Below are 57,671 nucleotides of genomic sequence, written 5' to 3'. Positions count from 1 at the left end.
AAATGACAAGATTTTGGGTGGGTTTGTAATCAATACAGCCGTAGTGCCAGGGCTGAGATGGTGGGCGAGGCAGGTCTCGAACCTGCAACCCCCGACTTAGAAGGTCGGTGCTCTATCCAGTTGAGCTACTCGCCCCTGTGGTGTGGCTTATTTCAGCCGACGTGCCGGACGCGCAAGGGGAACGCATCCGCTCCATCGATTGTAGCCGAGCCGCGCGTTGCTTCAAGCTCTTTGCCGCGCAACAAAGCAACAACATCTTCCAGCGCCGCCGCCCAGCGATGCAGAGCCTCTTCGGCGTCGGTTCCCAGAGCCGTTACATACAGCGTTACGGCGAAGCCTTCAAGCGGGCCGTTGAGGTCGAGCAGGGCGGGGCGCAGCACGCACTCCAGTGCGGCGGCGTTGTGCGGCAGGCGCTGTGCGCGGCGTACGATGCGGTCGAGCCTGTCCTGCTGTTGGTGCGCCGAAGCGAAGACAGGCCGCTCGCGCCACAACAGATCGATGTAGCTTGCGAAGCCGAAGTGGGTGGCCTCGGGATCGAGGTCGAGCTCCATCCGTAGCGCCTCGAGATCGTCGGCATGGGAGGTGGCGGACATCTGCCAGGTGTCGCACTTGGCGGTGAGGAAGGGCGAGCGCGTTGCGTTCAGGGCTCGCAGGGCGCGGCCCAGGGGAGGGAATCGCTCGGCTTCAGGAATCTCGGCGATGTCGTAGGGTTCGGCGCGCAGATCGACGAAGTGCGCCGTGCTGTCAGGATCGGACCATGGAACGACAAGTGTTGGCGCGTCGGCGGAGCATTCGGCGGTCCAGTCTGCGAGCATCATTCTCTAGCATACGGCAGAGAGCCGGAAAATCTTTAACTCAGTGTGGTCTTAACTCAGGCGTGGGCGAGAACGAATCGCATGGCCGTGTGCTCGGCCCAGTAGCCGTCGTTGCCGTTCGTGGGGTCTGGCGGGGCGAGAAAGGCGCAGTGGCCGCCGTGCTCGGTTTCGAGCAGCGTGAGGTGCGGATTGGCGGCGATGACGGCGCGGGTCTCCTCGGTGAAGCGAATGAAGGGATCGTCGCAGGCGTGGAGCAGCAGCGCTGGAACCGCGATCTGGTCGAGCACGCGAGCCGCTGCTGCGCGGTAGTAGTAGTCGTCCGCGCTGCGGAAGCCGGAGTAGAGCGCGGTGATGCGGTCGTCGAACTCTCGCACCGAGGTGATGTACGTGCCGCGCTGCGGATCGAAGGCGCGAGGAAAGAGCATCGCCTTGCGGCGGAAGCGCTTCAGCAGCGCGTTCAGGAAGCGGCGCTCATAGATGCGGTTCTGCCATGTATGCAGAGCGTCCGCAGAGACACCCAGATCGACCGCAGGTGAAACACCGATCACGCTGCGCAGGGCTGGGGGTGCGTCCGCGCCGAGTTCGCCGGCAAGTTTCAGCACGAGGTTGCCGCCCATCGAGTAGCCGATGAGCGAGACCGACTGCAGCCCCTGTGTCTCGATGAAGAAACGCAGCACGCGGCCCACATCGCCCGACAGGCCGGAGTGGTAGAGCGTCGGCGTGAGGCGTTCGGTGCCGCCGCAGTTGCGCATGTTCATGCGGATCACGTTGCAGCCTGCCTGCCACAGCTTGTTCGCATTGCCGACGACGTACTGCGAGCGCGATGAGCCCTCCAGCCCATGCACGATGATCGCCGTCGGACGCTGAGGCCGCTCCGGCAGCGGCTGCCAGTGGCACTCGCACAGCACCTGGCTGGAGATCTGCGTGCCGTGCGCGGGGGAGACTTCGACCAACTGCGCCACGGGGCGGGGAAGGTGGTTGGGCCGGGGGAGGAAGTTTCCGAAGATGGTCTGCAGGTGGCCGTTGGAGAGCCAGCGCCGGGTCTGGAACTCGGGATAGCCTGCAGGCCAGGGGGGCGATGCCATTACCGCACCCCCGCGCCGGATAAGTCGGCAAGTTCGGCGGCGCGGCGCAGCATCGCCAGCGCGTTCAGGGCTCCTGTGGGCTCGTCCTCGTGTTTGAAGTAGACGAAGACCTCGCCCTCTTTGGCGAGTGCCGTAAAACGGGCCGCGAAGGCGTTGAGCTCGGCAGGGGAGTAGCCGCCATCACGCCGCAGACGGTAGCAGCGATGCTTTGCCGTGCGGACGTCTGGGCTGGCCAGGTCGTTGCTTTCGGCGACGCAGAGCGCGGCGTTGTGCTGGCGGAGGATCTCGTAGGTCTCTTCGCTGAACCAGCTTGGGTGGCGGAACTCAAACGCGAGCGGCAGGGAGCCGTCGAACGCGGGCAGGGCGAGAAAGTCCTTCAGCCTTGCGGGATCGGCGGCGAAGTTGGGAGGAAGCTGAAACAGCAGCGGCCCGAGCTTGCCGGCCTCTCGTGCAGGCTGGAGCGCTGCGACGAACTCGGCAACGGCCTCCTGGCTGTTACGCAGCCGCTGAAAGTGGGTGATCCGCTGCGGAGCCTTGAAGCTGAAGCGAAAGCCAGGGGGCGTTGCGTCCAGCCAGCCCTGTAGCTGCGTCGGTGTGGGGAGCGTGCGGAAGGTGTAGTTCACCTCAACCGAGGTCAGCAGGGAGGCGTAGACGTGCAGAAAGGCACGCGAGGGTACGTCTGCCGCGTAGAATTCAGGCTTCCATGTGGGATAGGCCCAGCCGGAGGTTCCTGTGAAGAGATTGGCGGGCGAAGGCGCGAGCGACGCAGCGACAACGGCGTTGAATTTTGGGGCTCGCGGCAAGCAGGTCTCTCGGACGCTGGACTGGATCGCCGACCTGGGCGTCGGTTTACAGAAGAAGAGAGTGATTGGGGCGGCTAGTGGGGTTCGAACCCACGACATCCGCTGCCACAGAGCGGCGTTCTGCCACTGAACTATAGCCGCCGTATCGAAGATGATTGTAGCATCCAACAGGTGTGGAAACGAAGCGAGGGACCCCCTGATGAACCGGAAGACGACAGAACCTGAGATTTTCACGCCGGGCCAGGCTCCTCACAAACGCTTTGGCGGCGGGGGCGGGGCGTTCCGCGACGAGAACCTGGACCTGCTCTCCCGGGTGCTGGACACCTGGTTCCGCATCCCCGGCACGAGCATCCGCTTCGGGCTCGACGGCATTATCGGGTTCGTCCCCGGCATAGGAGACTTTGCCGGGGGAGCGGCGAGCTGCATCATCGTGCTGGCGGCGTTCTTTCGCGGAGTGCCGATGGTCACGATCGCCCGCATGGTGGTGAACCTGGTGATCGAGGTCGGCGTGGGCATGGTGCCGGTGCTGGGCAATCTGTTCGACATCGGCTGGCGAGCGAACCGGCGCAACTACCATCTGCTGGAGAGCAGCCTGTACGGGCCTGCACGCGACACCTGGCACGACTGGCTGTTCATGGGGCTTCTCGCACTGGGACTGATCGCGCTGGCGATGCTGCCGTTCCTGCTGCTGCTGTGGATCGGCCATGCGCTGGCGCATGATGTGCGGACGTATGGGTGGTAAAGAAAGACCGAGAATGGGTGGTAAAAAGACCGAGAGTATGGCTGTGTCCAAAGCTGTTGAGGGATAGTGTTTGACGTTCTTGTTTTTCCGGTTGTCATTCCCGCAGGGAATCTGCTTCTTACTCGGTCACGGTAGCAGGGTGTGGTCAAGCCTGTTTTCAAATGCGATAATGGTGGAAGTCGGGGCGTAGCGCAGCCTGGTAGCGCATCTGCTTTGGGAGCAGAGGGTCGGGAGTTCGAATCTCTCCGCCCCGACCATCTAGATTCCCTGTAAATCCTCATAAAACCCAATAGACATGCGGTTTTGGCGTGTTTGGCTCGTTATCGAGCGTTACCCGCCGTTATACGCCGGAATGCTGATTTCGGGTAGCCCTTGGGTAGCCCGCTAGGCCATACCCGCAGGTAGGCCTCGGGATACGTCCGTCAGGCTTCGGCGGCTCGCTACCGGCTCCCTGATCGAGCACGCAGCCGCGAAGCGGACGTCACGGCCTTGCATCACGGATTCAGGAATGTTTTGACCGGATAGGGGTTGTGCTGCGACTATCGGCAGTATGCGATGGATCAAAGATTTGTTCCGTGCAACCCTGAGTCATTGGTGGGCGCTTATGGGTTGCGCCGTATCCAATATCGTCGGCATGTACGCCCTCGCACTTCAAAAAGACAATCATTGGCTCATTAGATCTTCCTTCGCCATAGCCGATTTATCCATAATCGTTGCTTTAGCTTTGGCGTGGAGAGACGAACATGCAAAGCTGCTCATAGAGATTGAGAAGAACAATGGTCCAAAGTTTCACCTTGAGATTGTGCGGTCTGTGTACTCACAGCAGAACGCTTTTCTTTTTGTAGAGTGTTCGCTAGTAAATCGCTCGCTGATTGAATCTGGAATGAGGTCAGCTCGGTTGATTGACCACGACAGAGCTACAGACAATGAAATCCACGCAAATGAAGCATTTCTGGCCGTGAGTCTCTATGACTCTTCGGTGAAACAAATCAGCGTGCAAGGGAATGAAAGTGGCGTCGTAACAGCCGAAAAGATCGGGATACTGCGTGTCGAAAACCTTCTGCGTAGTGCCCCGCCATTGCTCCCAAGAGGAAAACGTGAAGTTGGGTGGTTGGCATTTCCAGGAATTGCCTCAATTGCCGATGGACAGACTGACTCTAACCGCTTCGCGATTACTGTTTCAGACACACTTGGAGGTACCCACGGCCCTGTCGCCGTGCCCGCTCCTGTAGAGAGAGCAATAGTATTCTGAAAATAGAACGAATCCGGCAGAACACAACGAAAGGCCAATTCCTCTGGGCTGGCCTTTGATTCACGGTGTTTGAGTACAATTACGAAATCATGCTGAAGCGATTGGTTCTAGCGGTCGTGTTCGTCACATGCCTGTGTGGACGGCTATACGCCTTTGAACAGCAAAAGGGTGGTAGTAACGCGGCACAGAGCAAGCCCAGTCAACCCCAGCAGCCAGTTCCGCCAACGCATGTGGTTATTGACCCACCGCTTCCCGTCTCTGATAGCCAACCCCCAACCCCTATCAAGCCTGAAGCGTTTGCTGAGAAGTCCCTGCCAAGGTTTGAAAGGCCCGAATGGGTCATTGTGTACATCACGGCGCTCTATGCTTTCATAGCTTGGCTCACCTTTAAGCCCATCAAGCGTCAAGCCGATCTCATGGATACCCAAGCCAAGGACGCTCGCAAGTCTGCTGCTGACGCTGCAATTACTGCCCAAAACACTCTCGATGCTATTCGGCGGCAAGCCGATTTGTTGAAAGAACAGAGCGATCTGATGATCAGTAAGGAGCGAGCGCGTCTCACGTTGGAGCCACAGAACATTACGGAATTCCAGATGGACATTCCTTGGGACACCATAGATGTGAATATTCGGAACTATGGATACACCCACGCTCTCAATGTCAGGCTTGAGACGTGGTGCGAGATCTCCGATAGCGAAGATAGACCTAATTCTGAAAAGCGAGACTCGTCCGGCGTTAGCATAGTGCTCGCCAACACTGAGTCAGCCAAAGTCACTCTGCCCATCTCTTCGACCATATGGAGTTCTCTAGTTCCGCTCGCCAAAAACTTACACATTCATCTCTGGGGTACGTGTAACTATGAGGACGTCTTTGGGGGCACACATCTCATTCAGTTTGGATACATATTCAAGATTTGGCGACTGGGAAAAGTGTTTTCGAGGGATGGTCTGGACTTGCTGCCTGTTGCTTCATTGAGGGGGTGGACGAACTGTCCAGTCCCCAAAGATGGCTTTGACTCTAATGATCAAAGTCCGAGCTAGGGCATCCACCCCGCCTCAACAGATACTTCGGCTGTTCCTCGAAGGTCCACTCACTTCTTAGGAACTGCGCAGGGATAGGCATCCAGCAGCGATTCACTCACACCAACTGGTATCTCCACGTCCATGAGTTTGGGATGAGCTGTCATGTAAGCAATGTAAACGCGCGCTACAGTACCCATCGATGCACCATTAGCGCAGATGGCCTTAAGACCAGCGAGGTCCATCGCGTCGAGGAAGCCACTCAAATAACTAACGCATCGAATGGATTGCATGGCATCGGAGGTAGTTCCCGACGATCCGGCGTCGTTATAACGTATTGCGCCCTGGCAGGCCCGATATAGGTAAGAGCCACGGTCATTTTCCGGGATAGTCGGGGAGTTGGCACTGAGAGCGAGCATGAGTAGAGGGGCGAGCATGTCAGCCATACTCTCACACTCGCGGAAGACTTCCGTCGCTTTCCGGTATCCCGAACACGAAAAGAGGCCAGTCCGTTATGGGATGGCCTCTTTGATTTTAATGCTTTACCGAAGCGATCTGAATGCACGATGGATGTTGCCGTGGATGCCTATGTTCAGATCTGGCGAACCTATGACCTGGGGATGAAGATTATCGCCTTTACGTGTGGCGTGCGCCATGCGAGGATAGCTCGCATGATAGATAGCCATTACGTGCAAAGGTCGGCATACCTACGCCTTCTGCGCTGGCGGATCTGCTTTCGGTATCTCCACAAGGTCTTCAAGATCTTGGGCTCAATTTCCCTTGGGCTGTTTTGTGTTGCGGCACTATTGTGGCACCACTTCGGGACAGACCTTTCACTTCCTGTTCTCGCAGATTCAACTCCGATTTTGTTGGCGATTGTGGGGATAATTATGTCCTTCATCCCGCCCAAGAAGGAAACCGCACACATCGTCGCCTGCTTTGTTCTCATAGTCATCGCATTGGTAGGAACTGCTGTACTCACCGCCGTTCGTCTCCGGGGTGAGAATTCTCATAAAGCAGAAATCAATACCTTGGGGGCAAAGTTGGATGCAGTCGGCAGTCAAAACACAAAGCTCAGCAATTTCCTGATCGAGGAGCGGGGGACTGGTCGTATGACCGAGGCTGATCGTAGACGTGGAATCGAAACTACGTTGCGTAATGAATATATACTTTCGCATGATCCGATTGATCCTGAGATTCTAGCTGGCACGAAGATGCCACCCGCTGCATGGATGAAAGAAAAATTGCATGATTTAGGTGAAAATTGGACGGTTTCAGAAGAAGTCTCCCGAACAGCAGTACCATCGCCCAGAAGCTACATTGTTCTTGCTGGAGGTCCAAAATTTACGGGGCCGAATACCGCAGGGATAGAGGGTAGTGACTTTATCGCAGGATCAGCAATTGCGTTCAATATCCATTATAAAAATACAGGGCCGAACTCGATTCAACTGGTAGATCAAGCAGCGGTCGCATTCTTGAAAGACGACTATAAACCCGAAACACAAAAAGCCGTTTTGACTCAATTTGCAGAGGAAGTCAAGAGAGAAAAGAAGGCTTTTAACGGGCCGAAACCAGATGCCTCAAACGTTCACACGGTCGGGGCCGGGACAGAGGAATTTATTACGGACTCTGAATGGTCTGACACATGGGAACGTATTGCGTTTACTCAAGATGATCTTGACGCATTGAAAACTGGTACAAAGATTGCGTTTGTATTGAACGAAATCACTTACAAAGACGCTGGAACTATACATCACTTTCGGATGTGTATGTGGTTGCAACCACCCGCAGCTTCCGCCGGAATCTGGCATTACTGCCAGATATTCAACGATTCAGATTAAGTAAGTGTTGGCGTTCTCTAAGATACAACAGAAACATGCAAACTTTACTGTTCGCATGTTCATGGATTTAATTCATTGGGAGCAATTTCTATATGTTCAGTGGCGGGTGGCTGGCTACGCTCCCTTTGGTAGAGATCTTTCAATCTTCGCCTTTGAAGCTCTTTCTCCAAATTCGATTTGGGCGCAGGGGAGCGTTCAAACATTAACTCCTGATTGCTTTTCTTCACTAAGATTGCAGTTTCCCTGCGAACGGCGGAGGTGCGAAAAGCTAATGAGAGCATTAGGTACACCGCCGAAACGGTGAGGCTCTCCCAAGGATATGTTTGCACTCTCATGCGATGAGTTGGATGCGCGCTAAGGAATACTATGCCCATGACAATGAACGCAAAAGAGGCAAACATTGTGAATGCCATCGTGCGATAAAAATGAGCTTCCAAAATAGGCTGCCGATAAATAAGCAAAGCTCTACGCCATGCGGATAGATTTGCGCGGTAGCTCAGGAAGCTTTCTGCTGTCCATTCCTTTGGAAGAGGCCAACTGTCAAAAACTTTCTTGACTAAACTGGCGGTTCGCCGGATGTCAGCTTCTGCCATTCTTTTATCCTGGAGAGTCGCGTTCGAAGTTGTTCCCAATGTCTCCAACCAGCGATGCCAAAACTCTATGCGCTTAGTGGATTCGTCGAGTAGACGGAGTCGTCTAGCGCTGCGGCCAAGATCTCTTGCCCAAGTGAGTATCGCCCCAATTACCGCAACCATAAGCGATACTGCGGCGGGTAAAAGCAGTTTTGAAGCGTCGGAGAACTGGAACGTAGACATGCAAACGTTCTATCAGGCCTGCGCGACTGAAACCTAATTCACCCTGCTTCTTACTTGTGCCGTTCCATATTGGGACTTGCGACTTTTCGTTTGACGACGGGTTCGCAGCGTAGAGGCCCTGGCGAACGACGCGCGCGATGGTCTCTGGGCCTGCCCAGAAAGTCGAGAGGGCGGATGGCCAAGATCTCAACTTGCGCTACAGATGTGGGTGCCCCACGTCTCGCTTCTGAGACGTGGGCGTTTGACGTGGCATGATCTCCTGAGCGCAATGTTCGATTCATCGGCTGTTATCCAACAAAACCCTCGGCATGTCCTACAACCCACATCTCAAAACGAGATGTGGGGCACCCATTTTTTTCCGGCTCAGACCTGGACCACCCGCCCAGGTATTGAATGATTTGAGCGCTCAATTCAATATTTTGATCGGGCCGCTTTAGGTGTGTTTCTCGGATGTTCCTGTTTGTGGCGGGTTCGTTTGACGATCGACGCTTTCGAAAGATATTGTCGATAGCGCATGAGCGCTTATATTGCAAGCCGTCGCCAATTTCTTCGTCGCTCCCTCGCTACAGCTTCACTGCCGTTTATCCCGCATTTGGCCTTCGGAGAATGTCCGGAGGACGTGCGTACCGCCTGGTATCGCGCGGCGAAGTTCGGCATGTTTATTCATTGGGGGCCTTACTCGCTCGCTAGTGTTGAGGCCTCCTGGCCCATCATGACTCCAAAACCGGGAGGGATCAGCGAAGCTGAGTATGTCGCTCTTCACAAGCGATTCAATCCCGTCAACTACGATCCCGACAGCTTCATCGATCTGGCACGTGCAGCCGGTCAGCAGTACATGGTCTTTACCACCAAACACCATGACGGTTTCTGCATGTTCGATTCAGCCTATACCGACTACAAGATCACCAACACGCCCTATGGGAAAGACATCGTCAAGCAACTCGCGGACGCCTGCGCCCGGCGATCGATGCCTCTTGGTTTGTACTATTCTCCTCCTGACCTGCATCATCCCGGCTTTCGCGATACCTCCAGGCCGGCGAGTGAGACCTGGCATGGTCAGCCTGAGCGCCCTGAATGGCCTACGTATCTGCAGTACATGCAGCTGCAACTGACCGAGTTGCTCACACGTTATGGCGATGTGAAGGTGATATGGTTCGACGGTCTCGATCACCAGGAAAAGTATGATGGCCGGCGCGTGCTCGACATGATCCGTACGCTGCAGCCTGCGACCCTCGTCAACGATCGCATCGGTGTTCCCGGCGACTTTGTTACCCCTGAGCAGTTCATCCCGAAGGTGATTCCCACGAAGGGAATGCGTGCGCATGGTCCTGGCGCCGACCTTGAAAAGGGATCTCCCCTAAGCGCACCCAGACAGGCAGATTTTCAGCTTTGGGAGACCTGCATGACGATCAACGACACGTGGGCCTATAACGCGCATGATCATCACTACAAATCGGCGCAGGATCTTATTCGTGCCCTTGTCGAAGTCGTCAGCCGTGGTGGCAACTTCCTTCTCAACGTTGGTCCACAGCCCGATGGGACGATTCAGGCAGAGTTTCAGGAGCGCTTACGCCGTGTTGGCGATTGGCTGACCGTCAATGGTGAGTCCATCTACGGAACTACCTTTGGACCGATCCAGGGTAATGCTGGCTTTCGTACTACGGCGAAAGACAATGTTCTATTTCTTCACGTCTTCGATTGGCCCTCGGCATCGCTCACGATCACCGGCGTTAAGCCAAAGGTTGTTTCAGCACGACTGCTGAGCAACAATCAGAGACTCGTTTTCCAACAGTCGGATAGCGGTTTGCAGATTACACTCCCGCCGCAGGCACCTGACAAAGACGTCAGTGTCATTGCACTGAGGATGCTTTAGGTAGTGTCTGACGAATCGGAGATAGGGCTTTTGTTTTTGTCTTTGCTTCTGAGATAGGTCCGGGCTTTAGCCCGGATATTCAGACAGGCGATAAATGGGGCTTCAGCCCCTGGGATAGGCTCTCCTCTCCGCAGGTAGAGAGGCCAAGAGAGGAAGGCTATCCCAGGGGCTGAAGCCCCATTCGTGTTTATTCCATAATGCCCAGGCTAAAGCCCGGGCCTATCTCAGAGACAACAGCAAAAACGTAGCCGTCGATTCGTCAGACACTACCTGGTGGGATGAGTCGTTAGTTTGTCGAAGAAATTACATTGAGGTTTTGCTCTAAGCGGTGGGGCGGAGTTCGAATCTCTCCGCCCCACCGCTGCGGGCTATAGGTTGTTTTGGACTACAGTCAACAGGGAATGGGGAGCTGGGGCGTCTCCTGTGAGTTCCCAGATCATCACGCCGCCGTATTGTGCGCCTAGCTGCGTCTCTTGCGCCATTGTTGATTCACCGACGTAGAAGAGAGCCTCTCCGCCATCGAGTGAGCCGCCGCTAACTTCGTCCGACTGCCAGGCGTTGGGATAAGCCGCCAGGATGGTGTTGTATTCCTCTTCCGTATTGCCGTCGGAGCTTTGGCCGAAGAATGGTACTCCGAGTGTGATCTGATTCTTCGGTACGGACTTTGTTACCGCGTAGTATTGCAGGCCAGCCTGGGCGTCGGAGTAGTTCGAATAGACCATGACGTTGACGAAATCAAATTGATGCAGGGCTGAGTCCGGCATCGCGCTCTGGAGATATTCCGCTACAGCAGCGGAGATTACTTTGCCCTCCGGCCGGAACTTGGAGACGAGTGCGCTTACAAAGGTGCCGTAGGGAGTGCCCATGTTATTGGGGTCTTCGATGTCCAGATCGACTCCGTCCAGGTTATGCGCAGTGAGATACGTCGCGAGCGAGTTCACTAGCTGCGTTGAAAGGCCCGCGTTGTAGAACTGAATAATCTGCTGGTCGCCGCCACCACCGCCGATGGAGAGCAGCACCTTGACTCCGGCTGCGTGGGCTGCGTTGACGAGCGCGGCGATAGCGGAGTCACTCTGGTTGAGGGAGAAGGTCATATTGCTGCTCGCGGTGCAGGTGCCGCTGCAGGTTGGCGGAACTCCAAACGCGAGATTCAGATGCGTCATCTTGGAGAAGTTAATGCTTGTTGCATAGGTGGCGAAGCTTCCGTTGTAGTCAGGCACATAGCCGATCAGCAACGGGGAACCGGTCGTGCCGCCACCGCCGCCGCTGCTGGCGCTTACTACGATGTGGTCGACATCGGGGGCAGAGCCTGTCGCATTGAAGAATCCTACGGAATTACCGCTGCCGGCGGTGAAGTTGGCCTGGAAGGTGACCGGGGCTGCGGGAGCTGTCCAACTGCTGCCCGTCAGATTGGTTAGAGTCGGCCCTGCGCCATTATTGATTTGGAGGGTGAAGGAGCGGGCTCCGCCGTCGCTGCCTTCCGTGTAGTACAGCGTGACCGTGTAGGTGCCGGTGGTAGGAACACTGATGTTCTTGATGCGGAGATAGTTGGCGTTGCCGTTTCCGATATTGCCGATACGCGTGCCGTTCAGACATCCGGAACAGGCTTCTGATACAGCCGTGCCCTCAAGCGCGTTGGCGCTGGCGTTGCCTTCGTAGGTGGTTTGCGCGTGCAACAGGGTGAAGGGAGCCAGTAAGGCCATTGCGAGGAAGAGAACGAACCGGGAGATGAAGCAGCGTTGACCGAGCAACTCAACAAAGGAACCTGCGGCCATGCGGATGCGTGACATATTGCCTCCTTCTTGCTGTGGGTAGAGAGGGTGGTTATGCCATAGAAGAGAGCAGTCCTTGAGCACAGGACTCCTTATGGCCCGACGAGAAGAGAGCTCGGGGTCTGGCATTTTCGGGATGAAACGGAATCATCTGCTCTGGTGGAGCGAGAGGATGACTTAGCTGCCGATATTTCGTTTTCTGGAAACGGGTGCGGCCTGCATCGTTGCTGCTCCTTCGGGAAGGTGGAGTCAGGGTTGCTAAAGGAACATTAAAAACTTTTGGTAGCGGAACACTATCAGGTGGGGAATCCGTGTGTCAATAGAATTTCTTCTAGACTAACGCTTGTCTGACAGCGTTTTAAATAAACGATGCCGCGCCCGCGAAGAAGTACTCAGTTCTTTGTAGGTCTTGGCTGAGAATGCACTCGGTGGGGTTTCAATCAGCTAAGAGCTATGAGGGGTTGAGCAGAGAGTTCAATCTATTGCCGGTCAGACGGTAAGCAGCTCTTCGAAGAAGCCGCCGATCTGGCGTTCCCTATCCACAAAATGAATCTCCAGAATCCAGTGTCGCTGCCGGCCTTCTTCGTCCTGGGAGCGCATGGTCAGGTTGCTTTTGGGATGAACGTAGAGCGTTACCTTGTCGTCGGCGATGCGTTCGTGAGGGAACTGACCGATCAGGTGTCCGGCGATGGGGCCTCCGAACTCCCAGCCGAACTTTGCCGCCAGGGAGTGGGCGTAGTGGAAGAGCTCGCTGCTGGTGATATCCGGCGTCTCCTGGAAGTGCTTCTTGCCCTCTGCAAAGGCCTGGGCGATGTCGCGCTGCATCTTGAGCTTTGCGGGGTCGGAGCCGAGCACGAAGGTGCGGCCGAAGTCGGCCTCCCACTGCTCGAAGACGGGGCCCAGGTCGAGGAAGAGGATATCGTCTTCGCCGAGGGCAAGGTCGGGAGGGTTTTCAGCATAGGGGAGCAGGGTATTTTTACCGGCACGAACGATGCGCTTATGCCAGTAGGTTGAGATGCCGAAAAGCTCCTTCGCCAGGGTGTAGATCTCTTCGTTCAGGCGGCTCTCGGTGATGCCGGGACGGACCAGCCCGCGGGCTTCCACTTCGCGGAAGAGCTGTGCCGCCTTGGTCTGTGCTTCGAGCAGCTCTGCGGCTCGTTGGTCTTCCGTTACGGTCATCCTGGGTCTCCGGGATAGAGAATATTGGCTTCAGGTTCTACTCTAAAGGCATGCCCGATTCTCGGCCTCAAGTACACGGAATCGATCTGGACGCGCAGACCCGTTGTGCGCATTACAACAGTTCGGTCGACATTATCGCGATCAAGATGAAGTGCTGCGGCGTCTTCTACGCGTGCAAAGACTGCCATCATGCGCTGGCAGAGCATGAGATCGAGGTGTGGCCTCGCAGCGAGTGGGACGAGCCAGCGGTGTTGTGTGGGGCGTGCGGGGAGGTGCTCAGCGTGCGGGAGTATATGGATTGCGGTAATGTGTGCCCGAACTGTGGTGCAGGGTTTAATCCGGGGTGTCGCCATCATTATCGGGATTATTTTGGGGCGGAGTGAGTTCGGTGCGGGTAACGGCTGCGGAGGTAGAAGGGGACTGTTGAGCTAAGAGCTACGAGGAATTCAGCGTTGAGGATTGATTGCCTCGGTGCTGAATCTCTCGTAGCTCTTTGCCGATAAGGTGCCTATGCGAATTTTACGAAGCGCATGGCGGCTGAGTTCATGCAGTAGCGCAGGCCGGTGGGGCGGGGGCCGTCGTCGAAGACGTGGCCCAGGTGGGCGTCGCACTGGCGGCAGGAGACGGCTGTCCGGTCCATGCCGAAGGTGCTGTCGGTATTTTCGATGATGTTCTCCTTGGCGATGGGCATCCAGAAACTGGGCCAGCCGGTGCCGGAGTCGAACTTGGTATCTGAGGTGAAGATTGCGTTGTCGCAGCAGATGCAGCGGAAGAGGCCCCGGTCGTGGAGATCCCAGGAGTTGCCGGTGTAGGCGCGCTCGGTGCCTGCGTGGCGCGTCACGTCATAGGAGATCGGCGAAAGCTGCTGCTTCCATTCAGCGTCCGTCTTTACGACGCGGGGGACAGTGACTTTGCCGATCTTCTTCCCGGCATCCGAGAACTGGATGAGGGTGACGGGGCCTGTTTGGCTTTCCCCCTTGGCTTCTACTGCGAGGGGGGACGACTTGTGGAGCGACCAGAGTGCGACGGCTCCGCAGGCCCCTGCTGCCGTGGCGAGGAAGGTGCGGCGGCTGGGACGCTGTGTGTGCGTCGCTCCAGTCATCTGAAGATCTGACTGCTCTTGCCGATGGTCTGTCATGATTGATTCCTCTTTTCTATAGACGCTTGAGGCTAATTTTTAGCCGAAGGTGAAGGCGTACGCCTGAACGCCGGGAACGAGAAACTCGATGCGGAAGGTGCGGTCCTGGATGGAGCCCTGCTGGCGGATCAACTGGTAGAGACGGTTTTCCGTCACCGTGCCATAGCCCTCCGCGTCTGTGTCTACACCGTGGTCCGCGCCGGGGGCTTTGCCGTCCAGTGTGACGCGGAAGCGGATGGGTTTGCCGTCCTTTGATGGACCCAGGACGAGATGCAGGTCGCGTGCGTGGAAGCGGTAGAGGATGCTGCCGCCTGCCGGCGCGAGAGACGTGGCGATCTGGCTTTCGTCAAGCCAGTTGCCCTCAAGCGCCCACTGATTTTTCTGGAGTTTGGCCGGGGCTCGATAGAGCTGCATGTCGTCCTGGTTAAACCCATCGGGGGAGGCAAAGTTCTGCGCTCTCTCGTACCCGATGTAGGTCTCCGGAGACTGCGTGTCGTCGGAGGCTGCGGCCTCGGCTCCGGTGGCCGCTACCTGGGTGGCGGCATCGGGCAGTGGCTTGTGGTTGGCCTCTTCGAGCAGGCCGCGAATCCACTTCTCCGACTCGTCGTAGTTGCCCTCGCCGAAGTGGTGGTAGCGGATGTGGCCGGTGGCGTCGATGAAGTAATGCGCGGGCCAGTACTGGTTGTTGAAGTTGCGCCAGATACGGTAGTCGTTGTCCATCGCGACGGGGTAGAGAACGCCGAGATCGCGCACGGCCTTCTGAACGTTGGCCTCATCCTTCTCGAACGGGAACTCGGGGGTGTGGACGCCGATGACGACGAGGCCGTCGTCCTTGTACTTGGCATACCAGGCCTTGATGTAGGGCAGGCTGCGGATGCAGTTGATGCAGGAGTAGGTCCAGAAGTCGACGAGCACAACCTTGCCGCGCAGGGAATCCGGCGTCAGCGGGGGAGAGTTGATCCACGCCGTCGCGCCGTTGATCTGGGAGAGAGCATCGCCGGAGGCGGAACCGCCAGTTGAGGGGCCGGTCATCTCGCTTGAGACGGGTGTGCCCTGTGGGTTGCGGGCCATCATCTGGTCGTTCTGGGAGTGCAGGCGGTCGACGAGCCGCTGCTCCAGGCCGGAGGTGCTGGCGAGCGAGAGGCGGGTGAGGACTCCGCGGTCGAGGCCGAAGGCCACGGCAACGACGCCGGCGAGGACGGCGACGCCGAGGATGCGGCGAATCCACTCTTCGGCTCCCAGCGAGCGCTTCATCGCAGAGAAGACGCGGCCACCGGCGAGCAGCGCGAGCGTCAGGGAGGTGGCGGCACCTGCGGCGTAGGCGAGGAGCAGGACGGTGGTGTGGGCGCTGGCTCCGCCGAGGGCAGCACCGGTGAGGATCAGTCCAAGGATCGGTCCGGCGCAAGGCGCCCAGAGCAGGCCGGTGCCGATGCCGAGCAGAAACGAGTTGGCGACGCTGGGGCCTGCGCCGGAGCCCTGCGAGAGGCTGTTGCCAAGGCGAACGAAGGGGCGCGAGAGGCGCTCGGCGAGCGAGGAGAAGAGCAGCGTGAGGCCGAAGATTCCGAAGAGAACCAAGGCTGCCGCGCGACCGAACTGGTTGGCGCGGATGGCCCAGCCGCCTCCGACGGTGGCGAGGCTGGCGATCAGCGCAAAGGTGACGACCATGCCCGCCAGCAGAGGAAGTCCGCTCTTACGAAAGGGCTGGTCGGAACGCGCGAATACGAATGGAAGCACCGGCAGAATGCACGGGCTGAGAATGGTGAGGATGCCACCAAAGTACGCCAGTAGAAGTAAGAGCATGGGTTTCACCCATTCCTTTTGACCCTTCGCAAAGGGGAACTGCGGAGGGAGGGTCTTTCCTGTCCGCGGATATCTGACGCACCAACGCCCTCTTTGGTTACGGATTTGGGGGCGATTTGGTTTTCAGGAGGGGATCACTAAGCGGGATGCTGCTCGATATAGGCTCCGACGATCTGTGCGGCTTCTTCGAGAAAATCGCGGTCCGCGTTGGTGAAGGCGGCGGAGTCGTGGCTGTCGATATCGATCTCGCCAATCACCTTCCCCTGGACGTAGATGGGGACGACGATCTCGGACCTGGTGTCGATGGAGCAGGACAGGTAGCGGGGATCGGAGTGTACGTCGTCGACGATGACGGTCTCGCCAGAGGCCACGGCTGCGCCGCAGATGCCCTCCGTTACGGGAATGCGGACGTGGGTGGTCGGAGCACCTACGAACGGCCCGAGCACGAGGGTCTCGGGATCGTGGGGATCGAGCATGTAGAAGCCGGTCCAGTTGTAATAGGGGAGACGTTGCGTGATGGCCGTGACGATGCCTTGCTGGAGGGGTTCGAGCGTTGGTGCGGTGGCAGCTAGCTGCCGGATATCGGAGAGAAGGTCGAGCATTTCCGTGGTGAGGCCGGAGGTGGACATATCTGATTTCTATCACCGATTCTGTCCGGCAGATACGGCTCGGCCGCCCTCGGAAGGGGCGGCCGATTGGATTATCCGAGCGAGATGCCGATCGCTGCGTTTTCGTCAGGCGAGGCGAGCCAGAACTTATACTTCGCCGCGAGCTGAAAGAGCTGCTGCATCGCCTCGGGAGTGGGCGGTGCGGGAGGCACAGAGGGATCGAAGGGCTGGGCGAGTTCGCGGAAGAAGTTGTAGAGCTCCTGCTTGCTCACCGTGATCGAGGTGGTTGGAGCGGGAGAGGTGTTGCGGAGGGCGTGCCGGATGTTGCCGGGGATTGTAACGATTTCGCCAGCCGTCACGGTTTGCCAGCCTGCGGTCGGGCCTTCGGCCTGGAAGACTTCGAGAGCGCCGTCCAGCACGTAGAAGACTTCGGGATCGGCGTGGCTATGGAGCGGAATGACGACTCCGGGGGGAACGGTGCCGCGCATGACGGTGATCGGGTCGTTGACCTGTTCGGGCGTGGTGAGGAACTGAAGCAGGACTCCGAGAACGTTGTAGGTAGGGTGTGTGGGGGCGGTGGGGAGGGTGCTCATGAAAAGGGTTTCCTTTGGGGATCTGGAACTACAAGTCCATGACACCGCAGATGAGATCGGGAGATTTGTCTGATTCTTCGCTTCTGTGTCCAATCGTCCGGTTTCTTTGCGGGCGTTCAGAGCACTTCTCTTTAGCTATCGGCTTCACCACAAATTGTCATCTCGACCGTAGCATGACGGCTTTATGTCATGCGCAGTGGAGAGACCTGCAGGCTTGCGAATGGAGGCGATACTGCCCGCACGAGCAAGCTGCAGGTCTCTCCGTCCTGAGCGAAGTCGAATGGACGACGGCAAAGAACGCCCCTTCGGTCGAGATGACAATGTATGGGTAGGTAGTTCATGAGGTAGCTTTAGGGAAAGCCTTCTGCCTCTATATGGAACGGTTCTAAGATTGAGGTATGGGCTCCGCACTCCATCTTCAGCGAATCGCCGGTGAGATCTCCCCCGAGCCGGTTTGTCAGCTCTTCGAAAGCCAGGTGCTGGCGAAGGTTCTGACTCCGGCTGAGTTTGAGTTCGGGCTGGGGACGTACGACCTCTCGCGATGCCGCTATGCGCCCGGAGAGATGATTCTGTGCCGGAGAAACATCGAAGAGTGGGTGCGTTGGCGCAGCTCGATCCAGATGCTGTTGATCACGGTACCGGATGACACGATGCTCTCGGTCGCCGAAGAGATGGGGAACGGTTCGCGGGAGCTGCATGAGACACCGCGCTTTGAGGATGAACGAATCCGCGCGCTGGTGACGGCTGCCGAAGCTGAACAGGCGGCGGGGTCTCCGGCCGGGAGAGTCTATGCGGACTCCCTTGGGCGTGCGCTGGCTGCGGCGTTGCTGCAATCGCGAGGAACGTTGCGTGCTCCGCGCACTTATCGTGGAGGACTTACGCCGGTGCAGCTTCGCCGGGTGACCAGCTTCGTCTACGAACATCTGCATGAAGACCTGAGCCTGCTGCAGATGGCAGAGGCGGCCGGACTGAGCCCATCGTACTTCTCGCAGATGTTTCGGCAGTCGGCGGGGCTGGCCCCGCATCAGTTTGTCCTGAGGGCGCGGGTGGAGCGGGCCAAGGAGTTGTTGGTAAGCCGGGAGGCGCGTGTGCTTGATGTGGCGCTGGCTTGTGGGTTCCAGACGCAGCAGCACTTTGCGAGAGTGTTTCGGGCGCTTTGTAAGGTGAGTCCTACGGAGTTTCGGCGACGGTTGGTTTAGTAATACGTCGGTGGGTAGGGTTTGTTTTTGTTCTTGCTTTTCTGGCTTGTCATTCCGAGCGTAGCGAGTGAATCTGCTGTCTCCCGTTCTTCGTTCGTACCGACCAGAAAACAAGTGATCTAGAACTGGAGCTACGTTGGAGCTAGCCCACAACCTTTGTGAAGTCCCTGGCAAAAAACGGGAGACAGCAGATTCACTCGCTGCGCTCGGAATGACAAGCCAGAAAAGCAAAGCTAGAGCTTAAGCCTGGTCTGTAATCTTCCCTAAAACCCGCGCCCGCTGCCGCGCATCTGGTACGCGATAGATTCCAGTATCCGCTCAGGGTTGCCCTCTGGTAGAGGCTGGCCCATCTTCGTTGCCATCTGTCCGGCGATGCGGTAGGCCATGGTTGCCCTGGTCTCCATCGGCAGATCGAGCATGCGCGCGAAGAAGGTGTCGATGATCAGCAGGTCCTGGGTGTTCAGGCGTGTTATGGCATCGGCAGGGAAGAGCGATGGCACACTCTGCTGCCACGGGGTTTGCATGGGCAGGGCCGTGGGCGCCAGAATCGTCGTGCTGGTCTGGTACAGCAGAGGCTGCTCGTCCATGCGTTCGTGCACAACCAGCGTGCCTGCGGCGAAGTCGCCCAGCCGCTTGTTGCGTTTATTGCAGACCATGGTGATTACGCCGACCAGGTAAAGCGCGGGCATATAGTCGACGATGCGCAGCAGATTGCGTGCGAGTGCCTCAAAGAAGGTGATCTGGCGTCCGGAGTCTTTGATGACGCGCAGTTTCATGACGCGCTTGCCCAGCGTCTGTCCCTGCCAGAAGGCCTCAAACAGCGCGAAGTAGCCCCAGTACAGCAGGAACTGGAAGAAGATGAACAGGGCGAGAACCCACTTGCCCGCGGTATCCAGATTGGTGTGGCCGCTGACGTGCGGAAGCGTGGAGGCGAATGCCAGAAGGCCAAAGAATTCGATCAGATAGACGGCGGAGATCGCCAGCATATCCAACAGGAGCGCCACGAAACGGCTGCCAATGCCAGCCACATTGAAACGCAGGTCCACCTGTTCCGGTGTGTCAATGTTAAGCTGATCCTCGAAGCCGATTCTCTCGAAAGTCGACATGATCTCAAACCTCTGGATAGATCTTCGTAAGAATAACTGGAACCGGCTCGACGTGCTCGTGCGTCAGGTCGAGAGCCATGGCGTGAAGTCGCTCGACCCTGCGGAGCTGCGCGAGCTGGGCCTGCTCTATCGCCAGGGCGCGGCGGACTTGAGCTCGGCGCGTGCCGACCGCAGCTCGCGGGCGCTGGAGCAGTATCTCAACCGTCTGGTGGGGCGCGCGCATAACTATGTCTATTCGGGGCAGCGCATCTCTGCTGCGAGTGTGTGGCGGTTCTTTGCCTATGGCTATCCCCGGCTGCTGCGGCGGCTGTCGGGCTATGTGACGGCGGCGACCGCTGTCTTCCTGCTCGCGGGGTTGCTGGGAACGCTGATTACGATTGTTCGCCCGGACTTCGCAACGATGATGCTCGGTCCGCAGATGATGGACACGATTCAGCAGCATAAGATGTGGACCGATAGCGTATTGAGCGCGAAGCCGCAGGCGTCGTCGGCGATTATGACGAACAATATCGGCGTCTGCTTCATGACGTTTGCCGGGGGGATTCTGGCGGGCCTCGGCACGCTATTTCTGCTCTTCAATAACGGCCTGGAGATCGCGGTGGTGCTGACCTGCTGCGCGCAGCACCATATGGCGCTTAACCTGGTGAGCTTCATGGCTGCGCATGGGGCGCTGGAGATTCCGAGCATCATGATCGCCGGGGCCGCCGGTCTGCGGCTCGGTGCGGGGATTCTCTTTCCGGGGATGCTGCGGCGTCGCGAGGCTCTGGCTCTGGCGGGGAATGAGGCGGTGCAACTGATCTCGGGGACGATTCCTTTGCTGATCGTTGCGGGTACGCTTGAGGCTTTTCTCTCGCCGACTCATGCTCCCATGGCGCTTAAGTTTGCGGTCTGCGCGGTGCTGTTTACGGGGTTGGTGGTGTGGTTGAGCGAGGGTGGACGGCAGAGGGTTGGAAAGCAGAGTGTAGAGAGTAGAGCGTAGAGAAGGCATCGTAGCGCTTCGTTGGGCGTTTGGGTGTTTCATCTTGCCGATGCAGCGCGAAGCGCCAACCGTGACGCTTTAGCGTCGCGGAGACGGAGGGTAAGGGAGGCAATCGCCTTCAGGCCCCTGAATTAAGACCACCCAAAATGTGGCCTTTAGGCCCGGAGGTGGAGCGGCATGGGGTCCAGCGGGCCACGTCCTGCGGAGGTGTAGGGGTAGACCTCCGGTGTTTGAGCGAGCCTCTCATGAACAGGATTGTCTTCGATATATCGCACGCAGGTCAGGAACTTTTCTTCGTCCAGGATCTGGGTTTCGTTGAAGCTTCTCGTCCAGACATCGAACTTGCTCTTCAGGCGGAAAGAAAATCCTCCCTTGATGAACTGCACGGTCTTTTCGAGCGAAACATCATGGGCAGGTGTGATCAGCGCGTGGAAGTGATCGGGCATGATGACGAACGCGTGCAGTAGGAACCTGCCTTGACCCCGGTAATCAAAGATTGTTTGTTGCAATAGTTCAGCCGTCGCCGTGACCTGAAAGAGGCTTCGGCGTTGAGCCGTAACAGCAGTGAGGTGGTAAGTTCGGGTTTCCTGTGGAGCGCGATCCATGTGGGCAGCATAAACGAAAGGCCCGGGCCTAAAGGCCGCATTTTTGCTAATCCTATTTCAGGGGCTTGAAGGCGATTGCCTCCCTTACCCTCCATACCGCGACGCTAAAGCGTCACGGATGGCGCTTCGCGCTGTGTCTTCGGTGGCGTGTGCGTTCGTGGAGAAGGCAAGCATTTGTGCCTGCACCGGCAGACAGCAGGTTCCTCGCTGCGCTCGGAATGACAACCAGAACGGCGAAGACAACCGCAACCGCAAAAGCAGATTCCCTGCGGGAATGACAAAGCAAGAAAGGCAACACAACAGCAAAGGCAACAACAGCAAAAACAGGAGAGGTGGGTTTGCTTCTGTCTTTGCCGTCTACACTCTATCCTCTACTCTCTACACTCTGTCTTTCCTACAGCAGGCCTGATGCCTTGACTTCGAGGTACTTGCTTACGGCGCGCATGCCGACTTCGGCTGCGGTGGTTTCTACGATCAGTACCCCTTGCCGTTCCAGTTGTGCGATGGTCTCTCGGCGGCGTTCCAGCATCTCCTGGGCGGCTGCGGTGTGGAACATCTCGCTGCTTATCTTGGGGGTACGTGCGGCGAGTTCATCCAGTTCGGGATGCTTCAGCAGTACCAGCACGACCAGGTGACGCCGCACCAACTCCGAGGCGGCGGTTACCAGTTCAGGGCGTCCGGCGCTGTCGACCAGTTCGGTGATCCAGACGATCAGACCACGGCGGCGTTGCGCGGTCTTCAGACGGGCTACGGCGTTTAGATGGTCGGCCTCGGAGGCTTCGCTGCGCGTCTGGCTCAACAGGTCGATCATCAGCCGCACGTGCGACGCGCCCGCGCCCGGAGGCAGGAGCTGTTGGACGTCCCGGCCATAGGCCATCAGGCCGAACTTGTCGCCGGAGCCGTTGATGACCTGGGCGAGCATTGTCGCTGCTGTCGCGGCCTGGTCGAGTTGAGTGACGGTCAGCAGATGCGCGGCTTCGCGCTCGGAAGTGGTTTCGGCGAAGGCTTCCGTGGAGTCTCGTTTGACTTCAAACGCTGTGCGGGAGAGCCGTCCGGCGTCGAGTACCATCCAGACCTGTTGTGATCGCTCTACCGTGAACTGGCGTGTGACGAGCTTGCCGCGGCGGGCTGTAGCCGTCCACGAGACGTTGCGCAGCTCGTCGCCCTGCTGGTAGTCGCGCATGCTCTCAAACTCGCGGCCTACGCCGCGCAGACGCAACTTGCGCTTCTGCATCTCGATCTGGCGGGCGCGCAGGAGGTAGAACTGCGTGCGCTCGCGGCTGTCTTCGTGCGCGGGAAAGACGCGTACTCGTTGCGGCTTGTGTGGCTCGTCGCCGCCGAGCGTTTTGACGACAGGCTCCGCGGCGGCCCAGCGCTCCACCAGGCGGAAGGCTCCGCGATAGCGCAGAAAGACGCGCCCGAGGGCGAAGTCACCGCGCTGGCTGGGATAGATCGTTGCCGCGCTGACGACCTCTTCGCGTGGAAAGACTTCGAGGCGCTGTTCTGTGGGAGCGGCTACGAGTGCGGAGTGCAGGTCGTCCACCAGGCGTACATCGAGCACGGCGTCGGACTCCATCCGGACCGCGAGCTCGATGCGGGTGGGCTGTCCGAGCTGCGGCGAGTCGATGAAGCTGCGGGTGATCGTGAAATCTTCAGGGCGGGGAAGCCGCAGGGCGTCGATCAGGATGAGCACGGCTAGTAACGCGTCCCAGCCGAGCATGAACCCGATCCGGCGGATGTGGAAGAACGCGGGGATCGCCATGAGCAGCCCCGCTGCTATCAGCAGCAGCGCGAGCGGCGTGAGACCGAAGCCGAGCACGCGGCCTGTCTTGCCCAGTGGCTTGGCAGTTGCGGTCGCGGGTTGTGGGATCAGTGTCTGCATAGAAGAGAGTGATAAGTGACAAGTGGCAAGTGATAAGTAGAGAGATTGGGTGGTTCGGGCTGTATTGGGTTGCGGCAAGAAAATTCTTTGTCACTTGTCACTTGCCACTTACCACTTACCACTTATCACTTATCACTCGTACTACTTCGGAACCTGGGTTGCGGCGAGCACGTCTCTTACGACGCGGTCGGTGTCGAAGCCTTCCAGTTCGGCTTCGGGCCTTAGCGTCAGGCGGTGGCGCAGGACGGGGATGGCGGCTTCTTTTACGTCGTCGGGGATCACGAAGTCGCGGCCTTCGCGAGCGGCGAAGGCTTTGGCTACCAGCAGAAGGCTGGCGCTGGCGCGGGGGCTTGCGCCGAGGGCCAGGGACGGCCACTCGCGGGTGCGCCGTACCAGGGCGAGGAGATAGTCGAAGATCGCTCCCTCCACCTGCACGGAGCGAATCTCGCGCCGTGCGGCTGCCAGCAGCTCGAAGGGGATCGGCTCGATGGCGATGTCGGAGAGTCCTGTGCCGGTGTGTGCCGCGTGGTGCCGTTCGAGGACGGTGCGTTCGTCGGCCAGTTCCGGGTACTCGACTTTGATCTTCAGGAGGAAGCGATCGAGCTGCGCCTCGGGCAGGGGATAGGTGCCTTCGAACTCGACGGGATTCTGGGTGGCGAAGACGGTGAAGTACTCGTCCAGTTGGTGCCGCTCTCCGTCGGCGGTGACCTGCCGCTCTTCCATGGACTCCAGCAGCGCGGCCTGGGTGCGAGGCGGCATGCGGTTGATCTCGTCGGTCAGCAGGAACTGCGTGAATACGGGGCCTTTGTGGAAGCCAAAGTCTCCGGTCTTGGGAGAGAAGACGTTGGTACCCAGGATGTCGGCGGGCATCATGTCGGGCGTTCCCTGCACGCGCCTGAAGTCGAGCGCGAGGAAGCGCGCCAGCATCTTTACGGCCAGCGTCTTGGCTACGCCGGGGACGCCTTCGATCAGTGCATGGCCTCCGCACAGCATCGTCAGCAGAGCCTGCGCGACGGCCTCCTGCTGGCCGGCGATGACGCGCCCGATCTGCTCCTGCCCTCGTGTGAACAACTCTGTGGTTGCCGCTACGCCCATGCCGTTTCCGCTCATTCCGGTCTCCGTGTACGAAATTCTTTAAATTGCATCTTGATTCTGTTCATGCGATCGCCCGCTCTCCGACTCGGAGCTTCGCCCGTACGGCTTCGGCGTCTCCGTTTAGAGCCTGGACCAGTGTCAGGGCGCTGTGGGCCGAGATGGATGTTCTCCGCACATCTTCCGCATCGCGCAGATGTGCGGCAATCGTCGCCGCTAAAGTTTTGACCTCGTTTCCGAGGCGCGTCTGCAGTGCCTCGGCGATAGCCTCCGGGCCTTGCTGTACCGCAGCCTGTGAGACTCCCGCCTCACGCGTCAGCACGCGCAGCAGCCTGCGGCGAGCGGCTTCGGTGGCCGCGCTGGTGGCTCGGCCCTTTTCGTAGAGATCGCCCATGGACTCGGCGAACTCCACCGGCGAACTGCGCGGGAGAGTGACCGGCATCCGCAGTGGACCGCGCCTGCGGCTGAAGCTCAACACCAGCAGGACGAACAGGGCTATCGCCTGTAAGGAAAGCCAGCCCAGGGGAAGGCCCCTGGCCGTGTCCCACAGGGAGGGAATGATCTCTTCGTGCAGCGATTCGTCGAAGACCACATCGCGCCCTTCACCGACACTGGCCAGCAGCAGCCGCAGATTGGCATCGTGCTTGAGCCCGCTGTTGCTCAGTGGCGAGGCGGAGGTCCACCATAGGGCCTCGCCCTTGCCGACGGCGTAGCTCACGACGACGGCGTCTGCGCCGCAGCGTTGCTGCACACGATACTGCGGTCCTTCGCCGTCCCATTGATCGTGCTCGTCGAACTCCACCTGGCCGCTGCGGGCAAGGGCTCCGGGGCCTTCGGGAGTGCTTTCGCACAATCCTCCGCGCAGCATGCCGCGAGGCTTGACGGCTCCGCCCGGCAGCAGCAGAGCGCCGGCGGAATCGGTCGTGAGAACGTGCCCGCCGCGCTCCAGAAAGCTCTTGATGTCCGCGGCAAACGTATTTCTGTCGGTCGCGGCATAACGAGGCTCTGCCAGGATTAGCGTTGTGCGGTCAGCCTGCAGATTGGCAAGCTCATGCAGGGGCTGCTTCCAGCGCGAGATGGACCGTCCCTGGGAGTGCGTGAGATCTTCGAGGACCAGGTAGGCGGCTTTGGCTCCGCCGGGAGCGGCGTTGTAGCTGGTTGGACGCGGGTCTTTGTCCGCAGTCGTGGGCGACAGGATGCTGACTCCCACGATCAGCGCGACCATGATGCCGGTGAGGATCAGCAGCAGCTTACGGTCGCTTTTTCCTTCGCCCAGGTTCATGCTGCCTCCCCGGGAGTGGCGGCAGAGGAACCGATCTCGTTGGCGGCAAGGTTGTCGTAGAGCGCGCGGACGCGGCTGTATTCTTCACCGTCGGCCTCGCGAAGGCCGTACCAGACGCGTTCGAAGATCTGGGTCAGACCACGAAGTCCCTGCTGCTGCGGAGACCCCGGCTTCAGCAGACGAACGTACTCTCTGGGAGTGCGCGTGGGGTTATGCGTCCAGGCGCGTCGCGACTCCAGCGACACGATAGCGGCCCAATAGAGGCAGTGCACGGCCTCGCGCCACTCGTGTTTAGCGGCGTGGGCTTCGGCCATCTTTGCCCAGTCCGTGGCTTCGCGGTCCCAGGCTGTGGCTTTTGTCGCGCCCTCGCCCAGGGCGACGCGCAGTCTCTGCCGGGCCAGACCCCGCAGCACGAAGAAGAGCAGCAGGCCTGCTGCGGAGGTAAACAGCAGCCACTCCAGCAGCGTGCCAAGCCAGGGGGCGGCGGAGCCGATACGGGAGACGCCTTCAAAGATTCGTTCCAGCCCGTAGAGCAGTTTGGTCTTCTGGCGCTCCCACCAGGTAGGCCCGTCGTCTCCCTGGAACTCCGGCCTGGAAAGTATGTTGTTGGTCTGGGTCCGGGCTTTGTCGAACTCGTTTGCAGGGGTGCCGTTCGGGGAGGTTTCGTCCTGGGCCAGCTCGTCGAGTTGAGCGGCGGCATCGTGCAGTAGAACTTTACGGTCTTCCGGCTTAGCGGTCTTTGCGTCGTTGAGGGCGGTTCGCAGCCAATCCCAATGCATCTCAAAGCCGCCGGGGTGGGCGGGATCGCCGATCTGTTCGTCGCTCACGACCTTGGCGTTGTCGCACGAGGCTGACTGAGACGCGCAGGCGGAGACCAGGCTCTGAAGCTGCGAGATATCGGAACGAAGCTGTGCCGGAGAGACGCTTCTGAGCGCAGGTGCGGCCATCGCTGTGGCTGCGCAGAGAGCCAGCGATGCTGCGAAAGCCGCGTTCCTGGTTAGATTTTTAGAGTTTCGTTGCATCGCCAATTTGGCCTGCATCCTCTTCGCTTATGACGGTTGCCGGAGGGGCCGGCGCAACGTTATCTGTTACGGACATTGTTTGAGGATAGGCCACTTCTGCCTGAGGAGACGCTACCACTGGATAGACTGCCTCCGTCACGACGGCCTGCTGCGGCGCGGTCTCCGGGCCCAGCAGCATCAGCAGGTCGAAGGCTTCCTTGCGCACCCGTTGATCGAAGTAGACCAGAGACAGCCCGATCAGTGCCACGGGAGAGACCAGCGTGTGCGCGAAGAAACTCACCAGCAGGATCGCGCCTTGCGCCAGTACATGTTCTTCGAGCGGGGAGCGTCCGATAAGGATCAAGAAGGGGAACTGAATCATGCCTGCTACCCAGAACAATCCTGCTGCAATCAGCAGGACAAGAAAGACCCGGCCCTTGGCGCCGTTGGAAAGAAGTTTGCTTCTGCGCATCGACGACCGTACCGTCGCCTGCTCGACCACAGCGATCTGCACGCCCAGCGAGTTCCGAAGGTAGGCATAGAAGCCATAGGCCAGACCGCCGAAGCCTGCCAGGAGCGCCAGCAGGATAGCCAGCCAGTAAAAAGCAGTCAGCTTCATCGCAAAGAGAACGATGGCGGGCGTCACCAGCAGCAATGCGACCCAGATCATGCTCCCTGTCTGCCACAGGGCGATTCCCAGGTATCTATACCATTGTCCAATCGTGCCCTTGAGCGACAGGCCGACGGTCGCGATTCGTCCCAGGTAGACCTCGCTAAGTGCATAGACTGTGGCTGCCTGCGTTACTGCTGTCGCCAGAAGGAAGATGAAGATCGCCGCAACGTTGACGATCTCGGTCCCAACCAGCGCTGCGCTGCGCCCGTAGTGGACCAGCACTAGATGATGGATGAATAATCCGAATCCCTGGGTGACCAGTTGTACTGATCCCGACAGGGCGGAGATTCCGGCGAATAACCAGAACCTTGACCGATAGATCGAAAAGGTTCGGTCCAGGACTTCTCCGACGGAGAGCGGACGAAGTTCATAAGCTGAGATAGAAGCCCGGGCCGCTGTTTCCGGTGTATGCCAATCCTGTGACGCCATCCAACCTCACCTCTTGGAACGAAAAACCCTCAGACACTGTTTCCGGGAAGAATAGCATCTGTGGCCGCAAAATCCTGTGAAAGTGGGGAGATGCAGTGTTTGACGAATCGACCGCGATGCTCTTGCTGTTGTCTCTGAGATAGGCCCGGGCTTCAGCCCGGGTGCTATGGGCAAAGGTGAAAGGGGCTTTAGCCCCTGGGACAAGCTTTCCTATCCCTTGGCATTTATTCCTGTGGTGAGGAGAGCCTATCCCAGGGGCCGAAGCCCCATTTGTTGGCTGTTTTGAATGTCCGGGCTAAAGCCCGGACCTATCTCAGAAGCAAAGACAACGGTGCGCTTACAAACCAATGACATTTAGATGACAGTGCCCTGACACTCCCCTCTGTGCGGATTGTTAGCTTGAGGTTGCAAGCCCAGTTTGTACCTGAGCGACCCAACACAGGAGAGAGCAACTCATGAAATTCAAGGCCTTAACGTCATCGTTTGTCCTTGCCGTACTCGCCACCGTCCTCTTCTTTGCGCATCGTTCCAATGCGCAGGAAGCTCCCCGCCGCATCGAGATCGTCGCCAAGCGCTTTGACTTTACCCCCGGGGACATCACCCTCAAGAAGGGTGTTCCGGTTGTCATCGCCTTCACCAGCCAGGATGTATCGCACGGCGTCAAGTTCAAGGAACTCAACCTCGTGGTCGCTTCCAAGAAGGGTGAGACCAAAGAGATCAACTTCACCCCGACGCAGACAGGCACGTTTGTCGGGCAGTGCTCTGTGTTCTGCGGATCGGGCCACGGCGGCATGAAGATGACGCTGCACGTGACGGAGTAATCATGCGGCGACTTCTCTCTATCGCTTTGTCGGGCACAGCGCTTCTGGGCGCTGTGTCCCTGGTTGGCGGCTGCAAGGTTGGTACGCCGTCGAAGCTGGAAAAGAGCATCGTTGTGGCCACCAAGCATCACGTGACGGTGGGCAATAAGTCCGAGAAGAACCCCATTCCTTACACGGCCGACAATCTTGCGACTGGCAAGGAAGCCTTCGGACACTATTGCGTCGCCTGCCACGGGATGGATGGTCAGAACACCGGTGTTCCATTCGCGGACAGAATGTCGCCTCCGCTTCCTCCACTGACTGCGCCTGAGGTCCAGAGCTACACCGACGGACAGTTGAAGTGGGTCATCGACAACGGTCTCTCTCCCTCTGGCATGCCTGCTTCCAAGGGCACGCTCAGCGATGACGAGATCTGGTCCATCGTCCTCTTTCTTCGCCATCTGCCGCCCGCCGGAAGTGCCGGCGAGCCTGAGATGTATTCGCACTAACTAACAAAGGCGGGGATGGCTGCTGTAGCAGCCATCCCCGCGGGTCCTGATTCTCGATCGCATCCTGATCTCAAAAGTTGATCCTATGACGAAGCAAACGACAGTTCGATGGGTACGCCGCAGCCGCAATCTGATGCTGTGCCTAACCGTGTTTGCCGCAATGTGCGGCTTGCTGCAGGCTCAACAGCAGCCCTCCACGCCGACTGGCGCGCCACCCACGGATGGTACGGCGGGATCGTCCTCGTCCTCCTCGACGGGTACGGGATTCGGTCTGGGATTGGGTCTGGGATCTTCCGCTTCTTCCTCGGACGCCACGGACTCCGACTCTACCGATACCCAGAACACGATGGGAGCTTCGAGTACGGACCTCAGTACAGGCCTGGGTTCCAGCAGCAGCCTCACTTCGCACGACTCTCTGACGGCTGCCGAGATCGACGACATTCTTCAGCAGCGGCCGGAGCTGGTTCCGGAGCTGAAGCAGCTGATCGCCGATCAGCTTCAGCAGCAGGGAACCGCGGTTCAGGCCGATTCAATCACGGACGATATGCTGTACCGGCAGATTGCCACCAGCCCCAGCCTGCGCGCGAGCATTACGCAGTGGATGCTTTCGCGCGGCTATATCTCGGAGGACGATCTGCATCGTTCGCTGGCGGGCGCGGATGTCGATCAGCGCTCCACGCCCGGCCTTGACTCGCTTGCCACGTTGCCGGGAGCAGGTCTTGGGAGCGGCGCCTTCCCGACGAGTCCGACGACGGATAGTACTTCTTCTTCCACTTCCATCAGCAGTACAAGCTCCGGTTCAACGATGGCGCAGAGGACCGGCCCACTCGACAGGCGTCGCAATATTACCGATGCGCCTGCGGTTCTGCGTGTTCCTGCACCCTACAATCTTCTCGCCATGCGCGATCTTTACACGCAGATCCCGCAGGATGATACGAAGCTCAGGCGCTTCGGCTCCGATGTCTTTCTCAACCGCGCTAACTCGACTGCCATGCGTGCGAGCGGCGGCCAGACCACGGTGCCGCTCGATCTTCCAGTAGGCCCTGACTATGTGCTCGGTCCGGGCGATGGGCTCACGATCAATCTCTGGGGCGGTCTCTCGCAGAGCCTTACGCGCGTTGTCGATCGCGAAGGCAAGATCATCCTGCCGGAAGCCGGAGCACTTGTCGTCGCCGGCATGACGCTGGAGCATGCGCAGGCCTCGATTCAGAGCGCGCTGAAGAGCCAGTTCCGCGATGCGCGCATCGATGTGACGGTTGCGCGTCTGCGCACGCTGAGGGTCTATGTTGTCGGCGATGTACAGCGGCCTGGCGCTTATGACCTGAGTTCGCTCTCGACGCCTCTGAATGCTTTGTATGCAGCCGGTGGGCCGACCTCTGTTGGTTCTCTGCGCACGGTGCGCCACTATCGTGGTGGGAAGCTGGTCAACGATGTCGACCTCTATGACTTCTTGCTGCATGGTGTGCGGATCGATGGTGAGCGGCTGGAGTCGGGCGATACCCTGCTGATTCCTCCTGCAGGAGCCGAGGTCGCTATCTACGGCATGGTGAAGCGGCCCGCGATCTACGAGATGAAGATCGCCGCCGATGGAGCGAAACCTGACTCCACGCTGGCGGAGATGCTGGATGACGCAGGCGGCGCGACCGTGGCGGCAGCTCTGGACCACATTACGGTCGAACGTATCAAGCCGAACCAGGAGCGCGAGACGATTACACTCGACCCGGCTGCTGCGGGTGCTTCAAATACGCCTGAGGCTTCTCGTCAAGGCATCAAAGAATTCCACGTCAAGGATGGAGATCGCATTCATGTTGGCGCGATTCTTCCGTACAGCGAACACGCGATCTATGTAGAGGGGCATGTCGTTCGTCCTGGGAAGTATCCCTATCGCGACGGCATGAAGCTGGGCGATGTGATTCACAGCTATCAGGACCTGCTGCCGGAGCCTGCGGCGAAGGGCGATATCATTCGCCTGGTTCCGCCGGACCTGCATGCGGAGACGATCGAGTTCGATGTGGCTGACGCCATGATCGGCAACTCCACGCTGACGCTGCAGCCCTTCGATACGATTCGGATCTTCGGACGATATGAGGTTGATTCTCCGCAGGTGGTCATTCGCGGCGAGGTCCTGCGCCCCGGTCAATATGCGCTCTCCGAGGGCATGACGGCGGCCCAGTTGGTGAAGATGGCCGGTGGATTCAAGCGTGATGCTCTGCTTGAGTCGGCTGACCTTACGAGTTACACCGTTCAGGGCGGCAAGAAGGTCGTCAGCGATCGTACGGCTATCGGCATCGGGGCAGCGGTGCAGGGCAATGACCGCACTGCGGATGTTCCCTTGAAGGCCGGCGACATTCTGACTGTTCATCAGATCTCCGGATGGAGTGACATCGGCTCTTCCATCAAGCTCAACGGAGAGGTCACCTACCCCGGAAGCTATGGTCTGCAGGAGGGCGAACGACTGAGTTCTGTTCTGCGTCGCGCAGGCGGTTTCCGCGGCACGGCTTATCCGGATGGCGCGGTGCTCATACGCACAGGGGTCAAGGAGCTGGAGGAGAAGAGTAGAGATGAGCTCATCCGCCAGATCGAGTCGCAGTCGGTCGCGGCACGTGTTCCTACCAGCCTCAATCCGCAGAACCAGGGTGCGATCCTGCAGGCTGCTCAAGCGCAGCAGACAGAGATCCTGAAGCAGTTGCGCACGCAGCCTGTGGTTGGCCGCATGGTCATCCATGTCAGCGCGGATATCGATAGCTGGGCCAATACTCCGGACGATATCGAGATGCGCCGCGGCGATGTGCTGAGCGTGCCCAAACGGCCCGGCTTCGTGCTGGTCACCGGGCAGGTCTACAACGGCTCGGCGATTACCTTCGTTCCCGGCAAGGAAGCCAGTTGGTATCTCCGTCGGGCTGGTGGCGTGAACGGGGTTGCCAACAAGAGCGAGATCTTCATCATTCGCGCGAATGGAATCGTCGTCGGCAAGCACTCGGGTGAGTGGTACTCCGGCAACGTTCTTTCGACGCACCTCAATCCCGGTGATGTCATCGTCGTTCCGCAGAAGGTGATCGGCAGCTCTATCTTCTGGCAGAACTTACTCACGGTCGCTCAACTTAGTTCCTCCATTGCCATTACGGCGGCGGTTGCAGGGCTTCTCTAACTCATGATGCGCAGGCTTACGATGCTTCTACTCGCTCTCATCCCGTTGCTGCAAGGCCAGGCGCAAACCCGCGTCCAGCCCGCTGCGCCTTCAGGTGGAGAGATGGAGGCGTCGGGCATGGCGTCCACCTATATGCCGATCGAGAGCTGGGTTTACTCGGCTGTCGATCGGCTGGCGGCCGCGGGATATATTCAGACCGCGTTTGTGGGACTGCGTCCCTGGACGCGCATGGACTTTGCACGGCTGATCGTCGAGGCCCAGGAACAGCGCTCCGATGCAGGATTTGAAGAGCAGATCGATCCGCAGATCCTCGGACTGATGAAGGACCTGTCTCTCGAGTTCGCACCCGAGCTTCGGCGGCAGGATGGCGAGCGCAACAGGGAAGCGCGCATCGAGTCCATCGACTTTCGCAGCACGACTATTCACGGCACACCGTTGACGGACGGCTTTCACACTGCGCAGACCATCGTGAACGACTATGGACGCGCTTACGGCAAAGGCGAAAACTCGTACACCGGTCTTACGGCTCGTGCGACCTACGGCCCTTTCGCCGCGTACATTCGGGCTGAGGCGCAACAGAGTGCGCTGGCGCCGCAGGCCCCGGCGACGGCGGATGCAGCGATTGCTGCGGCCGACTTTACTCCTACGGCCGCGCTTGGGCAGCACACCGGCTTTACGGGCGGCAGGGTGATCGAGGCGTACGTCTCCTACACGTTGCACGATAACCAATTTACGTTCGGCAAGCAGAGTCTCTGGTGGGGACCAGGCAACGGCGGCCCGCTGTTGATGAGTAACAATGCGGCACCGCTAACGATGCTGCGCTACGACCGTGTGCGTCCCTTTGAGATTCCAGGTCCTGGACGGCTCCTCGGTCCGATTCGCTTACAGGCATTTGTGGGACGGCTTACGGGCCAGCAATTTATCGATGTCGACGGAGTGTCTGTCGGGCAATCCGGTGTGTCCTTCAGCGACCAGCCCTTCATTCATGGAGAGAAGGCCTCGTTCAAGCCCACGCCGGACTTTGAGTTCAGCGTCTCACGAACCACGATCTTTGCAGGGAAGGGCGCGCCCTTCACGACGCACAGTTTTTTGAACAGCCTCTTCTCCGTCAGCACGGCCAACGGCCAGACCGATCCGGGAGACAGGCGCGTCGCAATCGACGCACAGTACCGCCTTCCCGGATTGCGCAACTGGCTGACGGGTTATATCGATGCCTTTAGCGACGATGAGCCGTTTCCTCTCGTCTACCCGTCGAAGAGCGCTTGGTCGCCCGGACTCTATCTTTCGCATGTGCCGCATCTCTCGCACCTGGACGTTCGGGTTGAGGGCTTTCTCACGCCGCGCCGGATTTATTTTCCGGGCTTCTATTACTTCAACGTTCACTATCTCAGCGGCTATACGAATAACCGCGAGCTGATGGGGAGCTGGATCGGGCGCGAGTCCGATGGATTCCAGCTCTGGAGCACGTGGTGGCTTTCATCGCGTTCGTCGCTCCAGGCCAGCGTTCGCCATGCCACCCAGAGCGCTCAATTTCTCCACGGAGGAAACCTCCTCGATCTCAGTCTCTCCGCCGATATTGCGCTCAAGAGGGACTGGCAACTGCGTGCTACCGCGCAGGAGGAACGTTGGTGGTTTCCTCTTCTTTCCAATACACCCACGCATAACCTGGCGGCAACCATACAACTCTCATACCGGCCTGCGCCGAGGAGCTTCTAGTGTCCAGCACGGATCACATCTCGACCCCTGTGGCGACTAAGCCTACGGCCAATTGGGTTACCAATGCCACGTTCCTGTGGACTCGCCGCCGCACGCTCTTTCGCGTGGGCGTAATCTCGCTCGTTTTGAGCGGAATTATCGCCTTCACTATCCCAAAGCAATATCAGTCCACGGCACGGCTTATGCCTCCCGAGCAGGGCAGCTCGGGTGCGGCGATGCTGGCTGCGCTGGCGGGCCGTTCGCTCGGGGGACTGGGTGGTCTGGGTAGTCTCGCCGGCAGTCTGCTGGGCGCGAAGTCCTCGAGCGCACTCTACATCGACCTGCTGCATAGCCGCGCGATCAACGATCATATTATCGATCGTTTTGACTTGCAGCACGTGTATCACAAGCGCTATCGCATCGATACGGTGAAGTACCTGGTGCGTCACACGAAGGTGGAAGAGGACAAGAAGAGCGGCGTTGTCACTCTTACCTTCACCGACACCAACGCAGAGCGCGCCCGCGCAATTGCAGCCGCGTATATCGAAGAGTTGAACAACCTGCTTACGCATACGAGCGTCTCGTCTGCGCACCAGGAGCGGGAGTTCATCGAGAAGCGGTTGGTTACGGTGCAGGATTCGCTGCTGACGGCAGAGAAGGCGCTGAGCGATTTTTCCAGTGTCAACACCACGCTTGATATCAAAGAGCAGACCCGTGCCATGGTCGATGCAGGCTCCAAGCTGCAGGCAGAGATGATCGTCGGCCAGTCTGAGCTGGCCTCCCTGAAGCAGATCTATGGAGATGACAATGTGCGCGTACGTGCCGCACGAGCGCGTATTGCCGATCTGCAGGGCGAACTGCAGAAGATGAGCGGCAGCAGCGTGGAAGTTCCTGCGCGGGACGCGAAGAGCGACCCGAACAGCTCGAGCATGTACCCTTCGCTGCGGCAGATTCCGCGCCTTGCCGTTCCCTATGCCAATCTCTATCGCGATGTCCGTATTCAGGAGACCGTGTTTGAGCTGCTCTCGCAGCAGTATGAACTGGCGAGGATTGAAGAGGCGAAAGACACGCCGGTCGTCAGCGTGTTCGAACAGCCGCTGCTGGCGGAGAAGAAGTCGTTTCCTCCTCGCGTGCCGATGATGCTTCTGCTGACGATATTTTTTGTCGGGATCGCGGCGACCATTCTTATTCTTCAGAACTCCTGGGAGCAGGTAGCTGCCGACGATCCGCGCAAGGTGCTTGCTCAGCAGATTGCCGCCAGCATCCGCGCTCGCACGCAGGGTTTCATCCCAGAGCGGAGGAACTCGTAGGTGAGGGCTCATCTCTCCAATGCCGCTTATGGTGTGCTGGACTATGCAGCATATCCCGTCGCCATGCTGGCGGCGGCACCGGCATTGCTGCACCATCTCGGTGTGGCGCAGTATGGAGTGTGGGTCGTCTGCACGGCGGCGGTAAGTACAGGAGCCATTATTGCGGCGGGCTTTGGCGACGCCAATATTCAGTATGTCGCCAGCATGAACAGTCTCGGCAACAAGGAAGCGACCCTGCACGCGGTACGCAGCATGCTCGGCATCAACCTTCTGCTGGGCTGTGTCTTCGCCCTGATCTCACTGGCCTTCGTGCCGATGATCTCGCATCATGTGGCAGCGTTGAGCGGAAGCCTGTACCAGGCGTGTCTCTGGTCTCTCCGCATCGCGAGTGTGCTCATGCTCGTGCGTGCTATTGAGAGCGTTTGCGTCAGCACGCAGCGAGCTTTTGAGCGTTATGGCGAGGCCGTGCGCATCAGCATCCTGGTGCGAGTGGTTACGATTGCGGCTGCGGTTGTCATCACACGCTATGGCTATGGCGTGATCAGCATCATGGTCTTCACCTTTGTGCTCATGACGCTGGGAACGCTGGCGCAGCTTGTCCAGCTGAAGCGGCGGCTCGGAGCTTCGTCGTTGTGGCCCGCCTTCGATAAGCAAGCTACGTCAGCTTTATTTGAATTCGGAATCTTTAGCTGGTTGATGGCTGTATCAACCGTGCTCTTCAATCAGGCAGACCGGTTGATCCTCGGGGTTTCTCTGGGCGCAGCCACCGTTACTTCCTATGCGCTCTGCGTGCAACTGGCACAGCCTATCTACGGTATCGCCGCCGCTGGATTGCATTTTCTATTTCCGTATCTGGCTGCGCGTCAGGCTATCTCACAGCCGGGTGCGTTGAGAAAAAATGTTCTGATCGCCTTTGCTGCAAACCTGGCCTTCATCGTTGTCAGTACGGCTGCCGTTCTTTTCTTCGGACGTCCGTTGCTCAACGCCTGGGTAGGTCCGGCGATTGCCCAGAGCGCCTCCGTGGTGCTGGCTCCTATCGTGTGGAGCTTTGCGCTGCTGGGGCTCGGAGTTACCGGCTACTACTCGTTGCTGGCGCTAGGCCATGTGCGCTCCGTTACCTGGCTCAACCTGGTGGGCGGCGCTGCCATGCTGGCCTTGATGGCCTGGCTGCTGCCGCGTACGGGTATTCGTGGCGTTGCGATCGCACGACTGGTCTATGGCCTGATCACCCTGCTGATGTACTTCCCGCTTGTTCGCATTCTGTTCAGAGCTTCGAAGACCTCTCTTCCTGCAACGGGCCTCCACCCAGTCTGTGAGGACCTATGAAAGTTCTGATCGCTGCTGTCATCGCGTCCGAGCACATCTCAGGAGTATCGCGGCATGCCGTGAATATGGTTCGTTGCCAGCTCACGCGCTCTGAGATCTCGGAGATTCATCTTGTAGTCGGTTCGTGGCAGTATGACGCGTTCCGCTCCATGCTGCCGCTTGCCGATAGAAGGCTGAAGATCCATCAGGTCGAGGTTCGCCGCAAGGCATTCAACCTCAACCGCTGGTACTACAACGAACTTCCTGGCCTGGCGAATCAGTTTGCAGTGGACATCGTTCACCTGTCCTGCCCCATGGTATTGAAGCGGTCGGCCTTCGGTTGCAAGGTCGCCGTAACGTTGCACGATCTCTACCCTTACGACTTTCCGGACAACTTCGGATTTCTGAAGATGATGTTCAATCGCATCCTGCTGAAGAAGTGTCTGCATGAGGTGGATGCTGTTGCCTGCGTCTCGGAGAGCACGCTCCGGCGGCTCGATATGCATATGCCGGACGTCGCAAGGCTGAAGGCGGCGACGATCTATAACTGCGTCGACCCCGGTCCCGCCATGGCGAGCCAGAGCCCTATTCCCGGGTGGAACGACGAGCCATTTTTCCTCTGCGTTGCCCAGCATCGCCGCAGCAAGAACATCGTTCTCGGCATGCAGGTATTTCAGCAACTGCTGCAACATGGCGACATAAGACCCAATACCCGCCTGGTCATTATCGGGATTGAAGGACCGGAGACGGCTTTCATCCGGCGTTTTATTTATGACAACGATCTTGGGCGTCACGTTGTTTTATTGCACGGAATCGAAGATGCGGAGATGGAGTGGTGCTATGCGCACTGCGAACTTCTGCTCGCGCTTTCGAGCATTGAGGGCTTCGGGCTTCCGGTCGTAGAGGCGATGCTGCATCACTGCCGGGTCGTCTGCTCCGACATCCCTGCCTTTCGCGAAGTGGGGGGTGCGTATTGCCATTACGCCTCTCTGCAGCCTTATCCGGAAGCTGCTTTTATCGCTGCGGTTCGCAACGCTCTCAAAGATGTGCAATTTCGTGTCGGCTCGGCGGAACGTTTTTCGAGTTCCCGGATCGTTGAAGCCTACCTCCAGCTCTATACCCATCTCCTTCACGGCACGTCCGTGGTCGAGAACCATAACCACCTGGTCCCATCCCTGGAAAGAGGTCGCTCTTGAGTGCCCAGCCACACAGAAGAAAAGCAAATGTATTGGGCATCGGCGTCGATGCGGTTAATATGCAGCAGGCTCTCGCACGGGTGGCAGAGGAGCTGGAAGCGCGGCGCAAGGGGTATGTCTGCCTCACGGGGGTGCATGGGGTGATGGAGGCGCAGCGCAATCCTGAGATGGCAAGGGTGCTGTCGAACTCTGCGCTAACGGTTCCCGACGGCATGCCTACCGTGTGGGTCGGGCACTACCAGGGTTATCTGCAGATGGAGCGCGTTACCGGACCCGATCTGATGCTGGAGATCATTCAGCGCAAGGAGTTCCGCGAGTACACCCACTTTTTCTGCGGAGGAAAAGAAGGCATTGCCGGAGAGCTGCGCGATCAGCTTGTCGCCCGTTTTCCGCATGTAAAGATCGTTGGGACGTATACGCCTCCCTTCGGGCCTCTCTCTGAGGAACAGGAGAAAGAGCTTATCGAGCAGGTAGATCGTTTGAAGCCGGATATGATCTGGGTCGGCATCAGCACTCCCAAGCAGGAGCTCTTTATGGAGCGGTATCTTCCCCTGCTCAACACCACGCTGATGTTTGGAGTCGGCGCGGCCTTTGATTTCCATACGGGCCGAATCGCCGACTGCGCGGAGTGGATCAAGCGCTACGGACTGCAGTGGTTCCACCGGCTGCTCCAGGACCCCAAGCATCTTTGGAGGCGTTATCTGCGCAACAATCCTTCATTCCTGTTTTCGATCACGCTGCAACTGCTGGGCCTGAGATCCTATCCACCGCAGACCAATCCGAGGCCGCATGAGGTCCCGCAGCCTGCCTGGGTCAAGTCTCCGCCGGCACGTTGAGTTGTGTGGCCGGGCCATGAATTCTGTCGGATGGCTGTTTCTGTAGCAGGGTTTTGTTAAGGTGCGGCTAAGTCTGTGCTCTTAATGAAATTCGCTCTACAAGCAGTTTGGGAGAGTCACCTTTGCTGCAATATTCTCAGCGGAAAGTTATCGCTTCACGGGTGCTGGAACGTATCCTCGCGCTCTTCAAGCCCGTATTGCTTCGCACAGCTCCGAAAGACTCGCACGCTATTACGTCGCCTACGGTGGTCCTCGTAGAGCCTTTTCAGATGGGCGATGTTCTATCGCTGGCGGTAATGATCGCTCCTCTGCGGGAGCGCTTTCCAGGCGCGAAGATTTTCGTCTGGTGCCATAGCAGGAACGCCCACCTCTACCAGGACGACCTGCGTATTCACAGAATTGTGCACGGCCCTTTTCCGTGGTCCAGCCGAAGCAGCAAACGCGGAACTCTCTCTCAATGGCTGACGGTGCTGCGCAGTTGCCGCGAGATGCGCGCTTATCGTCCCGACATTGCCATCGATACTCGTGGCGACATTCGCAGCCAGGCGCTGATGCTGCTGGCGGGTTGCACACAGAGGATCGGCTACACCACCTATGTAGGTTCCAATATTCATCTGAGAGGGTTGTTGCTCAGTGAACCTCTGGATGATCCCACGGTTCAGCATCGCTACCTCAGAAATCTGAATGCCCTCAAGCCACTCCTGGGCTTTATGCCTGAGCTGCATTTGCCTGCTCTTTTGAGACACAGGGTACAGCCGCCGGAGAAGGGAGAGTCAACGATCGTGCTTCATCCCGGAGCCGGCTGGGTCTATCGGCGGTGGGATGAGGCGCGATGGGCCGCTCTGATCGGTGAGCTGCAACAACTGCCTGGCGTGCGAACAGTGCTGATTGCAGGGCCGGGAGAGAGGGAGTTATGCCATCAACTTTCTGAACGGCTTGCCCAGCCCATTGAAATCGTGGTGACGAACTTTCAAGGACTACTGGACACGATGGCAACGGCCAGTCTCTTCATCGGATTGGACTCCGGGCCCATGCACGCGGCTGCTCTTATGAATGTGCCGGTGCTGGCATTGTTCGGGCCGGGTGAGTCGAATGTCTGGCGTCCCTTGAGCGAGAAGAGCGAAACCTTTCATCACATTGGAGACTACCCTTGTCATCCCTGCACACAGAGGGCGTGTGTGCGGCCATCCGATTCGTGCATAACGAGGATTGAGGTGGAGGAGGTCTTTCGGGCAGCGGTTCGGGTATTGGCCATTGAAGGGACCAGGGCATAGGGCTCAGGGGCCAGGGTTCAGAACACAAAGCTTTCTGAGCCCTAAACCCTATGCACTATGCCCTGAGTCTTGTAGGAATACTGTTCAGTCGTATCGACTACGGAGCAAAGGATGATGACGATTCAAGAGATCGAAGCCGCGTGCGAGGCGTCGCAGACCCCGGAATTTCCCAGGCATGACATCGAGGCTCCCGAGCTTTCGCTGAAGAAGATGTTTTATCCGTTTGGCTTTCCTGCCGAGGTGAGCACCAACTCCGCCGAGGTGCTGGAGATCATGGAAGACCTCTGGGGGAAGTTCGAGAAACAGCACGACACAGAGCCGATTCTTGCGGACGTTCATGTAGTGGAGGGTAGTTCCACCGAGTGCCCTCCTGCCCCGACATACCGGTTCATGCAGCCGCTGCTCCTGGGGGTTGCGGACGGAGACAACTACTGCATCAGCGACTTCCAGCGAACCAAGTCGCAGATTACGATCTCTCGTGCGGCACTCCAAAGCAGAATGTACGCGGGCTACTTTTTTCTGGGAGCGCCCGTGACCCACGTTGCAGCACGATTCACGACACCGGTACATGCGGGGTGCGTCGCACTGCATGGAAAGGGCGTGCTGCTGTGCGGCGACTCGGGCGCGGGCAAGTCGACGCTCTCCTATGCGTGCGCCCGGGCGGGATGGACGTATATTGCGGATGACGGGAGCTACCTGGTCAACGATCGCGAAGACCGCATGGTGACAGGCGATTGCCATCGGGTGCGCTTCCGTCCGGCAACAGCGGAGCTATTTCCAGAGCTGAAGGGGTTGGAGATTACGCCGCGGGCTGCCGGGAAACCTTCGATCGAGCTTCCTACAGCGCAGATGCCGCATATCTCCTGCGCGCAGACGGCACAGGTGGATTACATCGTGTTCGTGAACAGGCACACGGGAGGTTCCCCGGAGCTCAGACCCTATCGCAAGGACGTAGCCCGGTACGCCATGCAGCAGATGTTTTATGAGCTGCCGGAGATGCGCAAGAAGCACCGTGAGACGATCGAACGTTTGCTCGAAGCCGAGATCTTTGAGCTTCGTTATACCGATCTGGACTGGGGCATCGAGCGTTTGCAACGGCTGGTCCGGGAGGGACGATAGTGGAACTGTTGCTGAGCCAGGCTGGAGCCGGGAAGGGAACGCCTTTCTGGAAGAGCCCCGCCGCGTGGCTGCGGGAGAAGAAACTAAGCCGGGGCTTCTGGATCTTTTTTACGGCCGCGTTCTTTCTTGATTTTGGATTTTCGGTCTACGTCTTTCTCTTCAATCTCTACCTGCTGGACTTCCACTTCAACGAGCGGGCCATGGGATTGATCGGCGGCGCCGTGACGCTGGGTTCGGTGGTGGGGACTCTGCCTGCGGGCGTGCTGGCGCGGAAGATCGGGATTCGTCCGCTGATGATCGTTTGTTTTATCGCCTCCTCGGTGCTTTGCGCTTTGCGTGTGGTGATCGTGTGGGAGAGCGCACAGCTGGTTCTGGGCTTTCTGAGCGGGTTGGCGATGTGCCTGTGGGGCGTGTGCTTTTTGCCGGCAGTGGCACGGCTTACGACAGAGGACAATCGCGCCTCGGCTTTCAGCCTGATCTTTTCGGTGAGCATCGGTACGGCCGCCCTGGGCGGTATTGTGTGCGGCTACCTGCAGCAGTGGCTGAAGATGGCCGGGTTCGTGTTGCAGCCTGTCGAGGTGAAACGGATCATCCTGCTGTCTTCCTGTGCCATCGTCGCGATGGGGCTGGTCGCGGTGCTGCGTCTGGAGATGCCCGCGATTCTGCAGGAGGAGGAACCTCTGGGGCGTCAACGCAAGCGCTGGGTGCCGCACCCCTTCCTGCTGCGGTATCTGCCGGCGATGGCTTTATGGACGGTGGTGCTGGTGGCGTTCACGCCGTTTGCCAATGTGTACCTGTCGAAGAACCTGCATGTTCCGATGTCGCGCATTGGGCTTATCTTTTCCGTGGCCCAGGTTGTGCAGTTTTTTACCGGGTTGCTGACGCCTGTGTTGTTTCGACGTTTGGGGATGGTTCCCGGGATCGTTGTGACCCAGATTGCTACAGCCGTGACGCTGTTATGTTTGGCAGCAACACACAATAGCCAGGCGGCGGTGGGGTTCTATCTCGGCTTTTCCGCGTTGCAATGGATGAGCTCTCCAGGCCTGTACAACCTGCTAATGAGCAAGGTGCCGGACGAAGAACGCAGCACGGCGGCTTCGGGGGCATTGTTCTGCAATGCTGTGGTTGCGTCGGGAACAACTGCAGGCGCGGGAATTCTGTTCGTCCGATTTGGATATCCGCATGTGTTGATGGGGGTTGCGGCACTGGCCTTTGCGGTGGCGATGCTGTTCTGGTTACTGATCGGGCCTATGGATCGCCGCGTGCCGACGCAATCGCAGCCTGAAGCTGGTTCGCTTGAAGGGATCGAGGTAGGGGGATGAAACGCGTCTGTGCTGTGCTTCTTGTGATGATGTGCGCGGCTGCCGTAAGGGCCAATGCCTTGCAGCCGGGGGTGCAGCTTCTGTGCCATCGCACGGCGAACCAGGATGTGCCGGAGAACACGCTGGAGTCGCTGGAACAGGCGGCACTGCTGGGCTGCAACGTGGTGGAGCTCGATGTGCGGCGCACGCTGGATGGAGAGCTGGTATTGAACCATGACGGCATTCTGGAACGGCTGACGGATGGCATCGGCGAAACCGAACAGACCTACTCCGGCGATCTGCAACTGCGCGATCTCGGCGGATGGATGGGTGACCGGTTCACCGGATTGCGAATCGCCAGGTTTGAGGATGCACTGAGCCTGGCGCGCAAGATGGATATTCGTCTGATCGTGGATATGAAGACGAAGGGCATGGGCGCGGATGTCCTGGAGCTGCTGCAGCGCGAAGGCATGCTGGAGCGTGTGCAGTTTAACGGCGAGTGGTCGGATGTAAAGCAGCTCTATCCGGCGGCGACGGATGCAGGCTCAGGAACGACGTGGGTGCAGCCCGGAGTGACGGCGGAGCAGGTAAAGGCGGCTCATCGCGAGGGCGAGGCCGTTGTAGCGAATTTTTCTGCCAACGATCACCAGCTGGATCTGGCGGCTATGAAAGCTGCCGTGGCCGCTGGCGTGGATGGCATCAACGTGGACTACCCACGGCTGGGCGCGGATGCGGTGGGGCGTCCGGTGGAGCGGAAGATCAGTGAGCTGGAGGTTCAGGCGAACTCCGGCGAGAGCCTGTCGCGAGCGAAGGCCATTCTGGCGCTATCGAAGTATCGCGGCTTTCCTCTCCAGGAGAAGTTTGCGCACTGGCTGCTGGACGCCGACGACCCTGTTTCGCGGGCGGCGGCACTGGCGCTGGTGACGGCACGGCCACAGGCGACGGTGCCGGTGTTTGCCGAAGCGCTGCGGTCGGAGCATTCGGATGTCCGGGCGAATGCGGTGTGGGCCCTGGGAATACTCCACGCTCCCGCGAGCGCATTGGTCCCGCTGTTGCAGGACAAAGACCCGCGTGTGCTGCAGGAGACGTTGATGGCTCTGGCACGTGCTCCCGGCGATGTAAGCGCCGCGACGCTGCTGCCGCTGTTGTCGAATGAGACTCCGGCCGTGCGTGGAGCAGCGGCCCTGGCGCTGGCACAACATCAGCCCGAGGTGGCGCTCAAGGCCATTCCGGCGCAGATGCAGGTGGAGATGAAGGCCTCTCTGAAGCTGGGAGAGGACTATGAACGGCGCGGCCACCCGCAGCTGACACCGGCGGAGACCGAGGATATTACGAGCCATTTTCGCAGCCAGATGAAGATGGTGCAGGCGATCTCTCTGCTGAAGGTGCCGGGAGGCCTCCAGGCTCTGGAGGCGCTGGCCTTCCAGCCAGCCGAGGGTTTCACGCAGTTTGACGGCATGGTGGCCGGGTTCAAGCTGTGGGACAGGATCGGTGCGGACGCACAACCGGCCATAGATGCTTTGGGGTCGAGCGATAGCCAGATGGCGGACCGCACGGAGTGGATGTTGGTGCAGGCCGGACAAGCCGTGCTGCCGGATGTGCGGAAGGCCCTTGGCAGCGAGAAGCCGGTGGTCCGTGAGCGGGCGATTCGGATCGTGGCCTGGCAGGGGGATACGGAGTCGCTGGAGACGCTGCGGACGATGCAGAAGACGGATGCGGCGAATGCGGCGCTGGTAGCGTGGGCGATCGAGAAGATCGAGAGCCTTCATCCGAAGGTGTAGGTTGCCTTTGGTCGCTCCTGACGCCCCGCGACAAAGTGGTGACAATTGCCTTACAGCGTTATGACAACCCCGAGCCGAAGGCTGCATAGGATCGGATTGAGTCTATGCAGCGCTTGCACACAAATCCTGAGGATTATCCCCTTAGCCGGGCACAGCAACTGCGCGAAGCCGTTCTGCTGACCTTCTGCGACCCCATGCCTGCGGAGTGCGAGCGGCTGCAGAGTCTTTCCGGCCGAGAGTGGAGGTCTCTGCTGACGTGGCTCGATACCAGCGGAACGGCCCTGTACTTTCTCGATCGCCTCACGGAATTGGGGCGGTGCGAGATGCTTCCGCTGGAGGTGTTGGCGCGGTTGCAGCAGAATCTGCTGGACAATACGGAGCGCACCGGTGGCATGATCGCTGAATCGAACGCGATCCATCTCAGTTTCCAGAACGCCGGTCTTTCCTATGCGGCGTTGAAGGGATTTTCCTTGTGGCCGGTCTCCGTGCCCAAGCCGGAGCTGCGCTCGCAGCTGGATCTGGACTTCCTGATCTCTGCACGGTGCGCCCCTGAGGCGCGGCGGATTCTTGAAGCCAGAGGGTTTCGTCTGAAAGCCATCAGCGGCAGGAGCTGGGAGTTCAAAACGAGTGAGCCCGGCAAGGCTTCGCTGGAGAGTCTTTACAAGTCCACGCCGCATCGCTCCGTGGAGCTGCATCTGGAGGCGGATGACCTGGGGCCGGATTCTCTCCTGGCCCGCACGGAGAAGCTCTGCTTTCACGATGTCTGTATGCCGGTCCTCCATCCGGTCGACCTCTTCCTGGGACAGGGGCTGCATCTGTACAAGCATGTTTGCGAAGAGTTCTGGCGCTCTGCCCACCTGATTGAGTTTCGGCGGCACGTTCTGGCGCGGTATCACGACGCGGCCTTCTGGCAGGAGCTACGGAAGCTCGCCGAAGGCAATCTGCGGGCCTCTGTCGGACTGGGCGTCATTACGCTGCTGACCTCGCATACGATGGGCGATTTTGCACCGGAGGGGCTTACCTGCTGGACGGTCGACCGGCTGCCTGTCCGGATACGGTTATGGGTCGAAAGATATGGCCGCCGCTCCGCCGTTGCCAGCCATCCCGGCGGCAAACTTTATCTGCTGTTGCAACAGGAGCTGGAGCGCGCGGGTCTGAGGTCCAAGCGGTCGTTGCGCCAGGCGCTGCTGCCCAACCGGTTGCCGCCGGCGATTGCGCTGGGCTCGGCGAACGAAACTCTGCGGGCGCGTCTCGTTCGCAGAGCCCGGCAGACGTATTTCACCCTGCTTCGGTTGCGTTTTCATCTTGTGGAGGGACTGCGCTATCTGTGGGAGTCCACCCGCTGGCAGCACTATGTAGACGGACTTGATCGATAGATGCTGTTATTTCTGTTTGTTAGCTTCAATGCCACATCTCTAGTCTTGAGTGAAATCTTTTGGAAGAAAGCCCTATGATGGTGAGCATCAGGAGAAGAAGTTGTCACACTCCTTTTGTTTTCACGGGGATATAACTGAGGAAGTGTATGAGTCTGATTCTTGTCATTGAAGATGATCCGCGTATCCAACGAGCCCTGAAAAGACAGTTCACCGCAGAAGGTTACGAAGTCCACATCGAGGGCGAAGGGCCCGCCGGTCTTACCGCGTGCAAGAATATGCGGCCCGCGACCGTCGTGCTCGACCTGATGCTACCGGGCCTCTCCGGCCGCGAGGTCTGCAAGGAGATCAAGGCCTGGTCCCCGGACACTCCAGTCATCATCCTGAGCGCGATCAGTGAAGTCGCCGATAAGGTGCTTCTACTGGAGACCGGCGCCGATGACTATGTAACCAAGCCTTTCAGTCCGCGAGAGCTGCTCGCCCGTGTACAGGCCGCGATGCGGCGCACACGCAGGACAGTCCAGGAACCGCCGCTCAACTTTGGGAATGTCACGGTCGACTTTCTCAAGATGGAGGTCTACAAGGCTGGTTCCCTGGTGCCGCTCACCGCGCACGAGTTCAAGCTGCTGCGCTTCTTCCTCGACAATCCCGGACGTGCTATCGCCCGCGATGAGCTGTTGAGCGGTGTCTGGGGTTTGAACTTCCACCTTACGACGCGCACTGTGGACAACCAGATATTGAAGTTGCGCCAGAAGCTTGAAGCAGACCCGGCGAATCCGGTTCACTTTCGGACCGTGCACGGGTTCGGCTATAAGTTTGTGCCGCAGGCGTAAGGTGGTTCTGGAGATGCTCGAAGAGATCGTGAAGTAATGAAACAGTGGCGCATGCGTACGACCTTGATGGTCTCGCTCCTGGCGGTCTCCCTCGGGCTTACGGCGACGTGCCTGCTGATCATCCGGGTCAGTGTGGAGCAGGAGATCCGCAGGGGCCTGGATTCGGATCTCAACCACTCGCTCAGTACCTTTCGCAATACTGCCAGCCAGCGCAATGAGATGCTGATGCGCGAAGCGGCCCTGCTTGCCGACCTGCCTTATCTCAAGTCGACGATGTCGACCCAGGATGCGCGCACCATCCAGGACGGCAGCGGCGAGTTCTGGACCACCAGCGGCAGCGATTTCTTTGCGCTTGCCTCGCCAGCCGGCAAGCTCTTTACCCATTTGAATCGTGGTGCCGCGCTTGACGACACGCTCGTCGAGAGCGGGGTGCAGTCCTGCATGGTGGACGCCGAAGATACCTGCATGGTCGCCTTCGGGCAGAGCCTCTATGAGCTTTCCATCCAGCCGGTGTACTTTGGGCCGCCGGCAAATGGTTCCCAGCTGGGCTACGTCATCATTGGCTATGCCATCGATCATGCGGTAGCCCGCCAGGTGAGCGAGGTCGCCTCAGCCGATGTTGCCTTTATCGTCGACGGCAATGTCCTGGCGACGACACTGCCTGCTGACAGGCTATCCGATCTGCAACTGCGCAGCCAGATGCTCGATGCTACGAGTGCGGCTCCGCAAAAGATCCAACTGCAACGCGAGGCCTATGTGGCCTCGGCGTCGGCGCTCACGGTAGCCGGGAGCACCCATGCCCAGCTCGTGGTGCTCAAGTCCTACGACCGCGCCAGCATGTATCTTCGCCGCGTCAACCAATGGATTCTGGTGCTGGGCCTCTCTGCGCTGCCGATTGGGGTGCTGCTGGCGATGGCCATCTCGCGCACGGTGACTCGTCCGCTGGAGACGCTTGTGGCCGGGGCTCGCGCGCTGGGACAGGGCGACTTCAACTATGGCCTCAGTACAGAGGGTGCCGTCGAGGTGCGCGAGTTGGGGCTGGCCTTCGATCGTATGCGCGGGGAGTTAAAGCGCACGCAGCGAGAGCTGCTGGAGTCCGATCGCCTTGCCACGATCGGCAGAATGGCCAGTTCGGTCTCGCACGATCTGCGCCATCATCTCTCCGCGATCTATGCGAACGCCGAGTTCATGAGCCTGGACGGCACCGGGAACGAAGAGCGTCTTGAACTGCTCCTTGAAGTGAAAGAGGCGGTGCAGGGGATGACCGACCTTGTCGAATCGCTGCTGCTCTTCGGTCGAACCGGCCAGGTGCTCCATGTGCAGTACGAGTCGATCGCTCATCTGGTGGAGCGCACGGTCCACTCCGTGCGTCAGAATCCGGAGTGCCGGACGGTTCAGGTGATGATTGCGGAGCTCGAATCTGTTGATGCGTGGGTGGATAGTGTCAAGCTGGGCCGTGCTCTCTACAATCTTGTTCTGAACGCCTGTCAGGCCACGAAGACTGGAACGGTGCCTCCGACCGTCACCATCACGCTCTCTGAGGATGCGGAGAAGATACGCATTGCAATCTGCGACACTGGGAAGGGAGTTCCTGCAGCCATTCGCGGTACGCTCTTCCAGCCTTTCGTAAGCTCCGGTAAAGTGAATGGTACCGGTCTAGGGCTCACGGTGGCGCAGCATGTCGCTCAGGAACATGGTGGAGAGGTCCGGCTGGAAAAATCAGAGCCGGGGCGGACGATCTTCAGCATTCTCCTGTTCAAGAAAGCGCTCCAGGCCCTGGGGCAGAATCAGTCGGAATCGTATCTGGGTGAGCGCACCGCGGAGCAGGAAGGTGCGGAAGCAAAGACTGGACACGAACTTGAACGGGAGCGTCTATGAACCGAACATCGGAGACCCGAACGACAGGGGGCCAAGCTGCGACCTGTTGCTTCTCCCGTTCGCGACATCGCGCTCCCTATGTTTTGACAGGTCTGTTCTTCGCCAGCTTACTCTTGCCTGCTTTTAGCGGCTGCCGGCTTTTTGCCCAGACGACAACGCCTCCAGCCACTTCCAGCAGTATGCCGGCGGCAGATAACGCCCAGCATCTGGCCGATATGGAGAAGCGCCTCAACGAGGTGACCGATGCTCTTACGCAGACGCAGCAAACCCTGCAGCAATCCCTGCTTGAGATTCAGCGGCTCCGTGCTCAACTGGATGCTTTACGCGCGGAGCAGGCGAAGCTGCATGGCACGGCTCCAGAAGGCACCGTTGCGGGAAGTGTTCCTGGAAATATTCCGGGAGGTATAGAAAAGACTCCGGAATCGGTCGTTGCCACCGGGCAGCCGCAGCCCGCTGTCAGCAGCAGCGGATCGACCAGTGAAGATATCGATGCTCTCCGGGAGCAGGTAGGGATGCTGCAGGCCGAGGTCAAGCAGCACGATCAGATCAAGGTCGAGACGGCTTCCAAATATCGTTTGCGCGTCACGGGACTGGCACTCTTCAATGCCTTTTCGAATGCCGGCGTTGTGGACAACGTTGAGCTGCCGACGCTTGCCATGCCTCGCATTGCGGGGGACTCACATGGAAGCCTGGGCGGTACGGTGCGGCAGTCGCTGATTGGGGTAGAGGCAACGGGACCCACGATTAACGGCGCACGCAGCTATGCCGCACTCAGTGTCGACTTCTTTGGCGGTTCCTCTTCCAATACCTATGGCTACAACTCGACCAGCGGCGTGGTGCGCCTGCGCTATGCGCAGATGGGCCTCGACTGGAACAAGACTACCGTTCAGGTCGGATATACTGAGCCGCTGATTTCGCCCCTTTCGCCGACATCCTATGCGACAGTCGCCCAGCCTGCACTGTCGGGTTCGGGCAATCTTTGGGAGTGGTCTCCCCAGCTTCGTGTCGAGCAGCGGGTCCCGATCTCGGGGCAGCGTGGCTTTGCTTTGGAAGCGGGGCTGATCTCTCCGCAATCGATCGGGTATACGGCGACTCAACTAGATAGTCCAGTTGAGGCCTCGCGCCGTCCTGGTGTCGAAGGGCGCGTGTCCTATCGCTCGAACCTGGGTGCAAGCGACAGACCCTTTGCGGTTGGAGTGGGAACCTATACGGCCAGCCAGTTCTACGACGGGGATATCCATGTCCACGCCTGGGCGGTTACAGGGGACTGGCAGATCCCCCTGTACAAGTGGTTCGACTTGACTGGTGAGGTCTATCGGGGGCGAGCGCTGGGCGGTCTTGGCGGGGGTGGCTATAAAGACATGCTCTCCGGCACGGACCCTGTCACCGGTCTTCCCAAAAGCGAGGGAGTGGAGACTGCCGGCGGCTGGAGCCAGTTGAAGATCCACTTTCTCCCGACGCTCGAGGCCAATGCGGCTTATGGTCTTGACGATACCTTCACCAGCAACTTCGACAATCTGATTCTCATGAACCCAACCAATGCCCAGGTGGGTGCGCGCAACAGTTCCGTTATCGGCAATCTTGTCTTTCGGCCTAAGAGCTCCCTGATCTTCTCGCCTGAATACCGGCGTCTCCAGACCTGGCGTTATATGGGACCTGCGAATATTGCCAATATCTTCACCCTCAGCGTGGGGTATCAATTTTGAGCTTTTGTGCGACGAAAATCCATGTTCGTTGGTTGAGCGCTGCCGTGCTGTGCGCGATGGCGGCAGTCTCGATCGGGATGGCGCAGGAGGTTGTGGAGGTCACGGCCCTCGTCGAAGTGACGCATCAGCATCGGCATGAGAGCCCGATGCATGCTGCATCGGGCGATGTGGTCGTATGGCTCACGCCGCTGCAGAAGCTGCAGCATCTTCCCGAGCCGCATAAGCAGGTGTACACGCTGGCGCAGAAGAACAAGCAGTTTACGCCGCACATCCTGGTGGTTCCTACGGGAAGCAGTATCAACTTTCCCAATCTCGACCCGTTCTTCCATAACGTGTTTTCACTGTTCGACGGCAAGCGATTCGACCTAGGCCTCTACGAAGCCCACACGCGCCGCGTCGTGCAGTTCGACAAGGAAGGCGTCTCCTACATCTTCTGCAACATCCACCCTGAGATGGGCGCTGTGGTGGTTTCTCTCAGCACTCCCTTCTATGGGGTATCGACGCCCGATGGGGCTGTGGTGCTGCATGATGTTCCGCCAGGCAGCTATCGGCTGAACGTCTGGGCGGAAAATGTCAGTCGCGATCTTTTGAATGGGTTGAGCCGTACTGTTGAAATTACGGATCACGATAACGAACTGGGAACGCTTCGCCTGCAGACCAGCGGCGACATTATGGGACACCATGAGAATAAATTTGGCGAGAGCTATGCTCCGGTGGCGAAGGATCCGTATTAGAGTTGTTGGTTGAGCACGAGCGCATAGCATCAGCCCAGACGATTTAGCTTGAAATCAAGATCGAGGTACTTTTACCTCACCACAGAGACGTCATCCTGAGCGGAGCACCTCGCGCTTTTTGCGAGTTGCGTAGTCGAAGGACCCCGAGGGACTTCATCTTGCCCATGATCTTGGGACCTTTTCCAGTACGAAAGTTCAGGCTCGAGCGCTTGAGGTAGAAAAGGTCCGAAAGGCATGGACAAGATGGAAACCTTCGGGGTCCTTCGACTCCGCGTCCCCAAATGCAGGGACGCTCCGCTCAGGATGACGCATCTGTGATGGGTAAGCAAAATGCTGTGTAGGTACCCGCATTACCGCCTCAATCCAACGGCTTCAAGCTCCCCAGCAAGGTGGGAATCAGCTCCGACACCGTGGGATGAATATGTACCGCGCGTTGGACGGTCGAATAGGGGGCGTCCGCGTACATGGTGTCCAGCAGGCAGTGGATGGCTTCGTCGCAACCGACACCCAGTAGCGACGCGCCGAGGATCTTCTTGCTCTCGGCGTCGACCAGCACCTTCATGAAGCCGAGGCTCTCGCCCTTCTCGACGGCGCGGTTAACGCGGGTCATCGGCCGTGTGCCGATGAGAGCGCGCTTGCCGCTCTTGCGGACCTCCGTCTCGTTCATGCCGATACGCGCCAGCGGCGGGTCCATGTACATCGCGTAGCAGGGGATGCGATCGCTGACGCGACGGGGATCGTTGTCGAGCAGGTTGGCGGCGACGATCTCGAAGTCGTTGTAGGCCGTGTGGGTGAAAGCTCCCTTGCCGTTGCAGTCACCCATGGCATAGATGCCTTCGACGTTGGTGTGAAGCTGATCGTCGACGAGGACGTAGCCGCGTTCGTCGGTGGCTACGCCGGCGCGCTCCAGGCCGAGGTCCTGTGTGTTGGGCGTGCGTCCTACGGCGAGCAGCACATGCGATCCGACGGACGCAGGTTCGCCGCTGTTGCATTGCACGCCTACGCTGACTCCCTCGTCGTGCGGGGCAAGGCTGATGCACTCGGCGTCCAGTCGAACATGGATGCCTTCGCCCTGCAGGATGTCGAGCACGGCCGCGGAGACGTCTTCATCCTCGTGCTGTACGAGCCGTGAGGCTTTCTCGATGATCGTCACTTCGCTGCCGAAGCGGCGATACATCTGGCCGAACTCGATGCTGATGTAACTGCCGCCCACGATGATGAGATGTTTGGGCAGAGTCTCCAGCGCGAGCAGGCTGGTGTTGGTGAGGAAGGGAACTTCGTGGATGCCGGGGAAGTTGGGGATTGTGGCACGTCCGCCGACGTTGAGGAAGATCTGTTTGGCTTCGAGACGATCGTCTCCGACCTTGACTGTGTGCCGAGATTCAAAGCTGGCGGTGCCGGTGAAGACGGTGCAGCGCGGATTCTTGCGCAGGGAGTTCTCGACGCCGTTTCGTGACTTCGCGACGATCGCTTCGCGGCGCGCGATGACGGCCTTCATATCGATTTCGACGGGGCCGTTGAGCTTGACACCATACTCTGCCGCGCGGCGGGCGGTGTGGGCTGCGTAGGCGCTGGCGACCATGGCCTTCGTCGGGGTGCAGCCTGTGTTGACGCAGGTTCCGCCGAAGAGTTTGCGCTCCACGAAGGCGACGGTCATGCCTGCTTCTGTAAGGCGGCTGGCGAGCGAGGGGCCGGCCTGACCGGCCCCAATGATGATGGCGTCGAACGTCTGCATCGTTTCCTGCTTCCTGCGGTTGGTAGTTTTGCTTTCTTCCGTTTCGTTAGATGTGCGTCACGATGAGATAGCTGCCAACGATGGCGACGGCGTCTTCCAGCAGAGCCGCTGGGAGATCCTTGCCGAAGGCCGCGGCGAGTGCGCCGCGAACGGCGGCACCACCCAGGGTTCCGATGACCGCTCCGATGGCGCCGCAGACCATGCCGGTCCAGACGGAACCAACGCCCAGACCGATGGCCGCACCGGAGAAGGCTCCGAAGACGATACGCACGATGAACGAGGGAGGAGCTTTGCGGCTGGGAGTCTTGGGCAGCTTGTCATTGACCAGCTCAAACAAGGCAAGGAGCGTGAGGATGCAGACCGTGATGAGGTTACCGAGGAAGGCCAGATGCGTGCCTGCGAGGGGAAGCAGACCGCAGCGTGCAGCCCAGCTTACGGCGGTAGGAGCGGTAAAGGCGCGGAGTCCGGCGATGATGCCGATCAGGAGTGCGAGGATGATCACGTGCATGGGGGTCTCCTTTGATGTGGAGTTCTTATTCAGCCTGACTGCCTGCAGTGGATGTAGTTTAAGGCTGACCCATCCTACAGCGAGTTGAGGGAGAGGGCCAGAAGGTTTTTAGCTTGCTGGCTAGTCGAGCCTGAGGTTGTTGTTTGTTTTTCGTCGTTGCTTGTTTTTCGTCGTCATCCTGAGCCGTAGGCGAAGGACCCCCGCATTGATGCCACCACGAACGCCAGGCGAAACCCGTTAATGTTTGTAGTGCGCTTCTCGTCTGTGCGGCCACGGGCGCAAAGCGAAACGCCTCAGCGCTTGTGGTGCGCTTTGCATACGTGCCGCCACAAAATGCGGGGGTCCTTCGCCTACGGCTCAGGATGACGACGAAAAACAAGCAACAACAAAAGCAAAGGGCTGAAAGCTCCATTTATTGATAGAGCAAATAAGCCGCACGCCGGTCCATGAAGTCGTGGAGAGAAGGCTGCCATGATGCGACTATCGTGCGTGGATCATCGCCACGTTCGAGGGCGTCCATGGTGGCGCGATTCACGACGAGACGCATGGCTTTCTCCACTTGAAACTGCTCAGGGTATAAGCGATGCAGCACGCTGAGAATCTCGATGCCCATTGCGGGGGAGTCGAGTGCTTTGCGGTCGGTGAGAGTCACGCGCACCGCTTCGATTGTCTGGGCGTGGAAGGGGTAGTGGTTGGTGTCTTCGGCGATCGCGGCTGTTGTTGCGGTGAATGTCACGCCGGGAATATTCCGCGCATTGAGAGCTGCCGCAACGTCGGCGGCTTTAAACCAGGCAGGCTTCTGTGCGCCGGTCTTCGAGTCTCTGGCAGGCACACCCGCGCCGAAGAGTTCGAAGGGCGTTGCGGTGCCGCGTCCTACGGAGACGTTGGTCGTCTCCAGAAGTCCGATCCCCGGATAGAGTGTCGCGGCGGTCACGCTGCGCAGGTTGGGACTGGGATTGACCCAGGGCAGGCCTGTTTCGTCGAAGTATGCAGCTCGTGTCCAATGCTGCATTGGAATCACGGTAAGGTGTGCGCCGAGCCCTTTGCCGGAGGCCGCAGCCTTGAACGGTCGGGACGGCGTATGGGTGGCGCGTGGGCTGCTTGTATTTTGTGCAGGCTCTGTGGGGGCGAAGAGCGCGTCGGTATGCGTGAGCGTCGAGGTCGCTTCACCGTTGATGTACTGCGCGAGCTCGCCCAGCGTGAGCCCGTTGCGCACGGGGAGCGGCATGTAATCGGTGTAGGACTCAAGACCCGCGTCAGAGATGGGTCCCTGCACTTGCTCGCCGCCGATGAGGTTCGGACGGTCGAGCACGAGGATCTCGAGGTCGTGGTGGAACTCGTTCTTCTCGCGTGCGGCAGCTTCGAGGAAGTATCCGGTGACGGCTTCGTAGGTGTAGAAACGAACTCCAGCATCCTGCAGGTCGATCACCACGGCGTCGAGATCTTTCAACTGCTCGTGCGAAGGACGGCGGTCTACATCTTTCGCGCCGTAGAGGCTGGTGACGTGCAGGCCCGTGGCAGGGTCGACTTCCGCGGCGATGGAGGTGGTGTCCTGTTTGCCGAAGATGCCGTGCTCGGGAGAGAAGAGCGTGACGAGGTGGATCTTGTCTTCGCTGAGGTCAGGGCTGTGGAGGATGTCTACCGTTCTCCGGCCCTGACTGTCGAGGCCTGTCTGGTTGGTGAGGAGCCCAAGACGGGCTTGCCCGTGATGTCTGCTCGCGAGTTCGCGCAGCGCGGCGTTGTGGGTTTGCTCGAGGACATCGATGCCGGTGAGCGTGTGGGAGGATGGGATGCCGGCAGTGGTTCCTGACTCGTAGAGATGAAGAGCCTTGGCGGCAGCAGAGGCGAACTCACCGCGCAGATTCGAGATTGGCGGATTGCCGCGCGGATGGATCGCGTTTGCCAGCAGAATGACATAGGTGTTGGAGCCGGGGTCCATCCAGAGCGTGGTGCCGGTAAAGCCGGTGTGTCCGAAGCTGCCGATGGGAAAGACACTGCCGCGTGGCTTGGAGAAGGCTGTATCGATGTCCCAGCCGTAGCCGCGCAGGTCCTGCTCTTTGATGGCGGGATACATCGGCGCCAGCAGTGGAGCCGATGGCTTCATTCCTGCGGCGATAGCTGCACGCTCAGCTGCATTGGCTTTGGTGAGCTGCTGGGAGTTGTGCCCAGGCTGCTCGGGGGTGGTCATTAGCTCGAGCGTCGATTGCTTCAGCGGGAAGTTGCTGGGGCGGCCCGCGAGACGATCCAGTAAGCCCTGGGCGAAGAGCGAGACGTCGGCGGCGGTGGAGAAGACGCCGGCGTGGCCTGCGACGCCTCCCATGCGGCGGGTGCTGGGATCGTGTACCGAGCCGCGCAGCAGACGATCGAAGTCGGGGTTGGTGGCAGGATCGGATTTGCCTTCATCATCGTGCGCGGTAGGAGCGATGCGCGACAGGAGCGAGGTGCTCCAGTCTCCCTGGGGGCAGGCGAACAGCATATGCCCCGGCGGTGTGCGCTGCCATGCAATGGCGGAGCCGATGACTTGATGCGGGCCGCAGGCCTTTGCGAGAGGAAGATAGCGGGTCTCCGTCATCCCCAGCGGCTTGTAGATGTGCTCCTGCGCGTAGACATCGAGCGATTCGCCGCTGAGCGTTTCAACGAGGTCGCCGAGCAGGATGAAGTTGATATCCGAATAGCGGAATACTGCGCCCGGCGCGGACTGTAGCGGCGTTGTAAGCGCACGGTGGAAGCCTTCGGCTTTGTCCGGTGCTGCCAGTCCCCAGGCGTCCTTCTGGTTGACGTCGGGAGCTTCGCCGGAGGTGTGGGTGAGCAGCATGCGGATCGTCACCTGCGCGCGCTGGGCGTCATTCGTGGCATTGAACGCGGGCAGGTACTTCTGGATGGGGTCGTCGAACTGCAGCTTGCCCTGCTCGTAGAGCTGCATTACGGCGGTGGCGGTGGAGAGGCACTTGGTGAGCGAGGCCATGTCGAAGATCGTGTCTTCGGTCATGGGTTCGGCGGGGGAGGGGTTGCCGTCGAGGCCGGGTTCTCCGGCGAGCTTGCGAACGCCGTAGGCCTGCTTGAAGACGATGTGGCCGCCGTGGCCCACCACGACGACAGCACCGGGGAGTTTATGCGCGGCGATGGCGTCGTTGAGGAGCGTGGAGATGGGGGTGAAGTCGGCGGTGGTGGTCTGCATGGGTGCTGGTCCCTGGCGGACAGCAGGTTCCTCGGCTACGCCTCGGAATGACAACAAGAAAAGCAAAGGCAAGAACAGGAGCGGTAGTGCGTTGGCTAGAGCCATGCGGCTCTGCTGCGATTGCTTGCGGAAGATGAGACTGGAGAGGGAGCCGATGGCAAAGGTCGCGAGGGCACCGATGAGGACGTACCAGGTGAAGGCAACATGCGGGACAGTGATAGAACCAAGATGCACGGGAAACACTCCTTGCCAGAGCCAGAGATTCAGGGCGAAGCCGCAGACCATGCCGATGATCGCTCCGATCTCGGTGGCGAAGCGGGTGAGGGTGCCGAGCAGGAAGACTCCCAGCAGGCAGCCGTAGGCGACCGATGCGATGGAGAGGCCGATCTCGACCACATGCCCCTTGCCTCCGACACCGACCGAGTAGACCGCAATGGCGAAGAGCACCAGCGCCCACAGCACCGTCGAAGACTTCGAAATGATCGCTCGTTCGCGATCGTCGGCCTGCGGGCGCAGGTGCATGTAGAAGTCGACGACGGTGGTTGACGATAAGGAGTTGAGCGCGGCGGAGAGATTCGACATCGCCGCCGCGAGGATCGCCGCGACGAGCAGACCGGCGATGCCTATCGGCATCTCGCGAACGATGAAGGTCGGGAAGATGCGGTCGGAGCTGGCGAAGGTCGCGGGATGCTGGCCGTAGAACACATAGAGCCCCACGCCGATTAGCAGGAAGAACGCGAACTGCGCAAAGATCACGACGCCGGAGCTGAGGATGGCCAGGCGAGATTCGCGCAGGTTGCGTGCGGCCAGCATGCGCTGCACCATCAACTGGTCGGTGCCGTGCGAGGCCATCGTCAGGAATGTTCCGCCGAGCACGCCGGCCCAGAAGGTGTAGTTCTTCGTAAGGTTCATGCTGAAGTCGAGCATGTGGAACTTGCCCGCGGCTGAGGCTACGGCATGGATATGAGCCCAGCCTCCGTTGACGTGAGAGCCCAGCGTGAGCAGAGCGACGAGCGTGCCGCCGACGTAGATCGCCATCTGCACGACGTCGGTCCAGATGACCGCTGCCATGCCGCCTTCAAAGGTATAGAGCAGCGTCAGGGCGGAGATGATGGCGATGCTCAGGATGTCGCGGGTGCCTATGGCGATGCCGACGACGATGGAGACCGCGAAGACGCGCACGCCTTCGGCGGCGGCGCGTGTCAGCAGGAAGAGGGCCGCCGTTACCTTGTGCAGCACGGGGCCGAAGCGCTGGTCGATGAGTTGATAGGCGGTGAGCATCTCGCCCGCGAAGTAACGCGGCAGGAACAGCGCCGCCACGACGATGCGGCCCAGCATGTAGCCGATGACGACCTGCAGGAAGCCGAAGTCCCCGGCGAAGGCGACGCCGGGGATGGAGATGATGGTGAGTGTGGACGTCTCGGCCGACACGATGGAGAGCGCGATGGCCCACCAGGGAATCGTGTTATTGGCGAGGAAGTAGTTTTTGAGCGAACGGTCCGCTTTCGCGCCGCCGGACTTGCCGCGGAAGCGCAGGCCGAAGAGCGTGATGCCTATGAGGTAGATCGCCACCAGCGTTAGATCGAAGGCACTGAGCCGTGTTGAAGAAATGCCAAGCGCAAGTGCGGCGATCGTGTTCGGCAAATGGGTTCTCCCTGGTTGGACTATAGCGTTTTCGCTAGTGGTACGAACGGAAGGGCACGGTTTCAACCGTGCCGATAAGGTGCTCTCCAAGTTCCCCCTTTTGTCGTGGGGGGGGGGGGCCTGCGGCAGACCAAAAGGCGAGAAAAAAAAAAGGTTTGGAGCGGGGGGGGCCCCGACCCTACGCCTTTGTGCCAAAAACCCGGGAGCCCGCAAAAAAAAAAAAAA

General features: G+C 59.3%; 46 protein-coding genes and 3 tRNA genes. 26 read left to right on the top strand and 23 right to left on the bottom strand.

Going from position 1 to position 57,671, the window contains the following annotated elements:
- Positions 1-58: 58 nt before the first annotated feature.
- The 5 genes from HDF15_RS22975 to HDF15_RS22955 form a co-directional block, all read right to left on the bottom strand.
- Positions 59-135, bottom strand: a tRNA-Arg gene (locus HDF15_RS22975).
- 17 nt (positions 136-152) lie between these two features.
- Entirely contained in the window at positions 153-818 is a 666-nt protein-coding gene (locus HDF15_RS22970) for a hypothetical protein (RefSeq protein WP_184259956.1), read from the bottom strand.
- A gap of 53 nt (positions 819-871) precedes the next feature.
- On the bottom strand, positions 872-1,900 hold the full coding sequence (locus HDF15_RS22965) for a YheT family hydrolase (protein WP_184259953.1): 1,029 nt from the start codon (positions 1,898-1,900) through the stop codon (positions 872-874).
- Positions 1,900-2,703, bottom strand: a complete 804-nt coding sequence (locus HDF15_RS22960) for a DUF72 domain-containing protein (protein WP_184259950.1) — start codon at positions 2,701-2,703, stop codon at positions 1,900-1,902. The genes HDF15_RS22965 and HDF15_RS22960 overlap by 1 nt, the downstream gene beginning before the upstream one ends.
- 66 nt (positions 2,704-2,769) lie before the next feature.
- Positions 2,770-2,844: transfer RNA gene (locus HDF15_RS22955), tRNA-His, on the bottom strand.
- Between the two features lie 58 nt (positions 2,845-2,902).
- On the opposite strand from HDF15_RS22955, the gene HDF15_RS22950 reads away from it, so the two are divergent.
- The 4 genes from HDF15_RS22950 (at position 2,903) to HDF15_RS22935 (ending at position 5,737) form a co-directional block, all read left to right on the top strand.
- On the top strand, positions 2,903-3,445 hold the full coding sequence (locus tag HDF15_RS22950) for a DUF4112 domain-containing protein (RefSeq protein WP_184259947.1): 543 nt from the start codon (positions 2,903-2,905) through the stop codon (positions 3,443-3,445).
- A gap of 180 nt (positions 3,446-3,625) precedes the next feature.
- Positions 3,626-3,702, top strand: a tRNA-Pro gene (locus HDF15_RS22945).
- Between the two features lie 293 nt (positions 3,703-3,995).
- Positions 3,996-4,697: a hypothetical protein gene (locus HDF15_RS22940; protein ID WP_184259944.1), complete on the top strand. Its 702-nt coding sequence runs from the start codon at positions 3,996-3,998 to the stop codon at positions 4,695-4,697.
- Positions 4,698-4,786: 89 nt separating this feature from the next.
- Positions 4,787-5,737, top strand: coding sequence for a hypothetical protein (locus tag HDF15_RS22935; RefSeq protein WP_184259942.1), 951 nt, complete (start codon positions 4,787-4,789; stop codon positions 5,735-5,737).
- A 50-nt stretch (positions 5,738-5,787) separates the two neighbouring features.
- Here the strand turns inward: HDF15_RS22935 and HDF15_RS22930 are convergent, their stop codons facing one another.
- Positions 5,788-6,153: a Rap1a/Tai family immunity protein gene (locus tag HDF15_RS22930; protein ID WP_184259939.1), complete on the bottom strand. Its 366-nt coding sequence runs from the start codon at positions 6,151-6,153 to the stop codon at positions 5,788-5,790.
- A 129-nt stretch (positions 6,154-6,282) separates the two neighbouring features.
- Here HDF15_RS22930 and HDF15_RS22925 point away from each other — a divergent pair, with 129 nt between their 5' ends.
- Positions 6,283-7,557, top strand: coding sequence for a hypothetical protein (locus tag HDF15_RS22925; RefSeq protein ID WP_184259936.1), 1,275 nt, complete (start codon positions 6,283-6,285; stop codon positions 7,555-7,557).
- Between the two features lie 59 nt (positions 7,558-7,616).
- Here the strand turns inward: HDF15_RS22925 and HDF15_RS22920 are convergent, their stop codons facing one another.
- On the bottom strand, positions 7,617-8,150 hold the full coding sequence (locus HDF15_RS22920) for a hypothetical protein (RefSeq protein WP_184259933.1): 534 nt from the start codon (positions 8,148-8,150) through the stop codon (positions 7,617-7,619).
- 736 nt (positions 8,151-8,886) lie between these two features.
- On the opposite strand from HDF15_RS22920, the gene HDF15_RS22915 reads away from it, so the two are divergent.
- A complete protein-coding gene (locus HDF15_RS22915) occupies positions 8,887-10,245 on the top strand; it encodes an alpha-L-fucosidase (protein ID WP_184259930.1) in 1,359 nt (452 codons plus the stop codon).
- 368 nt (positions 10,246-10,613) lie between these two features.
- Here HDF15_RS22915 and HDF15_RS22910 read toward each other — a convergent pair whose 3' ends face one another.
- Together HDF15_RS22910 and HDF15_RS22905 are read right to left on the bottom strand one after the other, a co-directional pair.
- The gene (locus tag HDF15_RS22910; protein ID WP_184259927.1) at positions 10,614-12,035 is read right to left on the bottom strand and encodes a glycosyl hydrolase family 18 protein; all 1,422 of its coding nucleotides are present in this window, start codon (positions 12,033-12,035) and stop codon (positions 10,614-10,616) included.
- A gap of 471 nt (positions 12,036-12,506) precedes the next feature.
- Positions 12,507-13,196, bottom strand: a complete 690-nt coding sequence (locus tag HDF15_RS22905) for a M24 family metallopeptidase (protein WP_184259924.1) — start codon at positions 13,194-13,196, stop codon at positions 12,507-12,509.
- A gap of 50 nt (positions 13,197-13,246) precedes the next feature.
- Here HDF15_RS22905 and HDF15_RS22900 point away from each other — a divergent pair, with 50 nt between their 5' ends.
- Positions 13,247-13,579, top strand: coding sequence for a CHY zinc finger protein (locus HDF15_RS22900; RefSeq protein ID WP_184259921.1), 333 nt, complete (start codon positions 13,247-13,249; stop codon positions 13,577-13,579).
- 125 nt (positions 13,580-13,704) lie between these two features.
- On the opposite strand, the gene msrB is transcribed toward HDF15_RS22900, so the two are convergent.
- The 4 genes from msrB to HDF15_RS22880 all read right to left on the bottom strand — a co-directional run bounded on the left by msrB (position 13,705) and on the right by HDF15_RS22880 (position 17,335).
- Positions 13,705-14,334 carry a peptide-methionine (R)-S-oxide reductase MsrB gene (msrB, locus tag HDF15_RS22895; protein WP_184259918.1) on the bottom strand — a complete coding sequence of 210 codons (630 nt, stop codon included), beginning with the start codon at positions 14,332-14,334 and terminating at the stop codon, positions 13,705-13,707.
- Between the two features lie 39 nt (positions 14,335-14,373).
- Entirely contained in the window at positions 14,374-16,134 is a 1,761-nt protein-coding gene (locus HDF15_RS22890; protein ID WP_184259913.1) for a cytochrome c biogenesis protein DipZ, read from the bottom strand.
- Positions 16,135-16,271: 137 nt separating this feature from the next.
- The gene (locus HDF15_RS22885) at positions 16,272-16,763 is read right to left on the bottom strand and encodes a GAF domain-containing protein (RefSeq protein ID WP_184259910.1); all 492 of its coding nucleotides are present in this window, start codon (positions 16,761-16,763) and stop codon (positions 16,272-16,274) included.
- Between the two features lie 71 nt (positions 16,764-16,834).
- Complete coding sequence (locus tag HDF15_RS22880; RefSeq protein WP_184259907.1) at positions 16,835-17,335, bottom strand: cupin domain-containing protein; 501 nt, start codon at positions 17,333-17,335, stop codon at positions 16,835-16,837.
- 398 nt (positions 17,336-17,733) lie between these two features.
- Here HDF15_RS22880 and HDF15_RS22875 point away from each other — a divergent pair, with 398 nt between their 5' ends.
- On the top strand, positions 17,734-18,534 hold the full coding sequence (locus HDF15_RS22875; protein ID WP_184259905.1) for a helix-turn-helix domain-containing protein: 801 nt from the start codon (positions 17,734-17,736) through the stop codon (positions 18,532-18,534).
- A gap of 263 nt (positions 18,535-18,797) precedes the next feature.
- On the opposite strand, the gene HDF15_RS22870 is transcribed toward HDF15_RS22875, so the two are convergent.
- Entirely contained in the window at positions 18,798-19,640 is an 843-nt protein-coding gene (locus tag HDF15_RS22870; RefSeq protein ID WP_184259903.1) for an RDD family protein, read from the bottom strand.
- Between HDF15_RS22870 and HDF15_RS22865 the strand changes: the two genes are divergently transcribed.
- Positions 19,639-20,619 (top strand): stage II sporulation protein M, encoded by a 981-nt coding sequence (locus tag HDF15_RS22865; protein ID WP_184259901.1) that lies wholly within the window; start codon positions 19,639-19,641, stop codon positions 20,617-20,619. The two genes, HDF15_RS22870 and HDF15_RS22865, sit on opposite strands and share 2 nt — an antisense overlap.
- Before the next feature lie 155 nt (positions 20,620-20,774).
- Here HDF15_RS22865 and HDF15_RS22860 read toward each other — a convergent pair whose 3' ends face one another.
- The 6 genes from HDF15_RS22860 to HDF15_RS22835 all read right to left on the bottom strand — a co-directional run bounded on the left by HDF15_RS22860 (position 20,775) and on the right by HDF15_RS22835 (position 27,583).
- Positions 20,775-21,224, bottom strand: a complete 450-nt coding sequence (locus HDF15_RS22860; protein WP_184259899.1) for an REP-associated tyrosine transposase — start codon at positions 21,222-21,224, stop codon at positions 20,775-20,777.
- 394 nt (positions 21,225-21,618) lie between these two features.
- Positions 21,619-23,106 (bottom strand): DUF58 domain-containing protein, encoded by a 1,488-nt coding sequence (locus tag HDF15_RS22855; RefSeq protein WP_184259897.1) that lies wholly within the window; start codon positions 23,104-23,106, stop codon positions 21,619-21,621.
- Between the two features lie 141 nt (positions 23,107-23,247).
- Positions 23,248-24,216, bottom strand: a complete 969-nt coding sequence (locus HDF15_RS22850; protein ID WP_184259894.1) for a MoxR family ATPase — start codon at positions 24,214-24,216, stop codon at positions 23,248-23,250.
- 46 nt (positions 24,217-24,262) lie between these two features.
- Positions 24,263-25,480 (bottom strand): DUF4350 domain-containing protein, encoded by a 1,218-nt coding sequence (locus HDF15_RS22845; protein ID WP_184259891.1) that lies wholly within the window; start codon positions 25,478-25,480, stop codon positions 24,263-24,265.
- Positions 25,477-26,502, bottom strand: a complete 1,026-nt coding sequence (locus HDF15_RS22840; RefSeq protein ID WP_184259888.1) for a DUF4129 domain-containing protein — start codon at positions 26,500-26,502, stop codon at positions 25,477-25,479. The genes HDF15_RS22845 and HDF15_RS22840 overlap by 4 nt, the downstream gene beginning before the upstream one ends.
- Positions 26,486-27,583 (bottom strand): hypothetical protein, encoded by a 1,098-nt coding sequence (locus HDF15_RS22835; RefSeq protein WP_184259885.1) that lies wholly within the window; start codon positions 27,581-27,583, stop codon positions 26,486-26,488. The genes HDF15_RS22840 and HDF15_RS22835 overlap by 17 nt, the downstream gene beginning before the upstream one ends.
- Before the next feature lie 455 nt (positions 27,584-28,038).
- Between HDF15_RS22835 and HDF15_RS22830 the strand changes: the two genes are divergently transcribed.
- The 17 genes from HDF15_RS22830 to HDF15_RS22750 all read left to right on the top strand — a co-directional run bounded on the left by HDF15_RS22830 (position 28,039) and on the right by HDF15_RS22750 (position 50,381).
- Positions 28,039-28,404, top strand: a complete 366-nt coding sequence (locus tag HDF15_RS22830) for a cupredoxin domain-containing protein (protein ID WP_184259882.1) — start codon at positions 28,039-28,041, stop codon at positions 28,402-28,404.
- Between the two features lie 2 nt (positions 28,405-28,406).
- Positions 28,407-28,892 (top strand): c-type cytochrome, encoded by a 486-nt coding sequence (locus tag HDF15_RS22825; protein WP_184259880.1) that lies wholly within the window; start codon positions 28,407-28,409, stop codon positions 28,890-28,892.
- An 85-nt stretch (positions 28,893-28,977) separates the two neighbouring features.
- Positions 28,978-32,040, top strand: coding sequence for an SLBB domain-containing protein (locus HDF15_RS22820; protein ID WP_184259877.1), 3,063 nt, complete (start codon positions 28,978-28,980; stop codon positions 32,038-32,040).
- A gap of 21 nt (positions 32,041-32,061) precedes the next feature.
- Entirely contained in the window at positions 32,062-33,756 is a 1,695-nt protein-coding gene (locus tag HDF15_RS22815) for a capsule assembly Wzi family protein (protein ID WP_184259875.1), read from the top strand.
- Positions 33,756-35,045: a Wzz/FepE/Etk N-terminal domain-containing protein gene (locus HDF15_RS22810; protein ID WP_184259872.1), complete on the top strand. Its 1,290-nt coding sequence runs from the start codon at positions 33,756-33,758 to the stop codon at positions 35,043-35,045. The genes HDF15_RS22815 and HDF15_RS22810 overlap by 1 nt, the downstream gene beginning before the upstream one ends.
- Positions 35,046-36,371, top strand: a complete 1,326-nt coding sequence (locus HDF15_RS22805; protein ID WP_184259869.1) for an oligosaccharide flippase family protein — start codon at positions 35,046-35,048, stop codon at positions 36,369-36,371. It abuts the gene before it with no gap.
- Positions 36,368-37,546 carry a glycosyltransferase family 1 protein gene (locus HDF15_RS22800; RefSeq protein WP_184259866.1) on the top strand — a complete coding sequence of 393 codons (1,179 nt, stop codon included), beginning with the start codon at positions 36,368-36,370 and terminating at the stop codon, positions 37,544-37,546. The genes HDF15_RS22805 and HDF15_RS22800 overlap by 4 nt, the downstream gene beginning before the upstream one ends.
- Positions 37,543-38,382 carry a WecB/TagA/CpsF family glycosyltransferase gene (locus tag HDF15_RS22795; RefSeq protein WP_184259863.1) on the top strand — a complete coding sequence of 280 codons (840 nt, stop codon included), beginning with the start codon at positions 37,543-37,545 and terminating at the stop codon, positions 38,380-38,382. The genes HDF15_RS22800 and HDF15_RS22795 overlap by 4 nt, the downstream gene beginning before the upstream one ends.
- 122 nt (positions 38,383-38,504) lie before the next feature.
- The gene (locus tag HDF15_RS22790) at positions 38,505-39,656 is read left to right on the top strand and encodes a glycosyltransferase family 9 protein (protein ID WP_184259860.1); all 1,152 of its coding nucleotides are present in this window, start codon (positions 38,505-38,507) and stop codon (positions 39,654-39,656) included.
- A gap of 111 nt (positions 39,657-39,767) precedes the next feature.
- Positions 39,768-40,775: an aldolase gene (locus tag HDF15_RS22785; RefSeq protein ID WP_184259857.1), complete on the top strand. Its 1,008-nt coding sequence runs from the start codon at positions 39,768-39,770 to the stop codon at positions 40,773-40,775.
- Complete coding sequence (locus tag HDF15_RS22780) at positions 40,775-42,097, top strand: MFS transporter (RefSeq protein WP_184259853.1); 1,323 nt, start codon at positions 40,775-40,777, stop codon at positions 42,095-42,097. Before HDF15_RS22785 ends, HDF15_RS22780 begins: the two co-directional genes overlap by 1 nt.
- Positions 42,094-43,857, top strand: a complete 1,764-nt coding sequence (locus tag HDF15_RS22775) for a glycerophosphodiester phosphodiesterase family protein (protein WP_184259850.1) — start codon at positions 42,094-42,096, stop codon at positions 43,855-43,857. Before HDF15_RS22780 ends, HDF15_RS22775 begins: the two co-directional genes overlap by 4 nt.
- Before the next feature lie 104 nt (positions 43,858-43,961).
- Positions 43,962-45,233 (top strand): nucleotidyltransferase family protein, encoded by a 1,272-nt coding sequence (locus HDF15_RS22770; protein WP_184259847.1) that lies wholly within the window; start codon positions 43,962-43,964, stop codon positions 45,231-45,233.
- Positions 45,234-45,379: 146 nt separating this feature from the next.
- Positions 45,380-46,063 (top strand): response regulator transcription factor, encoded by a 684-nt coding sequence (locus HDF15_RS22765; RefSeq protein ID WP_014264949.1) that lies wholly within the window; start codon positions 45,380-45,382, stop codon positions 46,061-46,063.
- Between the two features lie 36 nt (positions 46,064-46,099).
- Positions 46,100-47,941, top strand: a complete 1,842-nt coding sequence (locus HDF15_RS22760) for an ATP-binding protein (RefSeq protein ID WP_260331290.1) — start codon at positions 46,100-46,102, stop codon at positions 47,939-47,941.
- Positions 47,942-48,120: 179 nt separating this feature from the next.
- Positions 48,121-49,647 (top strand): hypothetical protein, encoded by a 1,527-nt coding sequence (locus tag HDF15_RS22755; RefSeq protein ID WP_221314582.1) that lies wholly within the window; start codon positions 48,121-48,123, stop codon positions 49,645-49,647.
- Positions 49,648-49,703: 56 nt separating this feature from the next.
- Positions 49,704-50,381 (top strand): hypothetical protein, encoded by a 678-nt coding sequence (locus HDF15_RS22750; protein ID WP_014264952.1) that lies wholly within the window; start codon positions 49,704-49,706, stop codon positions 50,379-50,381.
- Positions 50,382-50,739: 358 nt separating this feature from the next.
- On the opposite strand, the gene HDF15_RS22745 is transcribed toward HDF15_RS22750, so the two are convergent.
- The 3 genes from HDF15_RS22745 to HDF15_RS22735 all read right to left on the bottom strand — a co-directional run bounded on the left by HDF15_RS22745 (position 50,740) and on the right by HDF15_RS22735 (position 57,446).
- Entirely contained in the window at positions 50,740-52,116 is a 1,377-nt protein-coding gene (locus HDF15_RS22745) for an FAD-containing oxidoreductase (protein ID WP_184259841.1), read from the bottom strand.
- 46 nt (positions 52,117-52,162) lie between these two features.
- Entirely contained in the window at positions 52,163-52,624 is a 462-nt protein-coding gene (locus HDF15_RS22740) for a DUF4126 family protein (RefSeq protein WP_184259838.1), read from the bottom strand.
- Between the two features lie 412 nt (positions 52,625-53,036).
- Entirely contained in the window at positions 53,037-57,446 is a 4,410-nt protein-coding gene (locus HDF15_RS22735) for a sodium:solute symporter family transporter (RefSeq protein ID WP_184259835.1), read from the bottom strand.
- Between the last annotated feature and the right edge of the window lie 225 nt (positions 57,447-57,671).

Source organism: Granulicella mallensis (genome assembly GCF_014203225.1).
GTDB lineage: Bacteria > Acidobacteriota > Terriglobia > Terriglobales > Acidobacteriaceae > Granulicella > Granulicella mallensis_A.
This window is presented reverse-complemented; position numbering and strand designations above follow the sequence as displayed.

What these genes read in the sequence shown, in the direction of transcription:
- HDF15_RS22970 (WP_184259956.1), bottom strand. Translation starts at nt 818, where the DNA reads ATGATGCTCGCAGACTGGACCGCCGAATGCTCCGCCGACGCGCCAACA.
- HDF15_RS22965 (WP_184259953.1), bottom strand. Translation starts at nt 1,900, where the DNA reads ATGGCATCGCCCCCCTGGCCTGCAGGCTATCCCGAGTTCCAGACCCGG.
- HDF15_RS22950 (WP_184259947.1), top strand. Translation starts at nt 2,903, where the DNA reads ATGAACCGGAAGACGACAGAACCTGAGATTTTCACGCCGGGCCAGGCT.
- HDF15_RS22940 (WP_184259944.1), top strand. Translation starts at nt 3,996, where the DNA reads ATGCGATGGATCAAAGATTTGTTCCGTGCAACCCTGAGTCATTGGTGG.
- HDF15_RS22935 (WP_184259942.1), top strand. Translation starts at nt 4,787, where the DNA reads ATGCTGAAGCGATTGGTTCTAGCGGTCGTGTTCGTCACATGCCTGTGT.
- HDF15_RS22930 (WP_184259939.1), bottom strand. Translation starts at nt 6,153, where the DNA reads ATGCTCGCCCCTCTACTCATGCTCGCTCTCAGTGCCAACTCCCCGACT.
- HDF15_RS22925 (WP_184259936.1), top strand. Translation starts at nt 6,283, where the DNA reads ATGGATGTTGCCGTGGATGCCTATGTTCAGATCTGGCGAACCTATGAC.
- HDF15_RS22920 (WP_184259933.1), bottom strand. Translation starts at nt 8,150, where the DNA reads ATGGCAGAAGCTGACATCCGGCGAACCGCCAGTTTAGTCAAGAAAGTT.
- HDF15_RS22915 (WP_184259930.1), top strand. Translation starts at nt 8,887, where the DNA reads ATGAGCGCTTATATTGCAAGCCGTCGCCAATTTCTTCGTCGCTCCCTC.
- HDF15_RS22910 (WP_184259927.1), bottom strand. Translation starts at nt 12,035, where the DNA reads ATGTCACGCATCCGCATGGCCGCAGGTTCCTTTGTTGAGTTGCTCGGT.
- HDF15_RS22905 (WP_184259924.1), bottom strand. Translation starts at nt 13,196, where the DNA reads ATGACCGTAACGGAAGACCAACGAGCCGCAGAGCTGCTCGAAGCACAG.
- HDF15_RS22900 (WP_184259921.1), top strand. Translation starts at nt 13,247, where the DNA reads ATGCCCGATTCTCGGCCTCAAGTACACGGAATCGATCTGGACGCGCAG.
- msrB (WP_184259918.1), bottom strand. Translation starts at nt 14,334, where the DNA reads ATGACAGACCATCGGCAAGAGCAGTCAGATCTTCAGATGACTGGAGCG.
- HDF15_RS22890 (WP_184259913.1), bottom strand. Translation starts at nt 16,134, where the DNA reads ATGCTCTTACTTCTACTGGCGTACTTTGGTGGCATCCTCACCATTCTC.
- HDF15_RS22885 (WP_184259910.1), bottom strand. Translation starts at nt 16,763, where the DNA reads ATGTCCACCTCCGGCCTCACCACGGAAATGCTCGACCTTCTCTCCGAT.
- HDF15_RS22880 (WP_184259907.1), bottom strand. Translation starts at nt 17,335, where the DNA reads ATGAGCACCCTCCCCACCGCCCCCACACACCCTACCTACAACGTTCTC.
- HDF15_RS22875 (WP_184259905.1), top strand. Translation starts at nt 17,734, where the DNA reads ATGGGCTCCGCACTCCATCTTCAGCGAATCGCCGGTGAGATCTCCCCC.
- HDF15_RS22865 (WP_184259901.1), top strand. Translation starts at nt 19,639, where the DNA reads ATGATCTCAAACCTCTGGATAGATCTTCGTAAGAATAACTGGAACCGG.
- HDF15_RS22870 (WP_184259903.1), bottom strand. Translation starts at nt 19,640, where the DNA reads ATGTCGACTTTCGAGAGAATCGGCTTCGAGGATCAGCTTAACATTGAC.
- HDF15_RS22860 (WP_184259899.1), bottom strand. Translation starts at nt 21,224, where the DNA reads ATGGATCGCGCTCCACAGGAAACCCGAACTTACCACCTCACTGCTGTT.
- HDF15_RS22855 (WP_184259897.1), bottom strand. Translation starts at nt 23,106, where the DNA reads ATGCAGACACTGATCCCACAACCCGCGACCGCAACTGCCAAGCCACTG.
- HDF15_RS22850 (WP_184259894.1), bottom strand. Translation starts at nt 24,216, where the DNA reads ATGAGCGGAAACGGCATGGGCGTAGCGGCAACCACAGAGTTGTTCACA.
- HDF15_RS22845 (WP_184259891.1), bottom strand. Translation starts at nt 25,480, where the DNA reads ATGAACCTGGGCGAAGGAAAAAGCGACCGTAAGCTGCTGCTGATCCTC.
- HDF15_RS22840 (WP_184259888.1), bottom strand. Translation starts at nt 26,502, where the DNA reads ATGCAACGAAACTCTAAAAATCTAACCAGGAACGCGGCTTTCGCAGCA.
- HDF15_RS22835 (WP_184259885.1), bottom strand. Translation starts at nt 27,583, where the DNA reads ATGGCGTCACAGGATTGGCATACACCGGAAACAGCGGCCCGGGCTTCT.
- HDF15_RS22830 (WP_184259882.1), top strand. Translation starts at nt 28,039, where the DNA reads ATGAAATTCAAGGCCTTAACGTCATCGTTTGTCCTTGCCGTACTCGCC.
- HDF15_RS22825 (WP_184259880.1), top strand. Translation starts at nt 28,407, where the DNA reads ATGCGGCGACTTCTCTCTATCGCTTTGTCGGGCACAGCGCTTCTGGGC.
- HDF15_RS22820 (WP_184259877.1), top strand. Translation starts at nt 28,978, where the DNA reads ATGACGAAGCAAACGACAGTTCGATGGGTACGCCGCAGCCGCAATCTG.
- HDF15_RS22815 (WP_184259875.1), top strand. Translation starts at nt 32,062, where the DNA reads ATGCTTCTACTCGCTCTCATCCCGTTGCTGCAAGGCCAGGCGCAAACC.
- HDF15_RS22800 (WP_184259866.1), top strand. Translation starts at nt 36,368, where the DNA reads ATGAAAGTTCTGATCGCTGCTGTCATCGCGTCCGAGCACATCTCAGGA.
- HDF15_RS22785 (WP_184259857.1), top strand. Translation starts at nt 39,768, where the DNA reads ATGATGACGATTCAAGAGATCGAAGCCGCGTGCGAGGCGTCGCAGACC.
- HDF15_RS22775 (WP_184259850.1), top strand. Translation starts at nt 42,094, where the DNA reads ATGAAACGCGTCTGTGCTGTGCTTCTTGTGATGATGTGCGCGGCTGCC.
- HDF15_RS22770 (WP_184259847.1), top strand. Translation starts at nt 43,962, where the DNA reads ATGCAGCGCTTGCACACAAATCCTGAGGATTATCCCCTTAGCCGGGCA.
- HDF15_RS22765 (WP_014264949.1), top strand. Translation starts at nt 45,380, where the DNA reads ATGAGTCTGATTCTTGTCATTGAAGATGATCCGCGTATCCAACGAGCC.
- HDF15_RS22760 (WP_260331290.1), top strand. Translation starts at nt 46,100, where the DNA reads ATGAAACAGTGGCGCATGCGTACGACCTTGATGGTCTCGCTCCTGGCG.
- HDF15_RS22755 (WP_221314582.1), top strand. Translation starts at nt 48,121, where the DNA reads ATGCCGGCGGCAGATAACGCCCAGCATCTGGCCGATATGGAGAAGCGC.
- HDF15_RS22750 (WP_014264952.1), top strand. Translation starts at nt 49,704, where the DNA reads ATGGCGGCAGTCTCGATCGGGATGGCGCAGGAGGTTGTGGAGGTCACG.
- HDF15_RS22745 (WP_184259841.1), bottom strand. Translation starts at nt 52,116, where the DNA reads ATGCAGACGTTCGACGCCATCATCATTGGGGCCGGTCAGGCCGGCCCC.
- HDF15_RS22740 (WP_184259838.1), bottom strand. Translation starts at nt 52,624, where the DNA reads ATGCACGTGATCATCCTCGCACTCCTGATCGGCATCATCGCCGGACTC.